General features: G+C 61.2%; 52 protein-coding genes and 2 pseudogenes (1 of these 54 running past the window's edge). 14 read left to right on the top strand and 40 right to left on the bottom strand.

What is annotated here, in order from left to right; genetic code table 11:
- Positions 1-467: 467 nt before the first annotated feature.
- From BFN10_RS21005 to BFN10_RS21130, 26 genes are all read right to left on the bottom strand, one after another.
- Positions 468-815, bottom strand: coding sequence for an Hpt domain-containing protein (locus tag BFN10_RS21005; protein WP_071491278.1), 348 nt, complete (start codon positions 813-815; stop codon positions 468-470).
- Between the two features lie 30 nt (positions 816-845).
- Positions 846-2,564 carry an ATP-binding SpoIIE family protein phosphatase gene (locus BFN10_RS21010; RefSeq protein WP_071491279.1) on the bottom strand — a complete coding sequence of 573 codons (1,719 nt, stop codon included), beginning with the start codon at positions 2,562-2,564 and terminating at the stop codon, positions 846-848.
- Complete coding sequence (locus tag BFN10_RS21015; protein WP_058424909.1) at positions 2,561-2,863, bottom strand: STAS domain-containing protein; 303 nt, start codon at positions 2,861-2,863, stop codon at positions 2,561-2,563. The genes BFN10_RS21010 and BFN10_RS21015 overlap by 4 nt, the downstream gene beginning before the upstream one ends.
- Before the next feature lie 65 nt (positions 2,864-2,928).
- A complete protein-coding gene (gene fliJ / locus BFN10_RS21020; protein ID WP_071491280.1) occupies positions 2,929-3,378 on the bottom strand; it encodes a flagellar export protein FliJ in 450 nt (149 codons plus the stop codon).
- Positions 3,379-3,381: 3 nt separating this feature from the next.
- Positions 3,382-4,740: a flagellar protein export ATPase FliI gene (gene fliI, locus BFN10_RS21025; protein WP_071491281.1), complete on the bottom strand. Its 1,359-nt coding sequence runs from the start codon at positions 4,738-4,740 to the stop codon at positions 3,382-3,384.
- Positions 4,730-5,494 carry a flagellar assembly protein FliH gene (gene fliH / locus BFN10_RS21030; protein WP_071491282.1) on the bottom strand — a complete coding sequence of 255 codons (765 nt, stop codon included), beginning with the start codon at positions 5,492-5,494 and terminating at the stop codon, positions 4,730-4,732. Before fliH ends, fliI begins: the two co-directional genes overlap by 11 nt.
- 10 nt (positions 5,495-5,504) lie before the next feature.
- Positions 5,505-6,524 carry a flagellar motor switch protein FliG gene (gene fliG / locus BFN10_RS21035; RefSeq protein WP_010208743.1) on the bottom strand — a complete coding sequence of 340 codons (1,020 nt, stop codon included), beginning with the start codon at positions 6,522-6,524 and terminating at the stop codon, positions 5,505-5,507.
- On the bottom strand, positions 6,517-8,298 hold the full coding sequence (gene fliF / locus BFN10_RS21040) for a flagellar basal-body MS-ring/collar protein FliF (protein ID WP_071491283.1): 1,782 nt from the start codon (positions 8,296-8,298) through the stop codon (positions 6,517-6,519). The genes fliG and fliF overlap by 8 nt, the downstream gene beginning before the upstream one ends.
- Positions 8,299-8,314: 16 nt before the next feature.
- Positions 8,315-8,644 carry a flagellar hook-basal body complex protein FliE gene (gene fliE / locus BFN10_RS21045; RefSeq protein ID WP_015885194.1) on the bottom strand — a complete coding sequence of 110 codons (330 nt, stop codon included), beginning with the start codon at positions 8,642-8,644 and terminating at the stop codon, positions 8,315-8,317.
- A 132-nt stretch (positions 8,645-8,776) separates the two neighbouring features.
- Positions 8,777-10,153: a sigma-54-dependent transcriptional regulator gene (locus BFN10_RS21050; protein WP_071491284.1), complete on the bottom strand. Its 1,377-nt coding sequence runs from the start codon at positions 10,151-10,153 to the stop codon at positions 8,777-8,779.
- Positions 10,154-10,159: 6 nt separating this feature from the next.
- Positions 10,160-11,371 carry a sensor histidine kinase gene (locus BFN10_RS21055; protein WP_071491538.1) on the bottom strand — a complete coding sequence of 404 codons (1,212 nt, stop codon included), beginning with the start codon at positions 11,369-11,371 and terminating at the stop codon, positions 10,160-10,162.
- 110 nt (positions 11,372-11,481) lie between these two features.
- A complete protein-coding gene (locus tag BFN10_RS21060) occupies positions 11,482-12,957 on the bottom strand; it encodes a sigma-54 dependent transcriptional regulator (protein WP_071491285.1) in 1,476 nt (491 codons plus the stop codon).
- A 170-nt stretch (positions 12,958-13,127) separates the two neighbouring features.
- On the bottom strand, positions 13,128-13,424 hold the full coding sequence (gene fliT / locus BFN10_RS21065) for a flagellar protein FliT (protein ID WP_071491286.1): 297 nt from the start codon (positions 13,422-13,424) through the stop codon (positions 13,128-13,130).
- A gap of 26 nt (positions 13,425-13,450) precedes the next feature.
- The gene (fliS, locus tag BFN10_RS21070; protein WP_058424915.1) at positions 13,451-13,855 is read right to left on the bottom strand and encodes a flagellar export chaperone FliS; all 405 of its coding nucleotides are present in this window, start codon (positions 13,853-13,855) and stop codon (positions 13,451-13,453) included.
- 141 nt (positions 13,856-13,996) lie between these two features.
- Complete coding sequence (gene fliD / locus BFN10_RS21075) at positions 13,997-15,400, bottom strand: flagellar filament capping protein FliD (RefSeq protein ID WP_071491287.1); 1,404 nt, start codon at positions 15,398-15,400, stop codon at positions 13,997-13,999.
- Between the two features lie 81 nt (positions 15,401-15,481).
- On the bottom strand, positions 15,482-15,832 hold the full coding sequence (locus tag BFN10_RS21080; RefSeq protein WP_071491288.1) for a flagellar protein FlaG: 351 nt from the start codon (positions 15,830-15,832) through the stop codon (positions 15,482-15,484).
- 74 nt (positions 15,833-15,906) lie between these two features.
- The gene (locus BFN10_RS21085) at positions 15,907-17,322 is read right to left on the bottom strand and encodes a flagellin N-terminal helical domain-containing protein (protein ID WP_071491539.1); all 1,416 of its coding nucleotides are present in this window, start codon (positions 17,320-17,322) and stop codon (positions 15,907-15,909) included.
- Between the two features lie 266 nt (positions 17,323-17,588).
- Positions 17,589-18,518: a ketoacyl-ACP synthase III gene (locus BFN10_RS21090; RefSeq protein WP_058424918.1), complete on the bottom strand. Its 930-nt coding sequence runs from the start codon at positions 18,516-18,518 to the stop codon at positions 17,589-17,591.
- 276 nt (positions 18,519-18,794) lie between these two features.
- Positions 18,795-20,396 carry a flagellar hook-associated protein 3 gene (locus BFN10_RS21095; protein WP_071491289.1) on the bottom strand — a complete coding sequence of 534 codons (1,602 nt, stop codon included), beginning with the start codon at positions 20,394-20,396 and terminating at the stop codon, positions 18,795-18,797.
- A gap of 14 nt (positions 20,397-20,410) precedes the next feature.
- On the bottom strand, positions 20,411-22,465 hold the full coding sequence (gene flgK / locus BFN10_RS21100) for a flagellar hook-associated protein FlgK (protein ID WP_071491290.1): 2,055 nt from the start codon (positions 22,463-22,465) through the stop codon (positions 20,411-20,413).
- Between the two features lie 10 nt (positions 22,466-22,475).
- Positions 22,476-23,747 carry a flagellar assembly peptidoglycan hydrolase FlgJ gene (gene flgJ, locus BFN10_RS21105; RefSeq protein ID WP_071491291.1) on the bottom strand — a complete coding sequence of 424 codons (1,272 nt, stop codon included), beginning with the start codon at positions 23,745-23,747 and terminating at the stop codon, positions 22,476-22,478.
- 4 nt (positions 23,748-23,751) lie between these two features.
- On the bottom strand, positions 23,752-24,840 hold the full coding sequence (locus BFN10_RS21110; RefSeq protein WP_033901075.1) for a flagellar basal body P-ring protein FlgI: 1,089 nt from the start codon (positions 24,838-24,840) through the stop codon (positions 23,752-23,754).
- Between the two features lie 27 nt (positions 24,841-24,867).
- Positions 24,868-25,563: a flagellar basal body L-ring protein FlgH gene (gene flgH / locus BFN10_RS21115; RefSeq protein ID WP_015885208.1), complete on the bottom strand. Its 696-nt coding sequence runs from the start codon at positions 25,561-25,563 to the stop codon at positions 24,868-24,870.
- 53 nt (positions 25,564-25,616) lie between these two features.
- A complete protein-coding gene (gene flgG, locus BFN10_RS21120) occupies positions 25,617-26,402 on the bottom strand; it encodes a flagellar basal-body rod protein FlgG (protein ID WP_025855853.1) in 786 nt (261 codons plus the stop codon).
- Positions 26,403-26,460: 58 nt separating this feature from the next.
- Positions 26,461-27,201, bottom strand: a complete 741-nt coding sequence (locus BFN10_RS21125) for a flagellar basal body rod protein FlgF (protein WP_071491292.1) — start codon at positions 27,199-27,201, stop codon at positions 26,461-26,463.
- Between the two features lie 247 nt (positions 27,202-27,448).
- A complete protein-coding gene (locus tag BFN10_RS21130; protein WP_071491293.1) occupies positions 27,449-29,011 on the bottom strand; it encodes a sigma-54-dependent transcriptional regulator in 1,563 nt (520 codons plus the stop codon).
- Positions 29,012-29,268: 257 nt separating this feature from the next.
- On the opposite strand from BFN10_RS21130, the gene phhA reads away from it, so the two are divergent.
- The 3 genes from phhA to BFN10_RS21145 all read left to right on the top strand — a co-directional run bounded on the left by phhA (position 29,269) and on the right by BFN10_RS21145 (position 31,707).
- The gene (gene phhA / locus BFN10_RS21135; protein ID WP_071491294.1) at positions 29,269-30,060 is read left to right on the top strand and encodes a phenylalanine 4-monooxygenase; all 792 of its coding nucleotides are present in this window, start codon (positions 29,269-29,271) and stop codon (positions 30,058-30,060) included.
- Positions 30,061-30,157: 97 nt separating this feature from the next.
- Positions 30,158-30,514 carry a 4a-hydroxytetrahydrobiopterin dehydratase gene (locus BFN10_RS21140; protein ID WP_010208721.1) on the top strand — a complete coding sequence of 119 codons (357 nt, stop codon included), beginning with the start codon at positions 30,158-30,160 and terminating at the stop codon, positions 30,512-30,514.
- Entirely contained in the window at positions 30,514-31,707 is a 1,194-nt protein-coding gene (locus BFN10_RS21145) for an amino acid aminotransferase (protein ID WP_071491295.1), read from the top strand. Before BFN10_RS21140 ends, BFN10_RS21145 begins: the two co-directional genes overlap by 1 nt.
- A 61-nt stretch (positions 31,708-31,768) precedes the next feature.
- On the opposite strand, the gene BFN10_RS21150 is transcribed toward BFN10_RS21145, so the two are convergent.
- Positions 31,769-32,578, bottom strand: a complete 810-nt coding sequence (locus BFN10_RS21150) for a UDP-2,3-diacylglucosamine diphosphatase (RefSeq protein ID WP_071491296.1) — start codon at positions 32,576-32,578, stop codon at positions 31,769-31,771.
- A 137-nt stretch (positions 32,579-32,715) separates the two neighbouring features.
- Between BFN10_RS21150 and BFN10_RS21155 the strand changes: the two genes are divergently transcribed.
- The 3 genes from BFN10_RS21155 to BFN10_RS21165 all read left to right on the top strand — a co-directional run bounded on the left by BFN10_RS21155 (position 32,716) and on the right by BFN10_RS21165 (position 34,863).
- The gene (locus BFN10_RS21155) at positions 32,716-33,465 is read left to right on the top strand and encodes a helix-turn-helix transcriptional regulator (protein WP_071491297.1); all 750 of its coding nucleotides are present in this window, start codon (positions 32,716-32,718) and stop codon (positions 33,463-33,465) included.
- Between the two features lie 99 nt (positions 33,466-33,564).
- Positions 33,565-34,449: a DMT family transporter gene (locus BFN10_RS21160; protein ID WP_071491298.1), complete on the top strand. Its 885-nt coding sequence runs from the start codon at positions 33,565-33,567 to the stop codon at positions 34,447-34,449.
- A 132-nt stretch (positions 34,450-34,581) separates the two neighbouring features.
- Complete coding sequence (locus BFN10_RS21165; protein ID WP_071491299.1) at positions 34,582-34,863, top strand: hypothetical protein; 282 nt, start codon at positions 34,582-34,584, stop codon at positions 34,861-34,863.
- 42 nt (positions 34,864-34,905) lie between these two features.
- Here BFN10_RS21165 and BFN10_RS21170 read toward each other — a convergent pair whose 3' ends face one another.
- Entirely contained in the window at positions 34,906-35,193 is a 288-nt protein-coding gene (locus BFN10_RS21170) for an Rdx family protein (RefSeq protein ID WP_058424930.1), read from the bottom strand.
- An 84-nt stretch (positions 35,194-35,277) separates the two neighbouring features.
- Between BFN10_RS21170 and BFN10_RS21175 the strand changes: the two genes are divergently transcribed.
- The gene (locus tag BFN10_RS21175; protein ID WP_071491300.1) at positions 35,278-37,467 is read left to right on the top strand and encodes a patatin-like phospholipase family protein; all 2,190 of its coding nucleotides are present in this window, start codon (positions 35,278-35,280) and stop codon (positions 37,465-37,467) included.
- 229 nt (positions 37,468-37,696) lie between these two features.
- Here the strand turns inward: BFN10_RS21175 and BFN10_RS21180 are convergent, their stop codons facing one another.
- Positions 37,697-38,131, bottom strand: coding sequence for a MarR family transcriptional regulator (locus tag BFN10_RS21180; protein WP_058424932.1), 435 nt, complete (start codon positions 38,129-38,131; stop codon positions 37,697-37,699).
- A 121-nt stretch (positions 38,132-38,252) separates the two neighbouring features.
- Positions 38,253-40,379 (bottom strand): DNA helicase RecQ, encoded by a 2,127-nt coding sequence (gene recQ / locus BFN10_RS21185; protein WP_071491301.1) that lies wholly within the window; start codon positions 40,377-40,379, stop codon positions 38,253-38,255.
- 265 nt (positions 40,380-40,644) lie between these two features.
- Here recQ and BFN10_RS21190 point away from each other — a divergent pair, with 265 nt between their 5' ends.
- From BFN10_RS21190 to BFN10_RS21200, 3 genes are all read left to right on the top strand, one after another.
- Positions 40,645-41,232, top strand: coding sequence for a UPF0149 family protein (locus tag BFN10_RS21190; RefSeq protein WP_058424934.1), 588 nt, complete (start codon positions 40,645-40,647; stop codon positions 41,230-41,232).
- Positions 41,233-41,252: 20 nt separating this feature from the next.
- Positions 41,253-41,636 carry a YbaN family protein gene (locus BFN10_RS21195; protein WP_071491302.1) on the top strand — a complete coding sequence of 128 codons (384 nt, stop codon included), beginning with the start codon at positions 41,253-41,255 and terminating at the stop codon, positions 41,634-41,636.
- Between the two features lie 117 nt (positions 41,637-41,753).
- Positions 41,754-45,224: a hybrid sensor histidine kinase/response regulator gene (locus tag BFN10_RS21200; RefSeq protein WP_071491303.1), complete on the top strand. Its 3,471-nt coding sequence runs from the start codon at positions 41,754-41,756 to the stop codon at positions 45,222-45,224.
- A 24-nt stretch (positions 45,225-45,248) separates the two neighbouring features.
- Here the strand turns inward: BFN10_RS21200 and BFN10_RS21205 are convergent, their stop codons facing one another.
- Entirely contained in the window at positions 45,249-46,613 is a 1,365-nt protein-coding gene (locus BFN10_RS21205) for a DNA recombination protein RmuC (RefSeq protein ID WP_173668611.1), read from the bottom strand.
- 175 nt (positions 46,614-46,788) lie between these two features.
- A complete protein-coding gene (locus BFN10_RS21210; protein WP_025855837.1) occupies positions 46,789-47,112 on the bottom strand; it encodes an SEL1-like repeat protein in 324 nt (107 codons plus the stop codon).
- 457 nt (positions 47,113-47,569) lie between these two features.
- Between BFN10_RS21210 and BFN10_RS21215 the strand changes: the two genes are divergently transcribed.
- The 4 genes and pseudogenes from BFN10_RS21215 (at position 47,570) to BFN10_RS21230 (ending at position 50,737) form a co-directional block, all read left to right on the top strand.
- On the top strand, positions 47,570-47,875 hold the full coding sequence (locus tag BFN10_RS21215; protein ID WP_058424938.1) for a hypothetical protein: 306 nt from the start codon (positions 47,570-47,572) through the stop codon (positions 47,873-47,875).
- A gap of 444 nt (positions 47,876-48,319) precedes the next feature.
- Entirely contained in the window at positions 48,320-48,544 is a 225-nt protein-coding gene (locus BFN10_RS21220; RefSeq protein WP_005790139.1) for a hypothetical protein, read from the top strand.
- Between the two features lie 280 nt (positions 48,545-48,824).
- Positions 48,825-49,307, top strand: coding sequence for a hypothetical protein (locus BFN10_RS21225; RefSeq protein WP_071491305.1), 483 nt, complete (start codon positions 48,825-48,827; stop codon positions 49,305-49,307).
- Positions 49,308-49,453: 146 nt separating this feature from the next.
- A pseudogene (locus BFN10_RS21230) lies at positions 49,454-50,737 on the top strand (OmpP1/FadL family transporter).
- Positions 50,738-50,802: 65 nt separating this feature from the next.
- On the opposite strand, the gene BFN10_RS21235 reads toward BFN10_RS21230, so the two are convergent.
- From BFN10_RS21235 to BFN10_RS21270, 8 genes and pseudogenes are all read right to left on the bottom strand, one after another.
- Positions 50,803-51,354 carry a glutathione peroxidase gene (locus tag BFN10_RS21235; RefSeq protein WP_071491306.1) on the bottom strand — a complete coding sequence of 184 codons (552 nt, stop codon included), beginning with the start codon at positions 51,352-51,354 and terminating at the stop codon, positions 50,803-50,805.
- 150 nt (positions 51,355-51,504) lie between these two features.
- On the bottom strand, positions 51,505-52,704 hold the full coding sequence (locus BFN10_RS21240) for an MFS transporter (RefSeq protein WP_162276405.1): 1,200 nt from the start codon (positions 52,702-52,704) through the stop codon (positions 51,505-51,507).
- Positions 52,705-52,767: 63 nt separating this feature from the next.
- On the bottom strand, positions 52,768-53,172 hold the full coding sequence (locus tag BFN10_RS21245) for a MarR family winged helix-turn-helix transcriptional regulator (RefSeq protein WP_071491308.1): 405 nt from the start codon (positions 53,170-53,172) through the stop codon (positions 52,768-52,770).
- Between the two features lie 42 nt (positions 53,173-53,214).
- A complete protein-coding gene (locus BFN10_RS21250) occupies positions 53,215-53,943 on the bottom strand; it encodes an adenosylcobinamide-GDP ribazoletransferase (RefSeq protein ID WP_071491309.1) in 729 nt (242 codons plus the stop codon).
- Between the two features lie 2 nt (positions 53,944-53,945).
- Positions 53,946-54,521 carry an alpha-ribazole phosphatase family protein gene (gene cobC, locus BFN10_RS21255; RefSeq protein ID WP_071491310.1) on the bottom strand — a complete coding sequence of 192 codons (576 nt, stop codon included), beginning with the start codon at positions 54,519-54,521 and terminating at the stop codon, positions 53,946-53,948.
- A complete protein-coding gene (gene cobT / locus BFN10_RS21260) occupies positions 54,518-55,573 on the bottom strand; it encodes a nicotinate-nucleotide--dimethylbenzimidazole phosphoribosyltransferase (protein ID WP_071491311.1) in 1,056 nt (351 codons plus the stop codon). The genes cobC and cobT overlap by 4 nt, the downstream gene beginning before the upstream one ends.
- Positions 55,570-56,091 carry a bifunctional adenosylcobinamide kinase/adenosylcobinamide-phosphate guanylyltransferase gene (gene cobU, locus BFN10_RS21265; RefSeq protein WP_071491312.1) on the bottom strand — a complete coding sequence of 174 codons (522 nt, stop codon included), beginning with the start codon at positions 56,089-56,091 and terminating at the stop codon, positions 55,570-55,572. The genes cobT and cobU overlap by 4 nt, the downstream gene beginning before the upstream one ends.
- Positions 56,087-57,305: pseudogene (locus BFN10_RS21270) on the bottom strand (cobyric acid synthase); its annotated part runs 240 nt beyond the window's last position; the annotation flags it as partial. The gene cobU and the pseudogene BFN10_RS21270, both read right to left, overlap by 5 nt.

A 57,305-nucleotide genomic window follows, 5' to 3' on the forward strand; every position in this document is an offset into this window, starting at 1 on the left:
ATTCCGGCCAGCGTGTTTGACGGGGCGCCTAAGATCAAAATCAAAAGCAAAGCGCGGCGGCCGAATAGCCGACCGAATCGTTGAAGCGTACGCGCTCCCCTGTAGGAGCAGGGCTTGCCCGCGAAGGTCGTTAACCATAACGCGGGAAGCCAGGATAAACGCGGCGCGCTCACTGGTTCTAGGGCTGCTTCGCAGCCCAACGCGGGGCAAGCCCGCTCGCCACAGTAAGTCGGTTACACAGAACAAAAAACGTATCTACGATGCGCAGCGAGTCGCTCTTGCTTTTGATCTTCGGCGCCCCGTCAAACACGCTGGCCGAACGCAGGCTTGAGGGAACACCGAGCCTAGGCGAGGTGCCGAGTGTTGGGGCGAAGGCCTTTTGGTTACTTTTGGGCCTTTCCAAAAGTGACCCGCCGTAAGGGCGGAACCCTAAGCCGCCGTTACATAAAAAACGGATATGTACTCAATCACATCTGAAACCGCTGCCGCTCCGACTCATACAACGGCTTCACCAACGCAAACTCCCGATCAATCTGATCCACCAACTCCCCCAGATCCCCAACCACAGGCCCAACGGACTCAACCTCCAACCGCTGACACAACTGCGCCAACCTCACCGCCCCAAGGTTCCCACTGCTGCCCTTGAAACTATGCGCAATCCGCCCCAACGCCTTCGCATCATCCCTGGCCTTGCGCAGCGCTTCGACGCGCTTCTGGGAATCATCAAGAAAGGTATCAAGCAACTTGGGATACTCGCCTTCCATGACTTCCTGCAAACCCGACAGCACCTCCGGGTCCAGATGTAGATCAACCACTTGCTCGCTCCTTGATCAAGAATCGGCGGATTATGCCAGAGCCTCCCAGGAAAACTCCACGCAGACACTGCGCCCGCCATCCGACCAGCGTACATCGCTGCTCAATTGGCGCACCAGGCTCAAGCCCCGGCCGGACAGACGGTCGATATCCAACGGCCGCGCCAGCACCTGTTCCACATCGAAACCGGGGCCGCTGTCCTCGACGCGCAGGGTCATCCTGCCACCCGCCTCCGTCGGTACCACCTGCACATGCACCCGTATATAGCCGCTGTTGAGTTGTGCCAGGCGGTCATTACGCAGACGGTAATACTCGGCAAACCCCTGGGCGTCACGCTTGAGCCGTGAATCCAGGCCCAGCACGCCATGCTCCAGCGCATTGGAATACAGCTCCGCCATCACGCTGTACAGCGCCCCGCTCTGCTCGCGCAGGCCGTGGATCTCCAGCAGCAGTTGCAGCAGGTACGGCAATGGGTTGTAACGCTTCAAGGTCTCTGCACGGAATTCGAAACTCACCGACCAATCCAGCGGACAAGACTGCCCACTGTCGGCATACAACGGTCCGCTCGCACGCAGTTGCTGGTCGACTTGCAGGGTGATCTCCACCATGCTCACGTCATCCCGCGCTTTGCCTCGGAAGGCCGCCAGCGCCTGTTCGATATCTTCAAACAGCCGATCAGGCTCGCGGTTGGCGGCGAACACCTGCTGCAAACGTTCAGCGCCAAACAGCTGCTCATTGGCGTCAGCGGTATCCAGCACGCCATCGGACAACAGGAACACCCGGTCACCCAGGGCCATGGGCCAGACCTCGGTGCGATCATCAAAGGCTTGCGCCGACAGCACACCCAACGGCAAATGCCGCGACTCCAGTGGCGTGCGTTTACCCGTGGCGATTTCATGCACATAGCCTTCGGGCATGCCGCCGTTCCACACCTCCACCACCCGCCGCTGCGTGCTCAGGCACAACAGGGTGGCGCAGCAGAACATGTCCACCGGCAGGATGCGCTTGAGCTTGGCGTTCATCTCCCGCAGGGTCTGTGCCAGGCCGTAGCCCTTGGCGGTCATGCCGTAGAACACTTCTGCCAGGGGCATGGCGCCCACCGCCGCCGGCAGGCCATGGCCGGTGAAGTCACCGAGCAGCACGTGCATGTCGCCGGACGGGGTGTAGGCAGCCAACAGCAAATCACCGTTGAACAACGCGTAGGGCGATTGCAGGTAGCGAATATTCGGCGCGGCGTTGATACAACCGGAATGGGCAACCTTGTCGAACACCGCCTTGGCCACCCGCTGCTCATGCAGGAGGTAATCATGGTGTTTGGCGATCAGGTCGCGTTGCTGCAAGACCGTGGCCTGCAACCGACGCAGGCGGTCCATGGCATTGATCTTCGCCGCGAGAATCAGCTGGTTGTAGGGCTTGGGCAGGAAGTCATCACCACCGGCATCCAGGCACTGGGCCAGCGCTTCGCTCTCGCGCAGGGAGGTGAGGAAAATCAGCGGCACCAGCTCTTCACCCGCCAATTGCTTGATCCGACGCGCCGCCTCAAAACCGTCCATCACCGGCATCAGCGCATCCATCAACACCAACTGCGGTCTCTCACGGGTAAACACCGCGACCGCTTCAGCACCGTTGGTGGCCGTGAGCACCTGGTGGCCCTGGCGTCGGATGATGGTCGACAGCAACAGCAGGTCGGCGGCGCTGTCTTCGGCGATCAGGATCGTCAGCGGCTCAAGGACCGGGGCCAGGACGCTCAACTGATGTCGAACAGTTTGTCGAAGTTGGAGATACCGAGGATCTTGCGCACATCCGAATTGCTGTTGATCACCCGGATATCGGCGTCATCGCCGGCATGATCGCGCAGCAGCAACAGCATGCCGAGGGCGGAGCTGTCGAGGTAGGTCGTCTCTTTCAAGTCCACGACGTAGGTAGTGGGCACCTTGTAGAAACGCTCGTAAGCGTCACGAAACGCTTGATGGCTGCCGAAATCAAACCGGCCCTTGACCGCGATCGTCAACTTATTCCCATCCAGGGATACTTCTGACTCGACTGACATGTGACTGCTTCCTTGTCATTGGCAATGACACAAGGTTTAGCAGGTGCAGGGGATGTGGGCAACCTTCAATAGACGTCTTTGCGCGGCAAGCGCTGGGACAGCTCATCGAGCAGCTTCTGCTCGCGCTTGTCTTCAAGCGCCCGCGCTTCGTCGATATAGCGCTGCACCAGCTTGCGCAGACCTTCGACCCGGGCAAACGCGGCCTGCCAGCTCTCACGCGCCTTGTCGAGGTTGTTCTGGTGCCACGCCAGGCTTTGGCGCTGCTGGCCGACGGCGGTTTCCAACTGGTTGAGAAAGCCCTGGTAACCCATCAGCCATTGGCCGGACACGCCCTTGCTGCCGCGCTCGATCCATTGCTGCTGGTACTCGCCGCGAAAACGCTCCAGGTCGCCCAGCTTGCTTTCCGCCAGGCGGACTTGCCCCTGGAAGTAACCCAGGCGCTGCACGGCGGTTTTCTCGGCCTTTTCGGCCATGTCCACCACCGGAGCCAGGCGCGCGGCGCGGCTGTTGGCCATGGCTTAGCCGCCCGGCGCCGGGGCGAAGATCGACTGCAGGTGCGCTTCGCTTTCGCCCATGCTGATCTTGTCGTTGAGGCCCTGGCGCAGGTACGTCACCAACTGCGGTTGCAGGGCGATGGCCAGGTCGGTGTCGCGATCACCGCCCGCCACGTAGGCACCGACGCTGATCAAGTCGCGGCTCTGCTGGTAGCGCGACCACAGCTGCTTGAACTGTTGCGCCCGGGCCATGTGTTCCGGCGTAACCACCGCTGGCATCACCCGGCTGATGGACGCTTCGATGTCGATGGCCGGGTAGTGCCCTTCTTCCGCCAGGCGCCGTGACAGCACAATGTGGCCGTCGAGCACGCCCCGCGCCGAGTCGGCAATCGGGTCCTGCTGGTCATCGCCTTCGGACAATACCGTGTAGAACGCGGTGATCGAGCCACCACCGGCCTCGGCGTTACCGGCGCGCTCCACCAGCTTGGGCAGTTTGGCGAACACCGACGGCGGGTAACCCTTGGTCGCCGGCGGTTCGCCGATGGCCAGGGCGATTTCCCGCTGGGCCTGGGCGAAACGCGTGAGCGAATCCATCAGCAACAGGACGTTCTTGCCCTTGTCGCGGAAATATTCGGCGATGCGCGTGCAGTACATGGCGGCGCGCAACCGCATCAGCGGCGCATCGTCGGCTGGGGAGGCAACCACCACCGAGCGCTTGAGACCTTCTTCGCCGAGACTGTGCTCGATGAATTCCTTCACCTCGCGGCCCCGTTCGCCGATCAGCCCGACCACGATGATGTCGGCCTCGGTAAAGCGCGTCATCATGCCCAGCAACACCGATTTACCCACGCCGGTACCGGCGAACAGGCCCAGACGCTGGCCACGACCGACCGTCAATAATCCGTTGATGCTGCGAATGCCAACGTCCAGCGGCACGCTGATGGGGTTGCGGTTGAGCGGGTTGATAGTGGGACCGTCCATCGGCACCCAGTCCTCGGCCTTCATGCCGCCCTTGCCGTCCAGCGCACGACCGGCGCCGTCGAGTACGCGACCGAGCATGCTCATGCCCATCGGCAGGCGGCCGGTGTCGGCCAACGGCACCACGCGGGCACCAGGGGCAATGCCCGCCAGGCTGCCCACGGGCATCAGGAAAATCTTGCTACCGGAAAAGCCCATCACTTCGGCTTCGACCTGCACCGGGTGGTAGCTGTCGTCGTTGATCACCATGCAGCGGCTGCCCATGGCGGCGCGCAGGCCTTCGGCCTCAAGGGTCAGGCCGACCATGCGCAGCAGGCGTCCTTCGAGGATCGGCTGGCCGGGCAACTCCGTGGCCTCGGCGTAACCGGCCAGGCGCTTGGCGAAGCTGGTGCGGTCAAGGCGCATCGACGGCGTCCAGGTCCACGCTCAGATCAGGCTCGGCCGGGTGCAGGGCCTGTTCGTGGAGCTGATCAAACAGCTTGGCCATGATCTGGCTGATGCGGGTCTCCACCGTGGCATCGATGCGACTGTGTTCGGTTTCGACGCGGCAACCACCGGGCTGCAACGATGCGTCTTCGACGATGCGCCAGGTTTCTTCATGACGCTCGCGCAGGGCCTTGACCTGTTCGAAATCCTGCGGGTTGATGTACAGCCGCACGTTGCCGACGCCCAGGGGCAGCAGCTTGAGGGCTTCGCGCATCACGCTTTCGATATGACTGGAATCCAGCGCCAATTCGCGCTGGATCACCTGGCGGGCGATGTGCTGTACCAGGTCGACCATGGCCTTTTCGATCTGCGAATCCTGCTCGGCGATGGGGTCGAACAGCGTGCCCATCAAGCGTTCCAGGCTGGCCAGCTTGACGCTCAGGGCCTCTTCGGCCTCCTGGCGCACCTTGAGGGTGGTGCTGCGAAAACCGTCTTTTTCACCCGCCGCGAAGCCTTCGTTGTAGGCCTCCTGGCGGATGGCTTCCAGTTCTTCCAGGGTCAGTGGCTGGACTTCATCCAGCGGCACTTCTTCCATTTCCACCGGAGGTTCTTCGACCGGTTCCGGCTCGGGTTCGGGCACATGCGGGTCGAAGCTGGGCAACGACCAGATGTCGAACCCACCGACGTCCCGTGCGCGAATCAGATCGCTGGGCGCCTCATCTTTGTTCGACATGGGAAGCGCCTTAGATCATTTCTTCGCCGCCCTTCCCGCCGAGAACGATTTCTCCGGCTTCGGCCATACGGCGGGCAATGGTGAGGATTTCTTTCTGCGCGGTTTCCACGTCGCTGACGCGTACCGGGCCCTTGGCTTCCAGGTCGTCGCGCAACAGTTCCGAGGCACGCTTGGACATGTTCTTGAAGATCTTCTCTTTGACGTTTTCGTCCGAACCCTTGAGGGCCAGCACCAGCACGTCCGAGGACACTTCGCGCAGCAACGCCTGGATGCCGCGGTCGTCGACATCGGAGAGGTTGTTGAACACGAACATGAGGTCTTCGATCTGGCCGGACAGGGTGTCGTCGATCTCGCGGATCGAGTCCATCAACTGGCCTTCGACCGAGCTGTCGAGGAAGTTCATGATGTCTGCCGCACGCTTGATACCACCCAGGGTGGTGCGCGAGGCGTTCGAGTTGCCGGAGAACTGCTTCTCCAGAATCGTGTTGAGTTCTTTCAGCGCCGCCGGCTGCACGGTGTTCAGCGACGACACGCGCAGGATGATGTCCAGGCGCACTTTATGGTCGAAGTGGCCGAGCACTTCACCGGCCTGGTCGGGGTCGAGATACGCCACCACGATCGCCTGGATCTGCGGGTGTTCGTAGCGGATCACGTCGGCGACGGCACGCGGCTCCATCCATTTCAGGCTGTCGAGGCCGCTGGTGTTACCACCGAGCAGGATGCGGTCGATCAGGCCGTTGGCCTTGTCTTCGCCCAGGGCCGAGGTGAGCATCTTGCGGATGTAGCTGTCGGAGCCGACGCCCAGGCTGGTCTGGTCGCCGACGATCTCGACGAACTCGCTCATCACCTGCTCGACCTGCTCGCGGTGCACATTGCGCATCTGCGCCATGGCCACGCCCACCCGTTGAACCTCTTTGGGCCCCATGTGGCGCAGCACTTGGGCGGCGTCGGTTTCACCCAGGGACAGCAGCAGGACTGCGGCTTTGTCGACCTTGGTGAGCTTGGCAACAGCGGCTCGATTATCACTCATCTGCGTTGATCCACTCTTTCACGACCTGGGCCACACGGCCCGGGTCTTCTGCCACCAGACTCTTGATTGCGTTCAGCTGAGCGTCGTAACCCTCGCTCGGGCTTGGCAACAGGATGCTTTGCGGGCCGCCGAGGCTGACGCGGTCGTTGGCCAGTTCGCCGTCCAGGCCGCCCATGCCACCCAACTCGACGTCGCTGCCACCATAGGCCGCCAGTTGTTTCTTGCCGTTGCCGGTGATGTTGTTGAGCACCGGGCGCAGCACGCCGAACACCAGCACCAGGATGAACAACACACCCAGCACCTGCTTGACGATGTCCCAGAACCACGGCTGCGAGTAGAACGCCGGCTCGGCGATCACTTCGCCACGCTCGGCAGAGAACGGCATGTTGATCACGCTGACGCTGTCACCCCGGCTGGCGTCAAAACCGACGGCGTCCTGCACCAGGCGCGTGAAGCGCGCCAATTCGTCGGCGCTCCATGGGGCACGGGTAACGGCGCCATCGGCGGCATTGACCTTGACCTGGTCATCCACTACCACCGATACCGACAGGCGATTGACGCGGCCTTGTTGCTGCTTGGTATGGCTGATGGAACGGTCGAGTTCGAAGTTCTTGGTCGACTGGTTACGCTTGTCCGCCGGGTACGGCGCGAGCATCGGCTGCCCAGTGGCCGGGTCCATGATCTGTTGGCCATTGGCGTCCAGCAGCGGCTGGCCTGGCTGGATGGCGCCAGCGCTGGCCGTAGCGCCACCGGTGGTTTGCGGAGCCGAGGCCGGGGCCGGCGGCTGGTTGCTCAGGGCGCCCGGTACGCCTTGTGGCGGGCCGTTGGCAGCGGTGCGTTGTTCGCTGGTGGACTGCTCGCTGCGCAACGCCGGCTGGTCCGGGTTGAACTGCTCGGAGGTCGATTCGACGGCGCTGAAGTCCACATCGGCGGACACTTCCGCCTTGTAGCGGTCGTTGCCCAGCACCGGCTGCAGGATGTTGTGCACACGCTGGGTCAGCATGCTTTCCACACGGCGGCTGTAGTCGAACTGCTTGCCGGCCTGGGTCAGCACGGAGTTTTCCGCCTGGTCGGACAGCAGGTTGCCCTTCTGGTCGACCACGGTGATTTGCGACTTGCTCAGCTCAGGCACGCTGGTGGCGACCAGGTTGACGATCGCGAGCACCTGGCCTGGCTCCAGGGAGCGGCCGGCGAACAGTTCCACCAATACCGAGGCACTGGGCTTGCGTTCATCGCGCACAAACACCGAGCTTTTCGGAATGGCCAGGTGCACGCGGGCACCCTTGACGTTGTTCAGGCTGGAGATGGTGCGCGCCAGTTCGCCTTCCAGACCGCGACGGTAGCGGGTGGCTTCCATGAACTGGCTGGTGCCCAGGCCCTGGTCCTTGTCGAGGATTTCGAAACCGATATTGGCGTCGGACGGGGTAACGCCGGCCGCCGCGAGTTTCATGCGTGCACGGGCCACATCGTCGGCCTTGACCAGCAGCGCCCCGGAGTTGGGCTCCACGGTGTAGGCGATGTCGGCGGCGGCCAGGGTTTCCATGATCTGCTTGGAATCCATGCCCGCAAGGCTGCCGTACAGCGGCCGGTAATCCGGTTGCTGCGACCACAGCACCACGGCAAAACCAATCGCCACGCTCGCTGCCAGGCCGACCATCAGGCCCACCTGACGCAACATGGTCATTTCGGAGAGGTTTTCCAGGAACGACAGGCCAAACAGCGGCGGCTTGCCGTCTGCCTTGGCGGGTGCGTTGTCCACGACTGCTTCTGCCATGACTTAAATCTCGTCCTTAAACCGGCATCTGCATGATGTCTTGGTAAGCCTGAACCAGCTTGTTACGCACCTGGGTCAACGCCTGGAACGACACACTGGCCTTTTGCGAGGCGACCATCACATCGGTGAGGTCCACGCCGCTTTTGCCGATCTCGAACGCGTTGGCCAATTGGCTGGAGGCTTGCTGGGTATCACTGACTTTGTTGATGGCCTGGCCGAGCATGTCGGCGAAGCTGCTTTGGCCCAATTCCGGCGCAGGCGCGACGGATTTCGGTTGAGCCATGGCATCCATTTGCATGGAGCGCATATCCAACATCAACCGATTGAACTCAATACCCTGGCTCATGAACTTCTCTCTCCGACAACCCGCATGTTTTTTGACGCTACGCCGCAATTACTAGGTGAAGTAGCAACAAGGGTGCCAGCTCTGGTTCAACTCGTAAGAAAAGGCGACAAACCTTGTCCGCCTTGTTACCGATTATGTGGCGAACAGATACGCCTCGACGTCCATGCCGGCGTCACGCATCTGCGCCAGCTTGTAGCGCAAGGTCCGCGGGCTGATCCCCAGGCGCTCGGCGGCCTCTTTGCGGCGGCCGCGCTCGGCGCGCAGGGTGTCGATGATCATCTGGAATTCGCGACGACGCAGGTCGTCGCCCAACGCACCGGCGGTTTCGGTTTCGACCATCACGGGCGCAGGCGCCAGGGTCGGCAGCGGCGCAACCCCGCTGCCCATGGCCAGGCAGAAATCCTGGGGCTGGATCAGGCCGCCCTGCTGCAGGATCAACGCACGCTGGATGGCGTTGTCCAGTTCCCGGACGTTTCCCGGCCACGGATAGGCGACCAGGCAAGCCTGGGCCTCGGCCGACAGGCGTGCCTGGGCATGCTTCATTTTTTTGACGTGGTTGCCCAGCAGGCGCTCGGCCAGTGGAATGATGTCCGCCGGGCGCTCGCGCAACGGGCGCCAGGCCAGGGGAAAGACCGAGAGACGGTAGAACAAGTCTTCACGGAAGCGCCCCGCCGCCACTTCGCCCGCCAGGTCACGGTTGGTGGTGGCGACCACGCGGATATCCAGCTGGATCGGCTTGCGTGCGCCGACGCGCTCTACTTCGCGCTCTTGCAGCACCCGCAGCAACTTGGCTTGCAGGCCCAGGGGCATCTCGGAAATTTCATCGAGCAAAATCGTGCCGCCATCCGCCTGCTCGAACTTGCCCGCCTGAGCCGCAATAGCGCCGGTGAACGAGCCTTTTTCGTGGCCGAACAGCGTGGCTTCGAGCATGTTGTCGGGGATCGCCGCGCAGTTGATTGCGATAAACGGCTGCTTGGCGCGGGTCGATTGCTGGTGGATGTAGCGGGCCAGCACCTCCTTGCCGGTGCCGGACTCGCCGGAAATCAGCACGGTGGAATCACTGCGCGCCACGCGGGCAGCCAGCTCCAGCAATTGTGCGCTGGCCGGTTCGAAGGCAATCGGACCTTCGCCGTCGGTGGCCGGGACCACGCCCAGGGCATGCCGTGCGACCAGTTCGATCAAGGCTTTGGGTTCGAACGGTTTGACCAGGTAATCCGCCGCACCCTGGCGCATCGCGTCGACTGCACGTTCCACAGCGCCGTGGGCGGTCATCAGCAACACCGGCAACTGTGGCTGACGCGCACGCAGCACACCGAGCAACTGGTGGCCGTCCATGCCCGGCATGTTCACGTCGCTCACCACCAGGCTGAAGGACTCTTGCTCCACCGCCTCCAAGGCGTCCTCGGCAGAACCGACCGCCCGGTAGTCATGGCCCGCCAACAGCAGCGTGTCAGCCAATGCTTCACGCAGCGCGCGATCGTCTTCCACCAACAGAACCTTGATAGCCATAACCTCTTACTCCGTGCTTGCCGCGCATGAAAACAGCGGCAAGGTCATCAATGCACAGGTGCCACGCCCGACACGGGAATGCAGCTGCAATTCTCCCTGATGGGCACGCGCCACTGCCTTGACCACGGTCAGGCCCAGCCCGGTACCGTTGGTCTTGGTGGTGAAAAAAGGTTCGCCCAGGCGCTGCAATACGGCAGGCTCGATACCGCTGCCGCTGTCGCTGATGCATAGGCGCAGGGTTTGCTCGCGGTTGTACAGGTGCACCTTGAGCCGCGCACCAGGGCCGCTGGCCTGGGTGGCGTTTTCGATCAGGTTGAGCAGCGAACCGACGAGGGTGTCGCGGTTGCACAGCAGCTCGCCGAGATGGCTGTCGCACTGCCAACGCACTTGTACGTCTTGAATGTGGGTGGCGGCCGCCGCTTGCAGCGCCTGCATCAACTCGGCAGGCGTGATGCGATCGGTCAGCGGCAATTCACCACGGGCAAACACCAGCATGTCGCGCACCTGGTGCTCCAACTCATGCAGGCGCTCCTTGAGGCGCCCGGCAAAACGCTGGTGAGTGGCCGCGGGCAATTGTTCGTCAGTCAAATGACTGGCGTAGATCAACGCCGCCGACAGTGGCGTGCGGATCTGATGCGCCAGGGAAGCGACCATGCGCCCCAGCGAGGACAAACGTTCGTGGCGCGCCAACTGGTCTTGCAGGTGACGGGTTTCAGTCAGGTCGTTGAGCAGCACCAACTGGCCCGGCTCCGCGTCCAGGGCGCGCGTGGCGATGGACAAGCGGCGACCGTCCTTGAGCGAAATTTCATGGCCATCGTCTTCACGCGGCGCAAAGCAGCGGGTGATTACGTGACGCCACAGCTCGCCTTCCAGAGGCAGGCCAAGCATGTCACAGGCCGCCGGGTTGGCTTCACGCACGCGACCTTCTTCGTCGATGACGATCACGCCACCGGGCAACAGCGACAGCAGGTTTTGCAGGCGGTTGGCCAGGCGCTCCTTCTCGGCCAACTCTTCCATGCGCTGGGCACTGACCACCGCCAACTCGCCCTTGAGCTCCGAAACACGGGCTTCGAGCAGGCTGTAGGAATCGGTCAATTGGCTGGACATCTGGTTGAACAGCGAAAACGCCTGCTCCAGGCCCTGGCGGCTTTGCTGTTCTACAGAGGGAACCAGGCCTGCAATGGCAGGACTGGAAGAATGTTGGGCGGCGTGGGGCATCATGCTCTCTCGCTTGGCTGACCGTCAGTTAAACGGAACGTTGCGAGGGCTGTAGCAATACCCGTGCCGAAAAAAAACCACTGAAGTTTCAGTGGTTTAAAAAACAGGCGTCAATCATCCGCCTGTTCGTCACCTTCTTTGCGGCTCATGCCGTACTTGCGCATCTTCTCCACCAGGGTAGTGCGACGGATGCGCAGGCGCTCGGCGGCACGGGCGACGATGCCGTTGGCGTCGTCCAGAGCCTGCTGGATCAGGCCTTGTTCCAGGTTGCCGAGGTAGTCCTTCAGGTCCAGGCCTTCGGGCGGCAGCATGGCGGTAGAGCCGAAGTCCGGGGTATGACCGTTGATGGCCACCCGTTCTTCCAGGTCGCTGCGCAGGCTATCGACCAGTTGCTCGTCTTCGTCGTCGACGTAGCGGAATTTCTTCGGCAGCTCGACCACGCCGATCACACCGTAGGGGTGCATGATCGCCATGCGCTCCACCAGGTTGGCCAGCTCGCGCACGTTGCCCGGCCAGCCGTGGCGGCACAGGGACATGATTGCGGCGGAATTGAAACGGATCGAACCGCGCTTTTCGTGCTCCATGCGCGAGATCAGTTCGTTCATCAGCAACGGGATGTCCTCCACGCGCTCGCGCAGCGGGGCCATCTCGATCGGGAATACGTTGAGGCGGTAGTACAGGTCTTCGCGGAAGCTGCCGACCTCGATCATGCTTTCGAGGTTCTTGTGGGTGGCCGCGATGATGCGCACGTCGACGCTCTGGGTCTTGTTGCTGCCCACGCGCTCGAAGGTACGCTCCTGCAACACGCGCAGCAGCTTGACCTGCATCGGCAGCGGCATGTCGCCGATCTCGTCGAGGAACAGGGTGCCGCCGTTGGCCAGCTCGAAACGCCCGGCACGGCTGGTGATCGCCCCGGTAAAGGCGCCCTTCTCGTGGCCGAACAATTCGCTTTCAAGCAGCTCTGCCGGAATCGCCCCGCAGTTGACCGGCACAAAGGGCCCGTCGCGGCGCTTGGAGTGATAGTGCAGGTTGCGCGCAACCACTTCCTTGCCGGTGCCCGACTCGCCGAGGATCAACACGCTGGCGTCGGTATCGGCCACTTGCTGCATCATCTGGCGCACGTGCTGGATGGCGCGGCTGGTGCCGACCAGGCTGCGGAACAGGTTGGGTTCGCGATGGCGACCGCGCTCGCGGGCCTGGTCGTACATCTCGCGATAGACCTGGGCACGGTGCAGGGAGTCGAGCAATTTGCTGTAGCTGGGCGGCATTTCAAGGGTGGAAAGCACCCGGCGGCGCTGGTCTTCTGGCAGTTCGACAGAAGAAATATCGCCCATCAGCAACACGGGAAGGAACTCATCCCAGGTTGACAGTGTCTTTAACAAGCCCAAAACAGCGCCAGGAGCGTTTACCGTCCCGATCAGCACACAAATGACTTCACGGCTCGATGACAATGAGCTGACCGCCTGCTGCCAGTCATGGCTGCCGCAGGGCAAATTTTCTTCGCCAAGAAAATTCAAAATCACCGCTAAATCGCGGCGGCGGACGCTATCGTCATCAATCAGCAGAATTTTGGTTTCACGCCACATGCAATAGCAACTTCCCTAGTAAAACTTCCTGCCCCGAAGTGAGGGCAATCGAGACGCCTGTACGACTTTGTACCTTACTAGACGTCTGAAATCTGAAAACAGCACTAGTTAAGTCAAAAATGCTGGCACAGTCAAATATATGACGCGCCCATCGGACCAACTGCGGCTCTTCAGCCGAACAGATGGTAAACCTTTGACGCATTTTTCGCTTGGTTGATCTGCGACATCTCCTCGAAAATCGCCTGCCGCTCGCCCGTCGTCACTTCGAGCAATTGCTGGTAAACCGCTAGCAGCCCCTCAAGCTTTTCGCGCAACGCATCCTCGTCTACCGGCGCTTCGCTGAGCACCTCGTCGATGACATGACGACAGCCCAGGTCCAGTTCGCCGATGGCGTCCCAGTTGCGGTCCGCCAGCGCGCCCATCAGCGCCTCACGGGTTTCATCAATGCGTTGCAATGCTTGGCTCATGACGTGTTCCTCAAGGCCGCTTGGCCTTATTGTGCAGCGCCTTGTGGCGCGCCGATGGCATCCCAGCCTTCTTTCACGGTAATCAGCAAACGGGCGACTTCGTCGATCATGTCGGCATCGTTGTGCAGATTGGCCTCCATCAAACGGTTGGTCATGTACACGTACAGACCTTCCAGTTGCTGAACGTATTCCTTGTTGTCGCTTTTTTCCGCGCTCAGGCCATCACGAAGCCCGATGAGGATGTCGGCGGCCTTGCCCAGCATCAGGCCCTTCGCGGCGATATCACCACGCGCCAACGCACCTTTGGCCTGCGCCATACGGTCGAGCCCACCCTCCATCAGCATTTGCACCAGGCGGTGCGGGCTGGCTTCGGAGATCTGGGCATGGGAATTGACCTTCTGGTATTGGCGAAGGGCTCTCATGGGATTCATTTTTCTACCTCGTGACAGGCAACAGCGAGATGGGTTGCAGTAACCATTATGTCGACTGGATCGCAAAAAACTTTAACCCGTCGACCTTATGAAGAACAAAGCCCAGGTCAATGGACCCGGGCTTTTTCAATCCGCATTCAATCAGCTATCACTGCTTTGTGATTTGCTGATGGCATTTAGCGTACCGAGGATACTGTTGCTCTGCTGGCGCAGTTGCGCCACCAGCGTATCCATGGCGGTGTACTTGCGGGTCAAGGCGTCTTGCATGGTGGTGAGGCGATCATCCAGGGCGACCTGCTGTTTGTTCAGGTCTTTGAGGCTGTCCGACAAGGATGCCGAACGCGTCGCCAGAATCCCCGTACTGGCCTTGGCATAACCATCGGTCGCCGCTGTCAGGCGCGCAAGCAAACCGTTCTTGCCACTGAAAATACTGTTGATGTCGGCGGCGTTGGTCAGTACGGCCTTGTCCCACTGCTTGGCATCGATGCTCAGCGCGCCGGTGTCCTGGTCGGTGGTAACACCGAACTGGGCCAGGGATTTCAAGGTGCCGTTGCCGGACAATGCGTTGAACTCGTTGCGGATCGCCGCCTGCAAGGTGCGCATGGTCGAGTCGCCGGTCAAGGTGGCGGCGACGGAGTTACCGGCGGCATCCTTGGTCACCTTGGTCTCGGCGTTCATCGCCTTGAGCAGGGCGTTGTAGGTGTCGACGAAGCCCTTGACCCCGGACTTGAGGGCGGTGGTGCTGGTGCTGACGGAAATGGTCAAAGCATTGCGAGCCGTAGACGCGGTATCCGAAGGCGTGGTCAAGGGCGACACAGAGAGCAACTTGATACTTACACCACTCACTGCATCCGTGATGCTGTTGGTCTTGGACTCTGCAGCAATACCGTCAATGGTGTACTTGGCGTTCTTCGGCTCGCTGACCACTGTGTAACCGGTATCAATCCCCGAGTTGCCCGACATCGTCAGATCGGAACCAACACCGGAGTTGGTGGAGGTCAGGATAAGACGCGAACCGTTGGAGTCGGTAAGGATGTTGGCACTCAGGCCTGCGGTGCCGAACTGCGAGTTGATCGAGTCACGCACCTGTTGCAGGGTCGCGCCGGCCGGCACCTTCAGGTCGAAGTTCTTGCCCGACTGGCTGATCGTCAGCGTCGTTGGGGTGGTGCCACTGTTCACGACCGTCGACTGGCCACCGGCGAAGCTCTTGGTCGACAGCTTCGACGGCGTCGCCAACTGGTTGACGACCAGCGAGAAGCTACCGCTCGCCGCACCCTGGTTGGCCGTCATGGTGGCGACCTTCTCGTCCGAAGACGTACCGGTCAAGCCACTGAAGCTGTTATCGGTGCCCATGTTGGCCAGCGCACCCCGGAAGGCATCCAGGGCTGCCTGGATCTTGCCGATCGACGACAGCTGGGTGGTTGCCTTTTGCGACTGGATGTTGATCTGAGCCTGCTTAGGCGCTCGCTCGGCATCCACCAGGGATTTCACAATCGCCTGAGTGTCGAAACCCGACCCCACGCCGGTAATCGTTGTACCCGCCATCATCTTTCTCCTGTTCCGGTGGCTGCCGTTATCTTGACGACTAGCGCTTCAAGGGGTGACAGCAACAAGTTTCATGCCAGTTCACGCCTTGTCGTCAAACAACACATGACTGGCGCTGGCCAGACTCTGTGCCAGTTTCAAGGCCGTTTCCGAAGGAATCTGTCGGATCACTTCACCGGTGTCGGTGGCAATGACCTTGACCACAACCCTATGGGTGGAATCGTCAATGGAAAAGTCCAGGTTGCGCTGGGCCGCTTGTACGAATTCTTTAATATCGGTGACCGCTTTTTCCAGGCTGTCCTTTTGGGACTTGCCTGCGGTTGGCGCGGCCGCTTCAACCTTAGTCTTGTCTTTATCCGCAACCACAGGTGCCGGCGAGCCTTGAGGGGCCAGCGGCGGATAAGACAAGTTCAGTTTTACACTCATGTCCATGCCCAATCTCCTCTGATTGGAAAAGACGAAAGGGCACGTAAACGCGCCCTTCCGTCATTCACCACGTGCCGCTATTACTGAAGCAGCTTCAGTACAGCGGATGGCAGTTGGTTAGCCTGCGACAGGATCGCAGTGGAAGCCGACTGCAGGGTTTGCTGCTTGGTCAGTTCAGCGGCTTCGGAAGCGAAGTCGACGTCCTGAACGGTGGAGCGGGCAGCGGTGCTGTTTTTCTGGATGTTGGACAGGTTGTCTACAGTGCTGGTCAGACGGTTCTGTACCGCACCCAGGCCCGAACGGGAGCTGGAGATGGTAGCGATAGCCTGGTCGATCACGGACACAGCGTTCTGGGCCTTGGTGGCGTCAGTCACGTCGGTTTGCGAAACGGCGGTCTTGGTCGAAGCAGCCGAAGTAGCGGCACCGAAGATACCGGTCACACCAGCGCCTTCCAGCGAGTAACCCTTGGCGGAGTCCATGTTCACAGCACCGGTAGCGATGATGCCGTCAGCCAGGGCAGTAGCAGTGCCGTAGGTGCCCGAACCGTCTTTGGTGGCAACAGTGATGGTGCCGGCAGCGGTCGAAGCGCTGAAGGCCAGGTTTTCACCGGTGTCGGATTTAACCGACAGAGTGCCTTTGGATTGGTCGTAGTTAACGCTGATGCCCAGTTTGGCGGAGTTGGACTTCAACTGATCAGCCAGGCTGGCAGTGTCGGTGACGCCGACGAAGGTGGTGGCTTGGCCGCCAACGGTCATGGTGAACGAAGCTGGAGCGGTAGCAGCACCGGCGCCAACTACAAACTGAGCTTCAGTGCTGGCGGTAGCGTTCAGGCCACCGATGGCGCCGTTCAGTTGTGCGGCGATGGTTTTAGCGGAAGCAGCAGCTGCTACAGTGACGTTGGCAGTCTGGCCGTTACCGGTTACTGCGATTGCGCCGCCAGCTACACCAGCACCTGGAGCGATACCGATGCTCTTGATTTGCTGCGAACCGATGTTGTTGGCAGCAACGTTGTCCAGGGACAGGTTGATGGTTTCGTTAGCGTTGGCGCCAACCTGGATCGACTTGGTACCGTACGAACCGTCCAGCAGCTTCTGGCCACCGAAAGTAGTGGTCTGGGCGATACGGGTCAGTTCCGAAGTCAGGGCCTGGTATTCGTCGTTGTTCGACTTACGGTCGTCGGTGCTCAGGGAGCCGGTCGCCGAGGACAGAGCCAGGGTACGCATTTTTTGCAGAATGTCGGTCGAAGCCTGCATTGCGCCTTCAGCGGTCTGCGCGATGGAGATACCATCGTTGGCGTTCTTTACAGCTTGACCCAGGCCGTTGATCTGGCTGGTCATACGGGTGGCGATACCCAGGCCGGCGGCGTCGTCTTTAGCGCTGTTGATACGCAGGCCGGAAGACAGGCGCTGCATGGAAGTGGCCAGGGCGCCGCCAGCTTTGTTCAGGTTGCCCTGAGTAGTGATCGAAGCAATGTTGGTGTTTACTGTTAAAGCCATGACGAAATCCTCGTTGGATGGATACTGCGGCTTCCGGCCCTGGCAACCGCCGGGTGTGGCCTGAGAACCTACGTAATAGTTATCGTCGTGGTAGCCGGTTGCTTGAGGATTTTTTTCGATTTTTTTGCTGGCGTCGTGCCACTCCTTGCAATTCAAGGGCTTACGCAGGCAAAAAAGCCCGATTTCATTGGGTTTTCTGGCGCCAAATAAAAAACGCCGATGCTCTTTCAAGCATCGGCGTTTTTTTGTGCTACCGGTTCAAGGTCTCACGGGCGATAGAGAATCGCCGAGCCCCACGACAGGCCCACACCAAAACCGCTGATGGCCACGCGTTTCCAGGTGGCGTCCATCACATGCTTTTCCAGCAGCAGCGGAATGCTCGACGACACCGTGTTGCCGGTCTCGACCATGTCCTTGATGAACTTGTCCACCGGCGCATCTTCAAAACGACGCGCTACGGCGTCGACAATCGCCGCACTGCCCTGGTGAATGCAGAAGGCATCGATGTCGTCGGCCTTTAGGTCCGACTCATCGAGCAGCTCATGCAAATGCGCCGGCACCTTGAGCAAGGCGAAGTTGAACACTTGGCGGCCGTTCATGAAGAACACACCGTCGCTGACCTTCAGGTGCGGGGCGCCGGAACCGTCGGTGCCGAACTTGGACTTGCCGAGCAACCACGGCGCATCTTCGCCCATCCAGGTGGCGGTGGCGGCATCGCCGAACAGCATGGTGGTGTTGCGGTCTTCCGGGTCGACGATCTTCGAATACGGGTCGGCAGTGACCAGCAGGCCATTCTTCAGGCCAGCGGCTTCCATGAAGCCCTTCATCGCGTAGATGCCGTAGACGTAGCCGGAACAGCCCAGGGAAATATCGAAGGCTGCAACGTGGGTCGGCAGGCCGAGCTTGTCCTGGACGATGGCAGCCGTGTGCGGCAGGCCCTCTTCATCGCCGTTCTGGGTGACGACGATCAGCGCGTCGATGGACTCGCGTTTCAGATCCGGGTTGTTGGCAAACAAAGCGTTGACCGCCTCGACACACAGATCGGAGGTTTCCTGCGCGGCTTCCTTGCGCGGCAGGAACGCCGACCCGATCTTGCCAATGATGAATTCTTCATCCTTGGCGAATTTGGCACCCTGGGCGTAGTTATCGATCCCGTCTGCCGGCACGTAACTGGCGATGCTTTTTATGCCAATCATTGTGGCTTCCCAATACTAAATAGCTGGAGAACACCCCAGGGACTACGCCCGGAGTGCTGACAATAAAGGGGATAACCCCATAAAAATCCCGCTGAAAGCCGCCACGCAAGGACCCTGTGACGACTTATCCTTTTCACACGATACAGTGAAGATGCGCTTTATGACTCACAGGTCACTCAATTTTGTGTGCTTTATGCAAAACCTTCAAACAATTAAGTCCCAAAAACGACAACGGCCCGCCCTGTTTCCAGGGCGGGCCGCTTGACGTGAAGCCACTTACATCTTGTTGAACAGGCTCAACTGCGAGATTTTCACGAACGCCAGCTGGGAGGCTTGCAGCATGGTCTGTTGCAGAGCCAGGTTGATGGCCGCTTCACCCATGTCGATGTTAGCCAGATCGCTCATCGTGCTGGTCGTAGCAATGCTGATGCTCGAATTCTCAGTGGCCTGGATCTCCAAGGCATTCTGCCGCGCCCCGACGGACCCCCGCACATTGACGATCTGGGACATCGAATTGGCCAGGTTGGCGATGCTCGAATCAATGGCATCCTTGAGCTTGACCGTCGCTGCCGGATTGCCGTCGGCCGGTGCCTCCAGCGCCTTGCGCAATTGGCCAAGCGTATCCAGCGCATTCTGGGTCTTCTGGGTGTTGGCACCCACCGAGAACTGATCGCCTGGCTGCGGCGGGCCGCTGCTCACGTCAAACGTCACGCCGGCCGCCGTCACCGTGGTACCGCCACCGGTATCGCCAGTGGCGATCGCCTTGCTGGCGCTCGAATAGGGTTGGGCATACACCTCATAGGCCGTTGCGCTGGTGAACTTGATGATCGCCCCGCTGTTGGACGGGAACGTGCTGGCATAGTCCGCCTGGTTGGTGACCTGCGCGCCGGTCAGCTGTGCGCTCGACGTATTGCTCGGCGTGCGCGACACGCTGAACGTGTCCGGCTTGGCCTCCAGGCTGAAGGTACGGTCCTTGACCAACGCATCGGAGTTGGCGCCCGGCGCCACGTCCCCGAGGTTCATGGTGATGTCGAATTTCACCCCCCGCAGTGCAACGCTGGTGCTGCCTTCCTTGGTGGCGTCGAACGTGCCATTGCCCGGTATCTCGGAAGTCACGTCATTGCCGTTCTTGTCAGACACCTTGTATTGCGTGCTGCTGGTAAACGTCAGCTTGTAAGGCTGGCCGTCGGCGAATTTGTTGGCGTAGTCGCCGCTCGATGTCACCAGCCCGGCCGAAAGCGCCACCTTGTGGTCATTGACCGTAGGCGGCACGGTCTGCGGGTTCGGCGCAACCCAGGGGGCCTGGGTGCGACCGGCGTTGGCCGCGCCTTCAAGGATGGTCTTGCCGGTATCACCCGCGCTGACATTCAGCGTATTGGAAATCTGCAGGCTCAGCGGGGTTTCATCCCCCTGGTAGCTGTAGGTGCCATCGTTGTTGCGCGCATACGGCGGCGTCTGGGTCTTGGAGCCGGAAAACAAGTAGTTGCCGGCCGAGTCCTTGCTGTTGAGCAGGCCCAGGACCTGATCTTCAATCGCACCGACCTCACTGGCAATCGAGCGACGATCAGCATCACTGCCGACACCACCGGCCTTGAGTGCCAGCTCCGTGGCACGCTGCATGGCTTCACTGATCGCACCTAAAACACTCTCTTCGTTAGTCAGCGAGTTTTTCAAGCTGGTGATGTTGCCAGTGGACTGGGCCACCATGTCTTTCTGCTGCTGCAGCATCAACAACCGCGCCGCCGCCACAGGATCATCCGCGGCGGTCTGTACGCGCACACCGGAACTGGCCTGGTCCTGGGCCTTCACCACACCCGAATAGTTATCCGAATACTTGGCGGAACTGGTCTCGAAATACTGCTGTGTAGAAATACGCATCGTCCCAGGCTCCCTTAAAGACTATTGATCAATGTGCTGAAGGTTTCTTGCGCAGCCTTGATGATCTGCGACGATGCCGTGTAGTACTGCTGGAACTTGATCATGTCGCCCGCCTCTTCGTCCAGGTTGACCTGGGACACCGAGTTGCGCGCATTCTTGTTGGCGGTCAGCAATGCGTTCGTCGCCGTGCTGTCCGTACCGGCAGCCGCCGCTTTCGCGCCGACGGTAGATACCAACTTGCTGTTGGCCCCTACGAGGCTGGTGCCGCCGGTGCCATCGGCGGCCGTGCCGATGGTCGCCTTGGTTTGCAGGCCGAGCAGCTCAAGGGCGTTGCGGTTATCGGACTTGCCGGAGGCATTGAACGAGAACGTCGTGCTGTCGCCGTTGGCCGGCGAACCGCCCACCGTGGTGTCGAAACTGAAGCTCTTGGCCGGCACCACCAGGGCACCGTTGGCATCGCGCATCGGCACGTTGATCGTGACCTTGTTGCCCTGCCCCGGAACAATGCTGCCGGTGCCGATCGGGTTGCCCTGGGCATCATTGAGTGTGTACGGCTGGGTGCCGTCGGCTGCCGGCTTGCCGAATACCATCTTCACCGGCATCGAATGCTCAATCCCCGTGCGCAACTGGGCAGTGGCGGCGCCGCCCTGGATATCCAAAGGCACCGTCAGGGTCGGCGGGGTAAACGTGCCGGTACCTTCGTTGGTCTTACTGGCCTGCCCGGATAGTGGCGCGGCAAAAGCGATCTTGTTCGGATCCGTCATCACGGTGCCAATGTCCTTGGCACCATTGGCGGTCGGGCTGACCTTGAAGCTGTCCCCGGTAGCCATCGGCCCCTTGCCGTCGAGCGCCAACGTGAAACCATCGATCACGGCCGGTGGCGTGGCCGTGACGTCAAAGGTCCCCATGGCCTTGCCATCGGAACGCACCACGGTGACGTTGTTCGGGTTGGCGCTGTCGTTGAAGGTGACCTTGTAATCGAAATTGGTCAGCTTGCTGCTGTCCTTGATCGACACGTTCAGGTTGCCGGAACCCGCGCTGTTGCCACCCGAAGCCTGGCTGCGCTGGGCAATGGCCGCGGCGCTGTTGATGTCCTTGAACAGCGAGCTGCCGAACTGGCCGTTGAGGTCCAGGCCCTGGCCCAACTGGTTGTTGATGGTATCTGCGGTGGCGATGGCGATGCGCCCCAAGTCATTGATGGCAGGCATCAGGACATCGCTGCGATAACGCAACAGACCGCCGATGCTACCGCCGCTGAGCACGTTGCCCAGATCGAGCGACTCACCGCCGCCCACGTTGAGCTGGATGGTGAACTGGCTGGTGTCGTTCTTGCTCGGTACGGCGGAGATGGTGTTGAACTGGTCACCCAATACCAGCGACTGGCCGGAACCGGTGCTGACGCTGAAGATGCCATTCTTCTCGGTGGCGGTCACGCCGACCAATTCGTTCAGCGAACGCACGGCTTCGGCACGCGCGTCCAGCAGGTTGGCCGGGGCCGTGTTCGACGAACCCTGCACCTGGGCGATCTGCTTGTTGAGCGAGGCAATGGACGAGGTCAGCTTGTTGACCTGGTCACTCATCGACGACAGCTGGCTGTTGATGGTTTCTTTCTGCTGGCCCAACTGTGTAGAGATCGAGTTGAAGCGATTGCTCAGCGTCTGCGCCTTGGTGATCAATACCTGGCGGGCCGAGACATCGCTCGGGTTGGCCGAGGCCGTCTGCACGGCCGAGAAGAACTCACTGAGCACAGCCGACATACCGGTTGTCTTGTCCGACAGGGTCTTGTCGACAGCGCTGACCTGGTCGAGGTAAGCCTTGGCATCGCTGTTGAGCGAGGTGCTGTTCTGGTACGCCGCGTCGAGAAACTCGTTATACACCCGGCGCACATCGGCCAGGGTGGTACCGCTGCCGATGTACACACCACCGTACTGGTTGGCCGCACTGGCGTTCTGGGTGGTCTGCTGACGCGAATAACCCGGAGTATTGGCGTTGGCAATGTTGTTACTCAAGACCGACAGCGATCCTTGAGAGGCATTGAGCCCTGACATCCCGATACTGAGCAAACTCATGGTTCAGACCTTATAAATGTGTGGTTGCGCCAGCGGCAGCGTAATTCTGGTAACTGTCCATCGTTTTGGCGATCTGCGAAATCTTGCTGGCATAGGCCGGGTCGGTGGCGTAACCGGCTTTTTGCAACTCGCGGACAAACTGTTCCGGGTTGTCGGCCGATTTGATGACTTCTTTATAGCGATCATTGCTTTGCAGCAAGGTCACCAGGTCATGGAAGCTGTCCTGGTAGGAGTTGTAGGAACGGAACTGCGCCGTTTCCTTGACCATCGCCCCATCGCGGAACTCGCTGGTGATCGCACGGGCCTGGCCGCCCTGCCAACTCTGGCCGGCCTTGATGCCGAACAGGTTGTGGCTGCTGCTGCCGTCTTCGGCGCGCATCACCGATTTACCCCAACCGGTTTCCAGCGCAGCCTGGGCCACCAGGTACTTCGGATCGACACCGATGCGCGCAGCGGCCGCCTTGGCCATCGGCAACATGGTGGCGACAAATTCATCCTGCGAACTGAAGGCTTTCTTCGCCGGTGCCAAGGGTGGCTGGGCCACGGCGCGACCGTAGACCTGCATGCGCCCGCTCGGCACGGCGAAGGTGCGCGCGCTGCTGTTGATCACGTTGTCGTCGGCCACGCTGTTACGCAGCGGCGCGCTTTTGGCATCGATAGCAACGGGCGCGTTGGGCACGATGCCGGCCAGCAGGCGATCGGTCAGCTTGCTCGGCAAGGCGATGCGACGCTGGTTCATCAGCTCCATGTCATTGCTGTGGGACGCCGCAGCGCCGACCTGCGGCTCAGCCACGCGGTACGCCCACAACGGACGCTGGCCATTGGAGCGGCCCAGCGGCCCTTCGGCCTGGGTGCCTGCCGCGATTTCCGTCGGCACGTCGACCTTCTTCGCAGGCTCGGCAGCCGCCGGACCTTGCAAGGTGGCGGCCTGGGCCTCCACCGGCTTGTTCTTCTGCATCTGGCGCATCAGCACGTCGGCCAGGCCGATACCACCGCCCTCGCGGGACATCGAGACGGCCAGCTGCTGGTCGTACATTTCCTGGTATTGCTTGGCGGCCGGCGTGTTCATCGGGTTGTCTTTACCCAGCGCCTCGGTAGCCGAACGCATGGACTTGAGCATCTCGCTCAAGAACAGCGATTCGAACTCCTGCGCGACCTTGCGCATGTTGCCTTCGCTGTTCTTGTCGGCACCGACCTTGAGCTGGTTAAGCCGGTTCAGGTCGGAGTAAGACCCCGAATCCGCCGTGCTGCTGATCCCGCTCTTGCGCATATCCATGACCATGGCCTCAGATCACGATCAGGTCGGCTTGCAAGGCGCCGGCCTGTTTCAATGCTTCGAGGATCGCCATCAAGTCGCCGGGCGCTGCGCCCACCTGGTTCACCGCGCGGACAATCTCGTCCAGGGTGGTGCCAGGGCCGAACTTGAACATCGGCTTGGCTTCTTGCTGGGCATTCACCCGCGAACGCGGCACCACCGCCGTCTGGCCGTTGGACAACGGGCCAGGCTGGCTGACGATCGGGTCTTCGGTGATGGTCACGGTCAGGCTGCCGTGGGTCACGGCCGCAGGCGAGACCTTGACGTTCTGGCCGATCACGATGGTGCCGGTGCGCGAGTTGATGATGACTTTGGCCACGGCCTGGCCGGGGTCGACTTCAAGGTTTTCCAGGATCGACAGGTAGTCGACGCGCTGGCTCGGGTCCAGCGGCGCCGTCACGCGGATCGAGCCGCCGTCGATGGCCTGGGCCACGCCTGGGCCGAGCATGTCGTTGATCTTGTCGACCACACGCTTGGCGGTGGTGAAGTCGGAACGGTTGAGGTTCAGGGTCAGGCTGTTGCCCTGGTTGAAACCACTTGGCACGGTACGTTCAACCGTGGCGCCGCCCGGGATACGCCCGGCCGACGGCACGTTGACGGTGATCTTCGAACCGTCGCGACCTTCGGCGTCAAACCCGCCTACCACCAGGTTGCCCTGGGCGATGGCGTAGACGTTGCCGTCGATACCCTTGAGCGGCGTCATCAGCAAGGTGCCGCCGCGCAGGCTTTTCGAGTTACCAATGGACGACACGGTGATGTCCACCACCTGGCCCGGTTTGGAGAACGCCGGCAGGTCGGCGCTAATCGACACTGCCGCGACGTTTTTCAGCTGCACGTTGCCCGACCCCGCCGGCACCTTGATGCCGAACTGCGAGAGCATGTTGTTGAAGGTCTGCAGGGTGAACGGGGTCTGGGTGGTCTGGTCACCCGTACCGTTGAGCCCCACCACCAGGCCGTAGCCGATCAACTGGTTGGAACGCACGCCGGAGATGCTGGCGATGTCCTTCAGGCGCTCGGCCTGGGCGACAGCGCTCAAGGAAAGCAGGAGTGCGGCCGCCATCAGCTGTTTGAAGTTCAAAGTGGCCACCTAGAAAGGGAACAGCGGGCTAAGGAAGAAACGGTCGAACCAGCCCGGCTGGCTTGCATCAGCAAACGAACCCGTACCCGAGTAGGTAATGCGTGCATCGGCAATCCGTGTGGACGGCACAGTGTTGTCGGTGGAGATGTCATCGGCACGGACCATACCGGCAATGCGCACCAGCTCGTCACCGGTGTTGAGGGTCATCCACTTTTCACCGCGCACGGCGATGATGCCGTTGGGCAGCACATCGGCCACGGTAACGGTGATCGAACCGGTCAGGCTGTTGCCCTGCCCCGCCGAACTCTTACCGTTGGTGGCGCGATCACCGCTGTAGCCGGCGCTCAGACTCAGGTCGCCATCGCCCAGCGGGTTGTTGGTGTTCGGCACGGCACCGAACAACGAGGTCAGGCCGATACCGGTCTTGCTGGTCTTGCCCACCTGGGAGTTGGCGTTCTTGCTGGCCTGGGTCTTCTCGTTCAGGGTGATGGTGATGATGTCACCGACCCGGAACGCCTTGCGGTCGCTGTACAGGTTCTGTTCGAAACCGGCCTGGTAGATCGAGCCATTGTTGGCGGCCGCCGGCAACGGCGTGCGTGGCAACACCGGCGCGTAGTACGGGTCATTGGGTTTTGGCGTCGGGGCGACACAGCCCGCGAGCACGGCAATCCCACTCAATGCCAGAACAGAAACATAGCGATTCATGACCCTTACCTCACGGTGTTGCAGGCGCCCTCAAGAGCGCCCCATAGACTTGATTACAGATTCTGCGTTACGAACGAAAGCATCTGGTCGGCGGTGGAGATCACCTTGGAGTTCATCTCGTAGGCGCGTTGGGTGGTGATCATGTTGACCATCTCCTCAACGGTGCTCACGTTGGAGGTTTCCAGGGTGCTTTGCAGCGTGGTGCCGAAGCCGTTCAAGCCAGGGGTGCCGATTTGCGGCGCGCCGCTGGAGGCGGTTTCCAGGAACAGGTTGTTACCCATGGCCTGCAGGCCGGCCGGGTTGATGAAGTCGGCGGTCTGCAGGTTGCCGATCACTTGCGACGCGGGGTTGCCGGCCACGGTGATCGACACGGTACCGTCGTTACCGACGGTGAAGGTCTTGGCGTCGGCTGGAACGATCACGGCCGGCTCCAGGGCGAAACCGTTGGCGGTCACGATCTGGCCGTTGGAATCCAGGTGGAAAGTACCGTCACGGGTGTAGGAAGTAGTGCCGTCCGGTTGCAGGATCTGGAAGAAACCACGGCCGTTGATGGCCATGTCCAGCGGCTGGCCGGTCTGCTGCAGGTTACCGGCGCTGAAGTTCTTCTGGGTGCCGACGATCTGCACACCGGTACCCAATTGCAGGCCGGACGGCAGTTCGCTGTCCTGGGTCGACTGGGCGCCTGGCTGCTTCTTGATCTGATAGAGCAAGTCCTGGAACTCGGCACGGTCACGTTTGAAACCCGTGGTCGACACGTTGGCCAGGTTGTTGGAAATGGTGGTCAGGTTGGTGTCCTGGGCGGACAGGCCTGTTTTGGCAACCCATAGAGCCGGAAGCATGCTGTTCTCCTTCGTGCGCCTGTTTGTTGGCGCTGCGCCGCAAAATTAGTGTGTTGGATCAGCTCATCTGCATGACGCGTGTCATGGCCTGATCGTCTTCTTTAGCGCTGTTCATCATCTTGATGTGCAGCTCGAACTGCTTGGAAAGCGCCAGCACCGCAGTCATCTCTTCCACGGCATTGACGTTGCTCGCCTGCAGGAAGCCCGAGGTCAGCTTGACGTTCGCGTCGGCCTGGGCCGGCTGGCCATCCTTGGTGTGGATGGTGCCGTCGAGGCCTTTATTCATGTTCTTCAGGTCCGGCTGGACCAGCTTGATGCGGTCCACTTCGGCCATCACCCGCGGGCCTTCGCCCATGGCGCGGATGCTGATGGTGCCGTCGGCACCCACTTCGATTTTCTGCTGGGGCGGCACGGCAATCGGGCCACCGTTGCCCATGATCGGCATGCCGTTGCCAGCGCGCAGCACGCCCAACGCATCGACGTTCATGCTGGCGCTGCGCACGTAGGCCTCGCTGCCGTCAGGGGTCTGCACGGCCAACCAACCGTCACCGTTGACGGCCACGTCCAGGTCACGGCCGGTCTCGATCATGGCGCCAGGGGTGAAGTCGGTGGCCGGACGCTCGGTCATGGCAAACGCCCGCGCCGGAAAGCTGTCACCGAACACCGGCATCGAACGCGCCTGCTCCAGGTCACGTTGGAAACCATTGGTGGAAATGTTCGCCAGGTTGTTGGCATGGGCCTTCTGCGCCAGAGCATTCTGGCTGGCGCCGGTCATTGCCACATAAAGGTACTTGTCCACGCTTCTTCCTCTTTCTGACGGACGCTTGCCGCCCACCGCTGTACTGATGAGGCTTAAGCAATTTGCGAACCAACTTTTGAAAATAGCGAGAAGTGCAGGCGGGGCGGGGCTTTGCCGTGAGGTGGGGTGAAGTCCGCATTGAGCGCGAGTCGAAAAAACGGCGGACTACTGCCGCCTGCGGCAAGCCCCGTCCTTGAAAACGACAAAGATCAAATGTGGGAGGGGGCTTGCCGCCTCCCACATTGGGTTATTTATCGGTCTTGAGGATTTCGTAGTCGCGCAGCTTATTGGCGATGGTGGTGTGCGACACCCCCAGGCGCTTGCCCATCTGCCGACTGCTGGGATGCTCGGCGTACAAGGCTTCCAGCACCGCCTTCTCGAACCGCCCGACAATTTCTTCCAGGCCACCCTCCAGCGAAAAATCGCCAAGCGGCTGACGCACGCCATAGTCCGGCAACCGGATGTGCTCGACCTTGACCGTCCCGCCGTCGCACAACGACACCGCCTGGAACAGCACGTTTTCCAACTGCCGCACATTGCCTGGCCAGTGGTAATGACTGAGGCGCTCCATTGCGGCGGGCGCCAACCTGGGCAGCGGGCAACCGATCTGTCGGCTGGCCTGGTCGAGAAAGTGCTCGACCAGCGGCGCCAGGCCGTCCAGGCATTCGCGCAACGGCGGGATATGCAAGGACAGCACATTGAGGCGGTGATAGAGGTCCTGGCGAAATTCGCCACGGGCGCACAGCTCGGACAAATCCACTTGGGTGGCGCAGATCACCCGCACATCGAGGTACACCTCTTCATCGCTGCCGACGCGACGGAAGCAACCGTCCTGCAAAAAGCGCAGCAGTTTCACCTGCAAGCGCGCGCTCATTTCCCCTACACCGTCGAGAAACAACGTACCGCCCGCCGTCAGCTCCAGCAGGCCGAGCTTGCCTTCGGCGCGCGCGCCCTCAAACGCGCCAGGGCCGTAGCCGAACAGCTCGGTTTCAGCCATCGACTCAGGCAGGCCGGCGCAGTTGAGCGCCATCAACGGCGATTGCCCACGCGGGCTGGCCAGGTGACAGGCCCGCGCCAGCAGTTCCTTGCCGGTGCCGGTTTCGCCTTCTATTAATAGCGGCGCGTCCAGCGGCGCCATGCGCCGGGCTTCGCGCACCACCGCGGCCATGACTTTGGAGCTCTGGAAGATGCTGTCGAAGCCACGCAGTTCCTGCTTGCGCACGTTGTAGATGCGCTCACCGACGCGATCGGCGCGGTGCAGGGTCAATACAGCACCGGCCATGGCCTCGCTGTCGTCATGCTCGGAGGATTGCAGCGGCGCGATGTCCGCCAGGAACACGTCGCCCTTGACCTTGACCCGCAGGCCGTTGATCCGCGACTTGCTCGCGCGCACCAGCTCCGGCAAGTCGAAGTCCTCGGCATAGCGCGACAACGGAATGCCCGGCACTTCATCCACCCGCACCCCGAGCAACTGCGCCGCCGCGCGGTTGGCGGCGACGATGGAGCCGCCCATGTCGATGGACAACACCGGAAACTCCAGGGCGCCCAGCAGTGCATTGAGTTCCATATGCCGGCGCTCGCTGGGCATCAGCCCGACTCTTTTGACGCCAAACACCCCGGCAATCGCCTCGAATTGCGGGCGCAGGGCCTGAAACTGCATGTTCACCAGGTTCGGGCAGTACAGGTAAATGGCGTTGCCATGCTCCCCACCGACCTCGCCCTTGGCGACGTTGACACCGTATTCCACCAGCAGGTTGAGGATGTCCCGCAGGATGCCGATACGGTTCTGGCAATGCACTTTGATACGCATGAGGAGGCCCGAAAAATGGGGAAGCGCCGCGTCTTTTTGTCGCTGGGCGCAGATAGTCGTCAAGATTATGTGACAGGCGGAGTGACTTTCCCAGCCCAATGCAACGGCCAGCCCCACAAGCGTAACGAATACTTTACGGAAAATGGTAAGTTTTCCTACGCCAAGGCGTTTTAAACAGATGGAATCCGGCCTCGCCCGGGTTATCAATAGGCTCATCGCAGGACATAACAAGAACGAATGCCTAGCAGGAGAGCCGTATGAAGCAGACGCAGTACGTGGCCCGCGAGCCCGACGCGCAAGGTTTTATCCATTACCCGCCGGAAGAACACGCGGTGTGGAACACCCTGATCACTCGCCAGTTGAAGGTGATCGAGGGTCGCGCCTGCCAGGAATACCTGGACGGCATTGACAAGCTCGGCCTGCCACACGATCGCATCCCGCAACTGGGTGAAATCAACAAGGTGCTGGCCGAGACTACCGGCTGGCAGGTCGCCCGTGTGCCGGCGCTGATTCCCTTCCAGACCTTCTTCGAATTGCTCGCCAGCAAGCAGTTTCCAGTGGCGACCTTTATTCGTACTCGCGAAGAACTGGACTACCTGCAAGAGCCGGATATTTTCCACGAGATTTTCGGCCACTGCCCGCTGCTGACCAACCCCTGGTTCGCCGAATTCACCCACACCTACGGCAAGCTGGGCCTGGCGGCTACCAAGGAGCAACGGGTGTATCTGGCGCGCCTGTACTGGATGACCATCGAATTCGGCCTGGTGGACACGCCCGCAGGCCGGCGCATCTACGGCGGCGGCATTCTGTCATCGCCCAAGGAGACCGTGTACAGCCTGTCGTCCGAGCCCGAACACCAGGTGTTCGACCCGCTGGAAGCCATGCGCACGCCTTACCGCATCGACATCCTGCAACCGTTGTATTTCGTGTTGCCCGATCTGAAGCGCCTGTTCGAAGTGGCGCAGGAAGACATCATGGGCATGGTCGAGCGCGGTATGCAGTTGGGTCTGCACGCGCCGAAGTTTCCACCGAAACCCAAAGCGGCTTGAACCTTACATCTTCAGGCCAGGTGAGTCTGTTCCCTGGCCGCGCGTTGCTTTAGGGTGACGCTACTGATCTTCAAACACTCGAATTCAGGACACCATCATGACCACCTTGAACCAAGCCCATTGCGAAGCCTGCCGCGCCGATGCCCCGCAAGTCAGCGATGAAGAACTGCCGGTACTGCTCAAGCAGATCCCTGACTGGAACATCGAAGTCCGCGACGGCGTGATGCAACTGGAAAAGGTTTTCCTGTTCAAGAACTTCAAATTTGCCCTGGCGTTCACCAACGCCATGGGTGAAATCTCCGAAGCCGAAGGCCATCACCCTGGCCTGCTCACCGAGTGGGGCAAAGTCACCGTGACCTGGTGGAGCCACTCCATCAAGGGCCTGCATCGCAACGACTTCATCATGGCCGCCCGCACCGACGAAGTGGCCAAGGACGCCGAGGGCCGCAAGTAATGCACTTCGATGCCATTGGCCGCGTACCCGGCGACCCGATCCTCGGGCTGATGGACCTGTACGCCCAGGACGCCAACCCGAACAAGTTCGACCTGGGCGTGGGCGTCTACAAGGACGACCAAGGCCTGACGCCGATTCCGCACTCGGTGAAACTGGCCGAGCAGCGCCTGGTTGACACGCAAACCACCAAGACCTACATCGGCGGCCACGGCAATGCCGCATTTGGCAAGCTGATCAGCGAACTGGTGCTCGGCGCCGACTCCCCGCTGCTGCGCGACCGTCGTGCCGGCGCCACCCAGACCCCAGGCGGCACCGGTGCCCTGCGTTTGAGCGCCGACTTTATTGCGCACAACCTACCGGGCCGTGGCGTGTGGCTGAGCAACCCGACCTGGCCGATCCACGAAACCATCTTCGCCAAGGCCGGCCTCCAGGTCAGTCATTACCCCTACGTGGGTGCCGACAATCGCCTGGACGTGGCGGCGATGCTCGCCACTTTGTCCCGCGTGCCCCAGGGCGATGTCGTGCTGCTGCACGCCTGCTGCCACAACCCGACCGGTTTTGACCTGTCCCAGGATGACTGGCGCCAGGTGCTGCAGATCGTGCGCGAGCGCCAACTGCTGCCGCTGATCGACTTCGCCTACCAGGGCTTTGGCGATGGCCTGGAGCAGGATGCCTGGGCGGTGCGACTGTTCGCGGCCGAGTTGCCGGAAGTGCTGGTCACCAGCTCCTGCTCGAAAAACTTCGGCTTGTACAGCGACCGTGTCGGCGCGCTGATCGTGTGCGCAGCGGATGCCGAGAAGCTGACGGATGTGCGCAGCCAACTGGCGAACACGGCGCGCAACCTGTGGTCGACGCCGCCAGACCATGGTGCGGCGGTGGTGGCGACGATCCTGGGTGATGCCGAGCTGAAAAAGCAGTGGAGCGACGAGGTCGAGGCCATGCGCTCGCGGATCGCACACCTGCGTTCCGGGCTGGTGGAGGCGTTGGCCCCCCATGGTCTGTCGGAGCGGTTTGCGCACATTGGCGCACAGCGTGGGATGTTTTCCTATACCGGCCTGAGTGCCGAGCAGGTTAAACAACTGCGGGAGAAACACAGCGTATATATGGTGAGTTCTGGCCGGGCGAATGTGGCAGGGATTGATGCCACGCGGTTGACGCTGCTGGCCGAAGCCATCGCCGACGTTTCCCGCTGACGAAACCCGGAATGAATATGGGAGAGGGCTTGCCCCTCCCACATCTGGCTTGTGTGCAACTTCAGCCCGCGACCATTTCGGCCTTGAGCTGCGCTTCCCTGGCCTGCGCATCCGCCAACCGATACAACTCGATACTCCCATCCCAGTGCTCGATCAATGCCGTGCACGACTCCACCCAATCCCCACAGTTGAGATAGTCCACCTCGCCCACCTTGCGGATCTCCGCATGATGAATATGCCCGCAGACCACCCCGTGCAGCTCGCGCTTGGTCACTTCGTGGGCGATGGCTTCTTCGAAATCGCTGATGAAATTCACCGCCGTCTTGACCTTGTGCTTGAGGTACGCCGACAGCGACCAGTAGCCATAGCCATAGCGCGCCCGCCAATGGTTCAGCCAGCGGTTGAGCGTGAGGGTGAATTCGTAGGCCGAATCGCCGAGGAATGCCAGCCAGCGGTGATAGCGGGTGATCACGTCGAACTGGTCGCCGTGGATCACCAACAGATGGCGGCCATCGGCAGTCACATGAATGGCTTCGTCTACCAGTTGGATATTGCCCAGGATCAGCTTGGAATAACGGCGCAGGAATTCGTCGTGGTTACCGGTGACGTAGATCACCTCGGTGCCGCGCTTGGCCATGGTCAGCAGGCGACGGATCACGTTGGTGTGAGCCTGGGGCCAATACATGCCGCCACGCAGTTTCCAACCGTCGATGATATCGCCCACCAGGTAGACCTTGTCGGCGTGATAGCCCTTGAGGAACTGCGACAGATGCTCAGCCTGGCAATCCCGCGTGCCCAGGTGCACATCGGAAATCCACAGGGTACGCACCCGTTGCTTGCGGCTGGGCTTGGTGAACTCGGCACTGGTCATGGGCATCCCTCGACGGTGTTTTCGCGAGCTTGCGCCCTGGCGATTAATAGCCCATGACAACTGTGCGTCAGTCTGATGACAGCGCCTGCCGGCCGCAAAGCGTTGTAGACTGCCGGCTTGCCAGCATGGAGACCACTATGGGACCCGCCCTCACCCTGCGCCATTACCTCGAAGCGCCCCTCGCCCACAGCCATGACCATGCGCAGTTGGTGTTCGGCCTGTCCGGGCACCTGGACCTGGAAGTCGATGGGCGTGGCAGCCAGGTCCGCGAAAGCAGCGTGATGGTGCTGCCCTTCTCCGCCCACCATGCGTGCGGCAGCCGTGATGGCAGCCGCTGCCTGGTGCTGGATGTGCCCACCGAGCATTGGTTGCTGCAATCGCTGGGCGAACATGCCGACGCCAGCCGCCGCTTGCTCGACCAACCGGCGCGGCTGGCCCTGGATACGCGGCAGAACCAGTTGGTGCAATGGCTGGCGCACAGCCCGGTGGATGACCCGCTGATCGTCCAGCAAGGCGCCGTGCTGTTATTGGCCAGTCTCAATCATCCCCAGGCCCAACCCCTTTCGGCACGGCGTCTGCCGTACGCGGCGTTCAATGCGCACATCGAGCGCCACCTTGCGCACCCGCTGCAGGTGGCGGACCTGGCGCGCATCGCTGACCTGTCGGTGGCACGCTTGCATGCCCGCTTCATCGCCGAATGCGGACAAACGCCTATGGACTACATCCGCAGTCGGCGCCTGCACATGGCATTGGACCTGCTGCGCCAAACGCCGTTGCCCATCGGCGACATCGCCGATCGCGTCGGCTACACCTCGCAAAGCGCCTTTGCTGCCGCGATGCTGCGTGAGTTTGGCGCGTCGCCGGGGGCTTTGCGACGCAACGCGTAGGAAGAGTCCTGCGATAAAAAACGCGAGCCGCACGACAGACATCCGCACCGGCGACCCACTAGACTGCGCACTTGCCACCCGCTTGTCTCAAGGATCGCAATGACTCCCCGCTCAGCCCTCGGCGCCCTGCATATCGGCGCATTGATGTTTGGCCTAACCGGCGTATTCGGCAAACTCGCGGCCGCTTCGCCAGCCATCATCGTGTTTGGTCGCGCGGCGTTTGCCGTGGTGGCCCTGGCGGTGTTTGCCCGGTTCGCCAGCAGCACGGCGTGGAAGATACTGGAGCTGCGCGACTGGCGCCGGCTGCTGGTGAGCGGTGTGTTGCTGGCGGCGCACTGGGTGACCTTCTTTATTGCCGTCAAGGTAGCCGGTGTGGCCGTCGCAACCTTGGGCTTCACCGCGTTCCCGGCGTTTACCGTAATCCTCGAAGGGCTGATTTTCCGCGAGCGGATCCGCACCAACGAAATTGTACTGGTGGCGCTGGTCAGCGTCGGGCTGGTGCTGGTCACCCCGGACTTCAACCTTGCCAGTGAAGCCACGGGCGGCTTGCTCTGGGGGATCGCCTCGGGGCTGTTGTTTTCACTGTTATCGCTGAACAACCGCGCCAGCTCCGGCCGCATCCCCGCAGTGCAGGCGGCCTTGTGCCAGAACGTGGTGGTCGCGGTTTGCCTGTTGCCGGTGGCGGCACCGGGGTTAACCGAGGTACGGGCAATCGACTGGCTATGGATCGGTTTGCTCGGCGTGTTCTGCACGGGCCTGGCCCACAGCCTGTTTGTCGCCAGCCTCGCGGTGATCAAGGCGCGCACGGCTTCGGTGGTATTTGCCATGGAGCCGGTCTATGGCATCACCGCTGCCTGGTTGCTGTTTGCCGAAACGCCGACGCTGCGCATGCTGCTGGGCGGCGCACTGATCATCGTCGCCATTGTGCTGTCGGGGTTGATGGGCAGCGCCAGCCAGGCCAAGCAGCCCACTGCAACGGCCTGATCTATACTTTAAACATCCGCAACAGTCAGCAGTCGTTCAACGGATATCCGACAGCTCGATGACAGCCTGGGTGTGTTCTGAAGTTGCTGCAAGCGAGTGGTCACAACCTCAACGCGATGCGGGAGCTTTACCATGGAAATGCTCATCAGCTTATTGGTACAGATCATCAGCGGGGCAGTCGGCGGCAACGTCGCCGGCATGACCAAACAGAGCCTCGGGACCGGGCTCAATACACTGATCGGGGGTGTCGGCGGACTGGTGTTGGGCCAGGTCTTCGCGGCATTCACGGGAACCTCGGGCGGTGAAGCGCTGGATGTGGCGGCAGTTGGCAGCAACATTGTGGGGGGTGGTATAGGCGGCCTCATACTGACGTGGCTGATTGGCTTCATCAAACAAAAGATGGCCGCCAAATAGGGCCGCACGAGAGGGTCACCGCCCTTGATAGGGCGGTGACGTTCACTGCGTACGGTCGTTGTGCCCCAGGTCACGCTGCGGGTCGATCCGGTCGCGTACGCGCTGCTTGAGCACCTTGGCTTCGGGAAAGCCCCCGTCCGCCTTGCGCTCCCAGATCTGTACGCCATCACAGGTGATGCGAAACGCGCCGCCGGTGGCCGGCTCCAGTGAGACCTTGCCCAGGTCATCGGCAAACGTACTCAACAGTTCCTGCGCCAGCCACGCGGCACGCAGCAGCCACTGGCACTGGGTGCAATAGGTGATCACGATCTCGGGTTTGCTTGTGGACATAATTTGAAAGGCTCCTGGCATGACGGGCTCGACGGATCGAATGGCTATAATACCGGCCTTTATCGCCCAGCCCCGAGATTCCTGATGCGCCGCCTGCTGTCCTGCCTGTTGCTGTGCCTGTTCCCTCTGCTTGCCGACGCCGTTGAACCGCCCCGTCCGAAAATCGGCCTGGTGCTGTCTGGCGGCGCCGCCCGAGGCCTGGCCCATATCGGCGTGCTCAAGGCGCTGGAAGAACAAGGCATCCAGATCGACGCGATTGCCGGCACCAGCATGGGCGCGGTGATCGGTGGGTTGTATGCCTCTGGCTACAAGATCGATGAACTGGAAAAGCTGGCGCTGAGTATCGACTGGCAACAGGCCCTGTCCGACGCACCGCCGCGGGAAGACGTGCCGTTCCGGCGCAAACAGGATGACCGGGACTTCCTGGTCAAGCAGAAACTCAGCTTTCGCGACGACGGCAGCCTGGGCCTGCCACTGGGTGTGATCCAGGGCCAGAACCTGGCGCTGCTGCTGGAAAGCATGTTCGCCCACACCAGCAACACGCGTAACTTCGACAAGTTGCCCATCCCCTTCCGGGCAGTGGCGACCGACATCACCACCGGCGAGAAGGTGGTGTTCCGCAAGGGCCACCTGCCCCAGGTGATCCGCGCCAGCATGTCGATCCCGGCGGTGTTCGCACCGGTGGAACTGGACGGTCGGCTGCTGGTGGACGGCGGCATGACCGACAATATCCCGCTGGATGTGGCGCGAGAGATGGGCGTAGACATCGCCATAGTCGTGGACATCGGCACCCCGCTGCGTTCGCGCAAGCAACTGGCCACGGTGGTGGATGTGCTCAACCAGTCCATCACCTTGATGACCCGGCGCAATTCCGAGGAACAACTCAAGGACCTGCACCCCAAGGACGTGCTGATCCAGCCGCCTCTCGCCGCCTATGGCGTGACCGACTTCGGCCGCGCCAAGGACATGATCGACGCCGGTTACCGCGCCACCCGTGCCCTTGACATGCGCCTGGCCCACCTGCGCCCCGCCGAGCCGGTCGACCCGCAATTGGTGGCCGCGCGCACGCCGGGCGAACGCACCCCGGTGATCACCGCGATCAGCGTGGAGAACGATTCGAAAGTCAGCGACGACGTGATCCGCTACTACATTCGCCAACCCCTGGGCGAGCCGCTCAACCTGGGACGCCTGCAAACGGACATGGGCACCCTGTACGGCCTGGATTATTTCGAGCAAGTGCAATACCGCGTGGTCAAGAAGGGCCAGGACAACACGCTGGTGATCAGCGCGCGGGGCAAGCGCAGCGGCACCGACTACCTGCGCCTGGGCCTGAACCTGTCGGATGACATGCGCGGCGACAGCGCCTTCAACCTCGGCGCCAGCTACCGCATGAATGGCATCAACCGGCTCGGTGCGGAATGGCTCACGCGGGTGCAGATCGGGGATCGCCAGGAGCTCTACAGCGAGTTCTACCAGCCGATGGACACCGGCTCGCGTTACTTTGTCGCACCGTACATCAGGGCCCAGGCGCAGAACGTCGAGCTGATCCTGGACAACGACCCCATCTCCGAATACCGCTTGGAACGCTACGGTTTTGGCTTGAACGTCGGCCGCCAGATCGGCAACAGCGGCGAGATCCGCTTCGGCGTCGGCGAAGCCTGGGGCAAGGCGGACGTGCGCATCGGCGACCGCGACCTGCCCAGCGTGAGTTTCAGCGAAGGCTTCTATGAACTGAAGTACTCCTTCGATTCCCTGGACAACGTGTACTTCCCCCACACCGGCGAAGACATCGGCCTGGCCTACCGCGAGTTCGAACCCGGCCTGGGCTCGGACCAGCGCTACCGCCAGTGGGAGTTCAAGCTCGACAAAGCCATGAGCCACGGCCCGGACACCCTGGTGCTGGGTGGACGCTACGGGCGCACCCTGGATGATTCGGATGTGGTGATTTCCAGCTTCCTGCTGGGCGGGGCGCGACAGCTATCGGGCTTTCGCCAGGATGCGATCTCGGGGCAGAACATCAGCCTGATGCGGGCGGTGTACTACCGCAGGCTTACGCCCCGTTCGTACCTGCCACTGGATTTCCCGTTGTACCTGGGCGCTTCACTCGAACGCGGCCGGGCGTGGAACAACGACAACGAATTCGACAGCGGCTATATCAACGCGGCGAGTATTTTCCTGGGGTTCGATACGCCGTTGGGGCCGCTGAATTTCAGCTATGGATTCAACGATGACAACCAGAAGGCGGTGTATCTGAACCTGGGGCAGACGTTTTAGCGTCTTGCACAGAACCCGTGTGGAGAGCGGCGCTATTGTGGCGAGCGGGCTTGTCCCGCGTTGGGCTGCGAAGCGGCCCCAAAAACAGACGACTGATTTCTAGCTGAAAAAACGCGGTGACTTTAGTGGGGCTGCTTCGCAGCCCAACGCGGGACAAGCCCGCTCGCCACAACAAATCTGCTCACCACCACAGCACCGCTGGCCACAGCAAGCCCGCCCGGTGGTTTCTTCAGGACTTTTCCAGATTCGCCAGGATGTGCCCATGCACGCGCATGCACACGCTCAGGTCGGCTTCGTCCACCCCCACAAACAGCTCGTGGCGCAGGGCGGTGGCAATGGTTTCGATTTGTTCGATCAGGGGGCGTGCGGTATCACACAGCACGATGCGCTTGGCACGACGGTCTTCCACCACCGCCTGGCGTTGCACCAGGCCTTGGCCTTCAAGGCTGTCCAGCAGGCGAGCCAGTGTAGGCCCTTCGACGCCGACGCTTTGCGCCAGCTCACGCTGGGTGGGTGCTTCTTCAAAACGAGCCAAGTGCAGCAGAACCAGCCAGCGCGCCTGGGATAAACCAAGCCCCGCCAGACGGCGGTCCAGCTCGGCGCGCCACCCACGGGACATTTGCGCCAGCTGCATGCCAAAACGATGTTGATCGGTTAAAGACATAAAAAACTCATTGTTTAGACTGAAAATAAAGTGTGGCTAATTATTAGTCAGCTAAGCATGAGCTTTGCCCATAGGCAAGAGTTGCTATGTACTGATTCGTTACATTGTCGTAATTGCCACACTAAATTTCGAACTCAGACTGCAAAGCCGCGCGCACGCAGTACAAAACCCCCTCTGGAACACGCCCGGTAAACAGCGGCGCAATCTCCGCAACAGGTGGTAATTCGCCCTCGCCGTCGAGGAACGCATCCTGGATCTCACCGAGCAGATCCTCTGGCAAATCAAGGGCCTGCTCCAACGACAACTGCTGCTTGCCGATGGATTCGGCAAGCAAGGTGTAGACGTTTTTTTCCGAACATTGCAACTGACCGGCGATCTGGATCGGGGTCATGCCGGCGCGTGCCAGGCTGATCAGTTCGTGGCGGATATCGGCGACCTCCTTTGGCGCTTCGGCCTGGCCGCCGAGCACTTCGAGGAACGCCTGGCCGTAACGCTCCAGCTTTCGCGCACCCACGCCGCTGACGCGCGCCATCTCGGCCATGGTGGTGGGCTGTTCGCGCAACATTTCCAACAACGTCGAGTCGGGGAAAATGACGTACGGCGGCACGCTGTGTTCCTGGGCCAGTTTGCGGCGCAGGGTGCGCAGGGCTTCCCACTGTTCGCGTTCCTCGCCACGCACCAGTTGGCTGGCCTGACTGGTGCTGGTCTTGGCGGTGGTCTGCGGCTTGAGGTCGCGGCGTAATTCCAGGCTGACCTCGCCTTTCAGCAAGGGCCGGCAACTGTCATTCAGACGCAAGCCGCCGAATCCTTCGATGTCGATGTCTACCAATCCACGCGCGACCATCTGCCGGAACAGAGAACGCCATTCGCCTTCGGCGCGGGCCTTGCCAACGCCAAAGACCGAGAGTTTCTCATGACCAAAGCTGCGCACTTTCTCGTTGTCCTTACCCAGCAAAACATCCACCAAGTGGCCCACGCCATAACGCTGGCCGGTGCGGTAGATAGCGGACAAGCCCTGACGCGCCGGCTCGGTGGCATCCCAGGTCTGCACGCCATCGACGCAGTTATCGCAATGACCACAGGGTTCAGGCATGTCTTCATCGAAATATGCCAGCAGGGTCTGGCGCCGGCAGCGGGTTTCCTCACACAGCGAGAGCATCGCGTCGAGCTTGTGCTGCTCCAGGCGCTTGTGTCGCTCGTCGCCTTCGGAGTTCTGCAACATCTGCTTGAGCATCACCACGTCTTGCAGGCCGTAGACCATCCACGCATCCGCCGGCAAACCGTCACGGCCGGCACGCCCGGTTTCCTGGTAGTACGCCTCGAGGGATTTGGGCAAATCCATGTGCGCCACGAAGCGCACGTTGGATTTGTCGATGCCCATGCCGAACGCGATGGTGGCCACCATGATCAGGCCTTCCTCGTTGAGAAAGCGCTTCTGGTGCGCCGAACGCGTTTCGTTGGGCAGGCCGGCGTGGTACGGCAGCGCCGGGTAGCCCTGCTCGCAGAGAAACGCAGCCACTTCATCGACCTTCTTGCGCGACAGGCAATAGACGATGCCCGCGTCGCTGCGCCGCTCGGAGAGGAACGCCAGCAACTGCTTGCGCGGCTGCTCCTTGGGCACGATGCGATAGAAAATATTCGGTCGGTCGAAGCTTGAGAGGAAGCGTTCGGCGTTCTGCAAATGCAGGCGCTCGACGATTTCTTCCCGGGTGCGCTTGTCGGCGGTCGCGGTCAGCGCAATGCGCGGCACATCGGGAAACAGCTCCGCCAATTGGCCGAGCTGCAAATACTCGCGGCGGAAGTCATGACCCCATTGCGATACGCAGTGGGCTTCATCGATGGCGAACAGGGCGATTTCCAGGCTCTGCAAAAACGCCAGCATGCGCGGCTGTACCAGGCGCTCGGGCGCCAGATAGAGCATCTTCACTTCACCGCGCTTGATGCGAGCGGCCAGGTCACGCTGCTGTTCGGCACTGAGGGTGGAATTCAACGATGCGGCGGCGACACCCAGCTCTTCCAGGGTTGCCACCTGGTCGTCCATCAATGCAATCAAAGGCGATACCACCACCGCCAAGCCATTGCGCAACAGCGCCGGCACCTGGAAGCACAATGACTTGCCGCCACCGGTAGGCATCAGGACCAGTGCATCACCGCCACTGGCCACGCGCTCAATGATCGCACCCTGGCGGCCACGAAAACTGTCGTAGCCGAAGATGTCCTTGAGGACGCGTTGAGCCTGCTCGAGCATGTAAAACTCCAAAATGGTGCCGAAATCCCTCTGTACAGGCTGGCCGAAAAAACACGCTTTCACGGGAAATAATCCGTAAGCGAAGTTTTCGCGGGCTGGCGCTTGGCCTGCAAGGGCATCACAAAACGCGGCAGTATACCCGAGCGATCTGCGGCAAAGGGCATCACTGACGAATAGCCGCCACGATCTAAAATGCCGTGCGGCTGGCCTGGGCGCTCAAGAAAGCCTAGAATTCAGCATCGTTTATTCCCAAGGTAACTCTTCAATGTCCTTCGCTGAGCAACTAACCCGCCTGCAAGCCTTCCTCGACGCCGATGAGCTGCATGACGAGGCGCTGGACTACGTGGCCGCCCACGGCTACCTGACCGCCTTGTCGATCTGCTCCGAGGTCGTGCCTGACCGTGAATGGATCGACGCGCTGTTCGCCGAAGAGCCGCACTACACCGACGCCGCCCAACGCGAAGAAATCGAAGCCACCCTGCTGGCCCTCAAGGCCCACATCGGTCGCCAACTGGCCTCCGACGAAGAGTTCGAGCTGCCGTGCGAACTGGACCTGGGCGAAGAGCCGGATGACTCCGACCTGCGCGGCTGGTGCATCGGCTTCATGGAAGGCGTGTTCCTGCGCGAAGCCGCCTGGTTCGAAACCGCCGAGGAAGAAGTCAGCGAAATGCTGCTGCCGATCATGGTCGGTTCGGGTCTGTTCGACGACCAGCCGGAGTTCTCCGACATCGCCGCCGACGCCAACCTGATGGACGACATGATCGTGCAGATCCCGGAAGCCCTCACCGCGCTGTACCTGCTGTGCAACGCCCCTGACGAAAAACCGGCGATCCTCAAGCCACGTCACCACTGAGTCGTTTGCCCGTGACACCCATGGGCAACCGTCCGCTGCTCCTGCGCTACCTGCTGCTGGCCATTGGTTGGCTGAGCGTAGCGCTGGGGGTCATCGGCATTTTCCTACCGGTATTGCCGACCACGCCCTTCCTGCTGCTCGCCGCCGCCTGCTTCGCCCGAAGCTCCCCGCGTTTCTACCACTGGCTGGTGCAACACCCGCGCCTTGGCCCGTGGATCCGTGATTACCTGGACGGCAACGGCATCCCGCTCAAGGGCAAGGTCTACGCCATCGGCTTGATGTGGCTGAGCATCGGCGTGTCCTGCTATTTAGTGCCCCTACCGTGGGCGCGCGGCTTCATGCTGACCAGCGCCGTGCTGGTGACAATCTACATCCTGCGCCAGAAAACCCTGCCACCGCGCTGAATGACCTGCGACATTCGATCCCACACGACCTTGGTCGACACTGACTAACCCCAGGCATCATGCGAGACTGTCCAACCGGGCCTGGAATGCCCGGGCGTTCCTATGCTCGGAGTTACCATGACGCTGTCCAGCGGGCTGATCGCCGCCGTTGCCCTGGCCTATATGGCCATTATGTTTGCCATCGCCTTCTACGGTGACCGTCGCCGTGCGCCACTGCCGCCGCGCATGCGTGCCTGGGTGTACAGCCTGTCGCTGGCAGTTTATTGCACCAGTTGGACCTTCTTCGGCGCCGTAGGCCAGGCCGCCGAACAGCTGTGGGCGTTTTTACCGATTTACCTGGGGCCGGTGCTGCTGCTGGTGCTGGCACCCTGGGTGCTGCAGAAGATGATTCTGATCAGCAAGCAGGAAAACATCACCTCCATTGCCGACTTTATTGCCGCACGCTACGGCAAATCCCAATCGCTGGCGGTGGTGGTCGCACTCATCTGCCTGGTCGGCGTATTGCCTTACATCGCCCTGCAACTCAAAGGCATCGTGCTGGGGGTGAACCTGTTGATCGGCGCGGGCGCGGACACCACCGGCACCCGCGCCCAGGACACCGCGTTGATTGTGTCGCTGGTGCTGGCGCTGTTCACCATCGTGTTTGGTACGCGCAACCTCGACGCGACGGAGCACCACCGGGGCATGGTGCTGGCGATCGCGTTTGAATCCCTGGTCAAGCTGTTCGCCTTTCTGGCGGTCGGCGCGTTTGTGACCTACGGCCTGTACGACGGTTTCGGCGACCTGTTCAGCCAGGCCATGTTGGCGCCACGGCTGGAGGAATACTGGAAAGAGACCGTCAACTGGCCGTCGATGGTGGTGCAGACCGGCGTGGCAATGATGGCGATCATCTGCCTGCCGCGGCAGTTTCATGTCACGGTGGTGGAAAATATCGACCCTCAGGACCTGCGTCTGGCCAAATGGGTGTTCCCCGCCTACCTGATCCTGGCCGCTCTGTTTGTAGTACCGATCGCCCTGGGCGGCAAGATGATGCTGCCGGGCTCGGTGCTGCCGGACTCCTACGTGATCAGCCTGCCCATGGCCGAAGCCCACCCGGCGCTGGCGGTGCTGGCCTTTATCGGCGGCGCCTCGGCGGCCACCGGCATGGTGATTGTGGCGAGCATCGCCCTGTCGACCATGGTCTCCAACGACATGCTACTGCCGTGGCTGCTGCGCCGCTCCAGTGCCGAGCGCCCGTTCGAAGTGTTCCGCCACTGGATGCTGTCGGTACGCCGAGTCAGCATCGTCATCATCCTGTTGCTGGCCTACGTCAGCTACCGCCTGCTGGGCTCCACCGCGAGCCTGGCGACCATCGGCCAGATCGCCTTTGCCGCCGTGACTCAACTGGCACCGGCGATGCTCGGTGCGCTGTATTGGAAACAGGCCAACCGACGCGGCGTGTTTGCCGGGCTGGCAGCGGGCACTTTCCTATGGTTCTACACCTTGGTCCTACCGGTTACGGCGAAAAGCCTGGGCTGGTCCCTCAGCCTTTTCCCAGGACTGACGTGGATGCATTCCCATCCACTGGGTCTGTCCGTCACGTCGTTGACCCTGGGCACCGTGTTCTCGCTGGCGGGCAACTTCACGCTGTTCGTGTGGGTGTCGATGCTGTCGCGCACACGGGTTTCCGAACACTGGCAAGCCGGGCGTTTTATTGGCCAGGAAATCAGCCAACGCGCCAGCGCCCGCTCGATGCTGTCGGTGCAGATCAGTGATTTGCTCAGCCTGGCCGCGCGCTTTGTGGGTGAAGAACGCGCCCAGCAGAGTTTTATCCGCTTCGCCTATCGCCAGGGCAAAGGCTTCAACCCCAACCAGAATGCCGACAACGACTGGATCGCGCACACAGAGCGGTTGCTGGCCGGTGTACTCGGTGCCTCCTCGACCCGCGCCGTGGTGAAAGCCGCCATTGAAGGGCGGGAAATGCAGTTGGAGGACGTAGTACGCATCGCCGACGAAGCCTCGGAAGTGCTGCAGTTCAACCGCGCCTTGCTGCAAGGCGCTATCGAGAACATCACCCAGGGTATCAGCGTGGTCGACCAGTCCCTCAAGCTGGTGGCCTGGAACCGGCGCTACCTGGAGCTGTTCAACTACCCGGATGGACTGATCAGCGTCGGTCGGCCGATTGCCGACATCATCCGCTACAACGCCGAACGTGGCTTGTGCGGGCCAGGTGAGGCCGAAGTGCATGTGGCGCGACGCCTGCACTGGATGCGCCAGGGCCGTGCGCACACGTCTGAACGCTTGTTTCCCAATGGTCGCGTGATCGAGCTGATCGGCAACCCGATGCCCGGCGGTGGCTTCGTGATGAGTTTCACCGACATCACTGCGTTCCGTGAAGCCGAGCAAGCTCTTACAGAGGCCAACGAAGGCCTGGAACAACGGGTCACCGAGCGCACCCACGAACTGTCGCAGTTGAACGTGGCGCTCACCGACGCCAAGGGCGTGGCCGAGTCCGCCAGCCAGTCGAAGACGCGTTTCCTGGCGGCGGTCAGCCATGACCTGATGCAACCCCTGAATGCCGCACGCCTGTTCTCCGCCGCCCTCTCCCACCAGCAGGACGGCCTCTCCAGCGAAGCCCGGCAATTGGTGCAGCATCTGGACAGCTCACTGCGTTCCGCCGAAGACCTGATCAGCGACCTGCTGGATATTTCGCGCCTGGAAAACGGCAAGATCAATCCGCAGCGCCAGCCTTTTGTGCTTAACGAACTGTTCGACACCTTGGGCGCCGAGTTCAAGGCGCTGGCCCAGGAGCAAGGTCTGCGCTTCCGCCTGCGCGGCAGTCGTTTGCGCGTGGACAGCGACATCAAGTTGCTCCGCCGGATTTTGCAGAACTTTCTTACCAACGCATTCCGTTATGCCGACGGCCCGGTGCTACTCGGCGTACGCCGACGTAAAGACGAGCTGTGCCTGGAAGTGTGGGACCGTGGCCCGGGAATCCCACCGGATAAACAAAAGGTGATCTTCGAGGAATTCAAGCGCCTGGACAGCCACCAGACCCGCGCCGAGAAAGGCCTGGGGTTGGGCCTGGCGATCGCCGACGGCCTGTGCCGCGTGCTGGGCCACCGCCTGAGTGTGCGTTCATGGCCCGGCAAAGGCAGCGTATTCAGCGTGCGCGTGCCGCTGGCCCGTAACCAGACCAGCGCGCAGGTCAGGACGCCGCAGGAAACCGGCCTGCCGCTGAGCGGTGCGCAGGTGCTGTGCGTGGATAACGAAGAGAGCATCCTGCTCGGCATGCGCAGCCTGCTGACGCGCTGGGGCTGCGAAGTCTGGACCGCCACCGACCAGGCGCAATGCGCGGCATTGCTGGCCGATGGCGTGCGTCCGCAACTGGCGCTGGTGGACTACCATCTGGACCATGGCGAAACCGGGACTGAACTGATGGGTTGGCTGCGCGCACAATTGGCGGAGCCGATTCCCGGCGTGGTGATCAGCGCCGACGGCCGTCCGGAGATGGTGGCCGAGGTGCATGCGGCGGGGTTGGATTACCTGGCCAAGCCGGTGAAACCGGCAGCGTTGCGAGCATTGTTGAGTCGGCATCTGCCTTTGTAGGAGACGGCAGGCCGACGCCTACCGTTACTCGGGCAGATGGGCCACGCCATCTGAGTCGGTCATCGCCCGTTCCAGCAAATCAGCAGGAAGACTCTTGCTGGCCCGCGCACCGAGCAACCTCAATTGCTCAGTCCGGCTGACCAGATTTCCGCGCCCATCTGTCAGCTTGTTACGTGCTGCGCTGTAAGCCTTATCCAACTGCTGCAAACGGTTACCCACTTCATCCAGGTCCTGGATAAACAACACGAACTTGTCGTACAGCCAACCGGCGCGCTCGGCGATCTCCCGGGCATTCTGGCTCTGGCGTTCCTGCTTCCACAGGCTGTCGATCACGCGCAGGGTGGCCAGCAACGTGGTCGGGCTGACGATCACGATATGGCGGTCGAAGGCTTCCTGGAACAGGCTCGGCTCGGCCTGCAACGCAGCGGAAAACGCTGCTTCAATAGGTACGAACAGCAACACGAAATCCAGGCTGTGCAGGCCCTCCAGGCGCTTGTAATCCTTGCTCGCCAGCCCCTTGACGTGATTACGCAGCGACAGTACGTGCTGTTTCAGGGCCGCCTGGCCGATGACCTCATCATCCGCCGCCACGTATTGTTGATACGCGGTGAGGCTGACCTTGGAATCCACCACCACCTGCTTGTCACCAGGCAACATGATCAGCACGTCCGGCTGGAAGCGCTCGCCATCCGGGCCCTTGAGGCTGACCTGGGTCTGGTACTCACGGCCTTTTTCCAGGCCCGCGTGCTCCAATACCCGTTCGAGGATCAGTTCACCCCAGTTGCCTTGGGTTTTCTGGCCCTTCAACGCACGGGTCAGGTTGGTGGCTTCATCCGACAGACGCAGGTTCAGTTGCTGTAGGCGCTCCAGCTCTTTAGCCAGGGAAAAACGCTCGCGCGCCTCGTTCTGATAGCTTTCTTCCACGCGCTTTTCGAAAGACTGAATGCGCTCCTTCAGCGGGTCGAGCAATTGGCCCAGGCGCTCCTGGCTGGTTTCGGCAAAGCGCTGTTCGCGCTCATCGAAGATCTTGCCGGCCAGCTCGGCAAACTGCGCGCGCAGCTCATCCCGCGAGCCTTGCAGGTCGGTCAGGCGTTGTTGATGGCTGTCCTGTTGTTCGCGCAATTCGGCGCGCAAGGCAGCTGAAAGAGCGTCGAGGCGGCGCAGCTCAGTCTCCTTGGCGCTGCGGTCGAGGTTCCAGGCGTGGGCGGCGTCGCGGGCATTGTCGCGGTCGATCTGCAGCAGCTCGACTTCGCGGCGTAAGGCAGCCAGGTCGGCCTGCTTGGCGGCGTTGGCCTGGCTCAGATCGCTGATCTCGTCGCGGCTGGCATCCAACTGCGCGGCGAGGCCCTCCTGGGCCAGTTGTGCGGTGGCCAGGCGCTCTTCGAGCAGTTCCCAGCCGGTCATGCGTGCGGTCAGACGCCGCTGAAGCTGCCAGCACACCGCCAATAAAGGCACGGCAGCGCCTGCGAGGCCCAGGGCGATACTGGTCCAGTCAAAAACCATAGACATGTCTGCCATCACCGAAAAAAAGCAAGGTTAGCGGAGCCCAGGGCCTGAGGACAGCTCAGTCTTCGACCTGGCCCAGTTCACGCTGGGCGCGACGGTCGCCGGCACGGGCCGCCAGGCGCAACAGGTCGTGGCCGATGCGGCGGTCGCGGGCATTCCCACATTCACGGCACATCAGTTGGCCCAGGCGACTTTGGGCAGCGACCACGCCTTCACGGGCGGGCTGCTTGAGCAAGCGCCCGGCGAAGTGTTTGACGTTGGTGTTATGACCCAGGCGCGGACTGTCGAGCAGCCACAAGGCAACTTTCAAGGAGAAGCGCTTGGGGGCGGTAACAGTTTGAGGGGTATCGGTAACAGAAGGTGATACTGAGCGAAACTTCATAAAGCACTGTGGGACAGATCGGAAGGCGCGCCACTCTACTCTTTTTTTCGTACAGGTAAAGCTGAAAAAACTCTGCACGCCCGTTCTAGAGCAAGCGCTTGGGACAATCCACAGAAGCTGTGGATAACTCAGTGGACAACCCCCCTTTAACTCGCGCAAAGCCCCATGGAATGGGGGTCGCAGTCAAACTGACGATTTTTTCACCAATAAAAAAAAGCCAGATTTTTCATTGACTTAAATTTCCATTGCAGGCAAATGGCAGCCCCTCAGAGCAGTTGACAACGCAGTTACACACCCCGCAACTAATGTGCACAAGTACCCATCCGACGGTTATATCACCGGCGTTTTTTGAAGCAACTTGCTGCAAAGATGTTACCGCCAAGGCCAACCAGGGACTTTTCAAATCTTGCCGGGCTCGCCACACTCCCCGACCTACAGCGCATGGGTGGAGGGGTCGATGAAGGGAATTCTGTTGTTCGCGGTGCTGCTCCTGGCCATCTGTGCCATTTCCTTGGGAATCAATGCGGCGCTGCCCTCTCCGGACGGGGCACTGTTCGCCATCGCCATTTTGCTGTCGGCGGCGTTCACGGCCGTGAGCTTGTGCATTGAGCTCGGCGAAGGCCGGATCAACGATATGGGTGACGTGATGAAAGTGGTCGAGACCGGCCAATCCCTGCGCTTGACCCTTGCCGCCTACGGCCTGGGTTGCTCGCTGGCAGCGGCAGCCACGGTACTGGTTTATCGGGGCCTGCTGGGCGGCTGATTGAAGTTTTTTCGCTAACACACTTCCCTTACCCGTTTCAATCCGTTACTATCCGCGGCGTTAGTACCAAGCTGAAAGTCAATTCTGGTCGAACAACTCCCTTGTATAACACGGGATCGACCACCTCGATGGTTTCCAGGTATTACTTGCGACGACACTGCCTTTGAACAAGCAAAGGGTGCCGCGAAGTTTCCATACTCTGACCGAACCAACCTGCAAATTGATCAGGATCTTCACCCTGGGCCCAGAACCTTTGCCCCTGTTGTGTCGCCTGCCCTCCTAAGTACCTACCTGCCAGCCCAAGCGCGCCTAACTTAATAGCGCTTCAAACTGGCTGCTTTGTTCCAGTCGGGTTCTTCGTTCGATCAATGGTGATCAACGTCACTGGAACGTTTTAATACGGCACAGTTCTTATCTGTGTCATTTGTAGGAACACCAATAATTATGAACGCTCAAATCCATACTCAGGATGCCATTCGCACCCTCACCAACGCTTTTGCTCCAATGAACTGCCTGATCATGGCCGCTCGCAAAGGCTGCTTCAGCTTCACCCTGGTCAACGAACACGGCATCGCTCGTCACAGCGAACGCCTGTACCCCGATCAATACTCCAGCGCAGAACCGCTGCAGGCCGTGATCGAGCGTACCCGTCAGGCACTGACTGCCTGATCGACCTGAGTCGCTGAAACACAAAAACCCTGTTTAAAAAGCAGGGTTTTTTATTGCCCGGAATTTGCCCACCGAGCTTTTGCACTAAGTTCAAATAGATATAAACGTTATAACTAAATGAATAAGATGTTTTAAAAACAGTCCTTTACATCGCAAATATGACACTACACTTCAACTCAAGCGGCATGATCCGCTTCCGGCGAGCCTGAGATCCGATCCACTGCTGCCAAGCCCCCACCTTCTCAGGCCTCGTCGTCCACTTTCACGGATTGAGGCTTGTATGGGTATCGCTGCCAGCGAATTATGTCGTTATGTGATCAGGCCGACGTTGATGTACCTCGGCCGACATAACCCGACGGCCGAGTCACTGCTGCTGGGCATTGCCGCCAGCCAGTCGGAACTCGGTTCCGCCTTGCACGACCGGCGTGGACACGGCCTGTACAGCATCACCGAACCGCGCCACCGCGCGTTGTGGGACGACTACCTGGCGCTGGACCCCGAGCGCGCCAGCCTGGTACGCGGCCTTGCCAGCCAGCACGCGTTCCTCAGCGCACCGCAACTTGAGCTGACGGTCAACCTGCGTTATGCCACGGCCATCGCCTGGCTTTTGGTGGAACAACACACCCCTGCACTGCCCCCGCCCGGTGATGTGCTGGCCATGGCACGTATCTGGAAAGAAATTTTTCATCCACAAGGAAGGCTGCGTGATTTCACTCAAGCGTGGCAAACCTGTGTTTCACCCATGAATCAGGTGGTTTGCTGACCGGGCAATTTGCAAGATTCGCCAAAAAACCTGAAATTTGGTCGGATTGTCCTACAAAACCGCTCTATCTCCTGCATTACAGCCTATAGCGCGATGTTAAATTTATTGTTACTTTCCGCAGCGGTGATCACCACGGAGTTCTAATAATGAAAAAAGTAATGCTCAAGACCACACTTAGCCTCGCCGTTGCCATGGCATCCTCCCATCTGTTCGCAAGCGGTTTCGCACTGAACGAACAGAGCGTCAGCGGGATGGGTACGGGTTTCGCAGGTCGCTCTTCTTCTGCCGATGATGCAAGCACGGTTTACGGTAACCCTGCCGGTATGTCCCGCTTGAATGGCCAGCAAATCACGGGCGGTGTTGCTGCCATTGATGCGTCGACCGATATCAGCAACACAGGTGGTAATTCTCGCGGCTCCAACAAAGGTGACATGGTTCCGTTCACCGCAGTGCCATTTGGTTTCTATACCAACAAACTCAATGATCAGTGGGCCGTTGGCTTCGGTGTATACGCACCGTTCGGCCTGGTGACTGACTACGAAAGCGGCTTTCAGGGCCGTGGTTTCGGCAGCAAGAGCGAAGTGAAGGTCATCACCTTCCAGCCAACTGTCAGCTATGCATTCAACGACCGCGTATCGGTCGGCTTTGGCCCGACCATCAACCGGATCTCCGGTGTGCTGGAATCGGACAAGACCCTTAACCCTGCCGTCAGCGATACCAACGTCAAAATCAAGGGCGATGATACGGCACTGGGCTTCAATGTCGGTGTATTGGTCCAAGCGACTGATACCACACGTGTTGGCCTGACCTACCACTCCAAGGTCAAGTACAAGCTGGACGGCCACACCACCGTGAGTGGTCCCGCCGCCACTCAACCGTTCCTGCGTAACAACCGTTATGACGCGTCGCTGAAAATCGATACCCCAGAGTCCTACGACCTGTCGGTTACACAAGACCTGACTGACGCCTGGAAACTGTATGGCGGTGCTACCTGGACGCGCTGGAGTCGCCTGAAAGAGATCACCGTCAACAACAAAGGTGTAACGGGGGCAGGTGGTTTATTGGCACCGAGCCAACTTAGCGCGATCACCGAAGAACAGAACTGGCACGATACCTGAGCCTACGCAGTGGGTACTTCTTACCAGTTGACCAACCAAGTGGTGTTGCGCACCGGTTTGACCTTCGACCAGTCACCCACCAACAACACCAATCGTTCTCCGCGGATTCCTACAGGCGACCGCACGATCTTCAGTGTGGGCCTTGGTTACAAAGTCATGGATAACATGACGATCGACCTGGCTTACTCGTACCTGAAGGAAGAGGACGTCAAGGTCAACCAGACCGCTGCCGCTCCTTCAACCGCCAGCTACCGCGCCAAGTATGAAAACAGCGCCAACGGTTTCGGCCTGGGCATGACCTACACCTTCTGATCCAGACGGGTGTAAAAAAGCCCCGCTCTCCTGCAAAGGAAGCGGGGCTTTTTAATGGCTGACGATCAAGGCTTGGACGCTATCGCCTCCTCCACTGCCTTGATCATGTCCGGACTATCCGGCTTGGTGAGGCTGGAAAAGTTGGCAATCACCTTGCCCTGCCGATCCACCACGTACTTGTAGAAATTCCACTTCGGCGGCGTGTCGGTCTGCTGCGCCAGCACCTTGAACAGGTGCACCGCATCCGGTCCCTTGACCTTCTGTGGCTCGGTCATGGTGAAGGTCACGCCGTAATTCACGTAGCAGACCTTGGCAGTCTCTTCGCCAGTCTTGGCTTCCTGCTTGAAGTCATCGGACGGCACGCCGATCACTTCCAGCCCTTGGCCCTTGTAGCGTTGGTACAACGCCTCAAGGCCTTTGAACTGCGGGGCGAACCCGCAGAAGCTGGCAGTGTTGACGATAACCAGCGGCTTGCCAGCAAAACGCTGGCACAGGTCGATGGATTCCTTGGCGCGCAGCTTGGGCAACTGGCCCTCCAGCAGCGGCGTGCAACTGGCGGCCAGGGCGGCACTGCCAATGGCCATCAGGACGGGTACAGCGAGCCAACGCATCTGCATGTCGTGTGTCCTTAAAAGTATTCAGACCACGAACTTAACAGATCGCCATACCCAGTTGCATCAACGCCAGCCCGCCATGCTGCCAGCCCCACCAGGCCAGCAGCACCAGGATCAGTCCCGCGACGAGGATCAGACCGCGTAACGCTACACTCATGCCGCCTCCATCTGCGCCTGCAAGCGCGCCACCGGCCGCTCACGCACCGGCCAGTTCAGGGCGGCGGCGAGCAGGCTCAACAGAATCGCCACCTGCCAGATCAAATCGTAGTTGCCGGTTCGATCATAGACCACCCCGCCCAACCAGCCACCCAGGAACGAACCCAACTGGTGGAACAGGAATACGATCCCACCCAGCATGGAAAGGTTTCGCACACCAAACAGCGTTGCCACGGTGCCGTTGGTCAACGGTACCGTGGATAGCCACAGGAAGCCCATCGCCATGCCAAACAGGTAGGCCGTGATCTCGGTGACCGGCGCCCACAGAAACAGCACGATCACCACCGCACGCAGCAGGTACAAGCCCGTCAGCAAGCGCGGTTTGGACATGCGCCCGCCGAGCCAGCCGGCGGTGTAGGTCCCGAAGATATTGAACAGGCCAATCAGGGCCAGCACCGTGGTGCCAACCGTGGCCGGCAAGTGCTGGTCTACGAGGTAAGCCGGCAGGTGCACGCCGATAAACACTACTTGAAAACCGCAGACAAAAAAGCCGAACGCCAGCAGCCAGAAGCCGGAATGGGAGCAGGCTTCCTTCAAGGCTTCACGCAGGGTCTGCTGGCCGGCCAGCGCTGGTAGAGGCCGGTCCTTGAGCATGGCGACCAGCGGCAGGATCAGCGCCACCATCAAGCCCAGTGCGAGCAATGCCGTCGACCAGCCCAGCCAACTGATCAAACCCAGCGTGCCCGGTACCATCGCAAACTGGCCGAACGAACCGGCCGCACTGGCGATCCCCATCGCCATGCTGCGTTTTTCCGGCGCCACCGCGCGGCCGACCACACCCAGAATCACTGAGAACGAGGTGCCGGACAGGCCGATACCAATCAACAAGCCCGCACTGAGGGACAACGACCACGCCGAATCGGACATGCCCATCAACACCAGGCCAACGGCGTACAGAACACCGCCGACAAATACCGCTTTGGTGGCACCAAAACGGTCGGCCAGGGCGCCGGTGAACGGCTGCGCCAGACCCCAGATCAGGTTCTGCAGGGCGATGGCGAAGGCGAAGGTCTCGCGGCCCCAGCCAAACTCGCTGCTCATCGGCGCCAGGAACAGGCCGAAACCGTGGCGCACGCCCAACGACAACGCCAGGATCAGCGCACTCCCCACAAGAATCCAGCCACTGGTGCGCCACATCGAGGTCATTTCTTATTCTCCGCTCGCGGGTATATACCCGCTTGTATTCGAACAAACTCCCATTCAGGCGAGTTCGTCCAGCAAGGCCAACAAGGTTTCGCGTTTTTCCGCGCCGAGTTGATCGATCAATTTCTGCTGCGCCGCTTCCCAGGCGGGTAATGCGGCGGCGAGTCGCGCCTCACCCTCCCGGGTCAAGATCACCAGGCGATTGCGCAGGTCGTCGCCTTCCACCAGTTGCACCAGGCCCTCGCCTTCCAGCACCCGCAGGTTGCGGCCCAAGGTGCTGCGATCCAGGCCCATGGCGTCCGCCAGGCTGGAAATGCTCGGCTGGTCGAGTCGTTGCAGGTTGCACAGCAAAGAATACTGGGCGACGTTGATCCCGAAGCCGTCGAGAGCGCCGTCGTAATGCCTGCTGACGCCACGGGCGGCACGTCGCAGGTTGGTACATAAACATTGGGAGGCAAGCATGGAACGTGTATATACCCGCGATTAAGGAAATGCAAGAAAGTGTTACAGCGCCAGGCCGACCAACACCACGACTTCCAGCAGCTCCAGCAAGGCCCCTGCGGTGTCACCGGTGGTGCCGCCCAGGCGATTGACCATCAGTTGGCGCAGCCCCAGAAAGCAGATCGCCGCGAGCAATACCGCAACCCCGCCGCTGAAGCCGCCAATCAGGATGCAGGCAAGACCACTGAGGATCAGTACCTGTTGACCGACAATCCTCGGTAAATGATCCGACAGAGCCTGGCCCAGTCCCCCTGCACGCACATAGCGCGTGGTGAGAAACAGCGCCAGCATCGATGCGCGGCCGATCAGCGGCGCCAGGATCAGCGCGGCGCCATTGTGTTGCTCGATCAAAGCCACCAGCGCAGTGAACTTGAGCAACAGCACCAACCCCAGCGTCACCACGGCAATCGGCCCGCTGCGCGGGTCCTTCATGATCGTGAGCGTGCGCTCGCGGTCACCGAAGCCGCCCAGCCAGGCATCGGCGCTGTCCGCCAGGCCATCCAGGTGCAAGCCGCCGCTGAGCAATACCCAGGCAGTCAGTAACAGTGCGGCATGCAGCAGCAATGGCGCGCCCATCAATACGCTGTTCAGCGCCCACAACAGCACGCCGAACAACAGGCCTACCACCGGATAAAACAGCAGCGAACGCCCCAGTTCCTGAGGCTGCGGCATGCCCGGCAGGCGAATCGGCAGGCTGCTGAGAAATTGCAGGGCGATCCAGAATGGCAGCACGTCTACTCCCCTTCCTTCAGAGTTCCGTCAGCCGCAACCTGCAGGCTGAACAGCCCACCATGACCGACCTCGACGTTCAACAACTGCTCCCGGGGCAAGCCACGCGCCTGCGCCAGTAACAGGCGCATCACGCCGCCGTGACTGATCAACAACACTCGTTCACCGGCATATGCCTGATGCAAACGTGAGACAGCCCCCAGAACCCGTTCGGAAAAGGCGCTGACCGGCTCCCCGTCCGGCGGTGTAAAGCTATAAGGATCGGCCCAGAACAGCCCCAGCCCTTCGGCGTCGGTCTCCATCAAGGTCGCCGCACTCTGCCCTTCCCACGCACCGAAGTGCAGCTCTTGCAGGTCCTTCTCCAGCGTCACCGGCAGCTTGAGCCGGGCGCCCAATTCTTCGGCAAATCGCGCACAGCGTTGCAGCGGCGAACTGATCAGGCGGTCCCACGGCCCCCGCGCCACCACAGCCTCGCGCATCTGCACCCAGCCATTGGCGGTGAGTGCATCGTCCAGGCTGCCGCGCAGGCCGCCACCCAGCTCGGTTTCGCCGTGGCGCAGCAGGTCGAGGTGCAAGATCATGCCGGGCGGTCCGCCACGGCGGCTTCGGCGAAGGTCGCCATTTGCCCGTGCAATGCACAGGCAAGGCGCAACAACGGCACTGCCAGCGCCGCACCACTGCCTTCGCCCAGGCGCAGGCCCAGTTCCAGCAACGGCTGCGCGTCGAGGTGTTGCAGCACATGACGATGGCCAGGCTCGGCGCCACGATGGCCGAACACCAGCCACTCGCGGCATGCCGGGTTCAGGCGCGTGGCGACCAGTGCCGCGACGGTGCAGATGAACCCATCCACCAACACCACGATGCCTTCCTGGGCACACGCCAGGTATGCACCGACCAGCGCGGCGATCTCGAAGCCGCCGAGATTGAACAGGGTCTGCAAGACATCGCCGCGTTGGGCGGCATGCACCGCCAGTGCGCGCTCGATCACGGCCACCTTGTGGCTCACGCCCTGGGCATTCAAGCCGGTGCCCGGCCCCGTCAGGTCACTGACCTGGCAGTCGAGCAAGGCACACGCCAGGGCACTGGCGGCGGTGGTGTTGCCAATGCCCATCTCGCCGCCGATAAACAGCTGTGCACCGCTAGCCAGCGCACGCCGCGCACTGTCGCGACCGGCTTGCAGGGCACGTTGCCCCTGGGCCTCGGTCATGGCCGGGCCGTTGACAAAATTGGCGGTGCCCGCGCCGATGTTCAGGTGACGCACACCGGGCAGGTCCAGGGACGGGGTCACCGTGCCCAGGTCGACCACTTCCAACTGTGCTTCCAGCTGCCGCGCCAAGACGCTGATAGCCGCCCCCCCGCTGACGAAGTTGTGCAGCATCTGCCCGGTGACCTCCTGGGGAAACGCCGACACACCTTCCGCGACCACGCCATGGTCACCGGCGAAGATGGCGATCCACAGCGCGTCCACCGACGGTTTGACCTGGCCCTGCAAGCCGGCCAATTGCACCGCCAGCGCTTCCAACTGGCCGAGGGAGCCGGCCGGTTTGGTCAGTTGCTGTTGGCGTGCCAGAGCGTGTTCGTAGGCTTGAGTGTCAATCGCCTTACACGGGTTGAGCCACCAGGTGTCAGTCATAACGCAGTACCTTTCAAAGTCAGGGGCAGGCCGGCGACGGTCAGGACAACACGCTGACATCGCTCGGCCAAGGCTTGATGCAGCCAACCGGCTTCATCCACATAGCGGCGAGTCAATTCGCCCAGCGGCACGACACCCAGACCGGTCTCGTTGCTGACAAAAATGATTTCACCCGGCAGCGCGGCCAGGGTTTCCAGCAGTTGATCGCGCTCGGCGGCCAGACGATGCGAATCCTCAAGCATCAGCAGATTGGTGAGCCACAGGGTCAGGCAATCCACCAGCAGGCAGCGCTCGGTTGCCGCGTTGTCGCGCAGTACCCGCGCCAGTTCAACGGGTTCTTCGATCAGCCCCCAATGGTCGGGGCGACGCTGGCGATGCAGGGCGACACGCGCGCTCATCTCGCCATCCAGCGGTTGGCTGGTGGCGATGTACGTGACGGGCAAGCCACTGTCGCTGGCAAGCTTTTCGGCGAGGCGGCTTTTGCCGGACCGGGCACCACCGAGGATCAGCTGGAGCATGGGGTGACTCCACACAAACTGCGCAACAAATCGGTATCCAGGTGGTTCTCTACCAAGTCTGCCAGGCGCTCGATATCGCGCTCGCGCAGGGCGTGGTAATCCACTTCCTGCACGTCCTGCAAACCGGCCCAGCGCAACAAGGCGCTGCACGCGGCCGGGCTTTCGAACAAGCCATGCAAGTAGGTGCCAAGGATCTGCCCATCGGCACTTTGTGCGCCATCGCTGCGGCCATCCTCCAGCAACACGGCGGCATTCGACAAAGCATCACCGCAGGTCACGCCCGCATGGATCTCATAACCGCTGACCTCGGCATTCTCCAACAACAAACGCCCACGCACGTTGCGCAACTGCTTCTCTTCTTCCAGCGTGGTACTGAACGCCAGCAGCCCCAGGCCATCGCTGGAACCGGCAGGCCCTTCCAGGCCCAACGGGTCGTGCACTTGCTCGCCGAGCATCTGCAAGCCGCCGCAAATGCCGAGCACCTTGCCGCCATAACGCAAGTGACGCGCCACGGCGGCGTCCCAACCGTTGGCACGCAGATAGGCCAGGTCGCTGCGCACACTTTTCGAGCCGGGCAGGATGATCAGGTCGGCGGCCGGGATCGGCTGGCCTGGCCCGATGAATTGCAAATCCACCTGGGGGTGCAGGCGCAGCGGGTCGAAATCCGTATGGTTGCTGATGCGCGGCAACACCGGGACCACCACCTTGAGCACCTGGGCCGCCTTGTCGATCTGGCGTTTGTCGATGCCGTCCTCGGCTTCCAGGTGCAGGTCCATCACGTAAGGCAGAACGCCCACCACCGGTTTGCCGGTGCGTGCTTCCAGCCAGTCCAGGCCGGGTTGCAACAGCGCGATGTCACCGCGAAAACGGTTGATGATGAAGCCTTTGACCCGCGCCTGTTCCGTGGGTGACAGCAGCTCCAGGGTGCCGACCAGGTGGGCGAATACCCCGCCGCGATTGATATCGGCAATCAGCAACACCGGGCAATCCACCGCCTCGGCGAAGCCCATGTTGGCGATGTCGTTGGCGCGCAGGTTGATTTCCGCCGGGGAGCCAGCGCCTTCCACCATGACCACGGGATAGGCCTGGTTCAACCGGGCGTGGGAGGCCAGCACCGCCTGCATCGCAATGGCTTTGTAGTCGTGATAGGCCACGGCGTTCATGGTGGTCACGGCACGGCCGTGGATGATCACTTGGGAGCCGGTGTCGCTGTT

Source organism: Pseudomonas extremorientalis, from assembly GCF_001870465.1.
In the GTDB taxonomy this organism is placed as follows: Bacteria; Pseudomonadota; Gammaproteobacteria; order Pseudomonadales; family Pseudomonadaceae; genus Aquipseudomonas; species Aquipseudomonas extremorientalis.

Coding starts and splice junctions, on each gene's coding strand:
- BFN10_RS21015 (WP_058424909.1), bottom strand. CDS start 2,863: ATGTCAGTCGAGTCAGAAGTATCCCTGGATGGGAATAAGTTGACGATC.
- fliJ (WP_071491280.1), bottom strand. CDS start 3,378: ATGGCCAACAGCCGCGCCGCGCGCCTGGCTCCGGTGGTGGACATGGCC.
- fliI (WP_071491281.1), bottom strand. CDS start 4,740: ATGCGCCTTGACCGCACCAGCTTCGCCAAGCGCCTGGCCGGTTACGCC.
- fliH (WP_071491282.1), bottom strand. CDS start 5,494: ATGTCGAACAAAGATGAGGCGCCCAGCGATCTGATTCGCGCACGGGAC.
- fliG (WP_010208743.1), bottom strand. CDS start 6,524: ATGAGTGATAATCGAGCCGCTGTTGCCAAGCTCACCAAGGTCGACAAA.
- fliF (WP_071491283.1), bottom strand. CDS start 8,298: ATGGCAGAAGCAGTCGTGGACAACGCACCCGCCAAGGCAGACGGCAAG.
- fliE (WP_015885194.1), bottom strand. CDS start 8,644: ATGAGCCAGGGTATTGAGTTCAATCGGTTGATGTTGGATATGCGCTCC.
- BFN10_RS21050 (WP_071491284.1), bottom strand. CDS start 10,153: ATGGCTATCAAGGTTCTGTTGGTGGAAGACGATCGCGCGCTGCGTGAA.
- BFN10_RS21055 (WP_071491538.1), bottom strand. CDS start 11,371: ATGCCCCACGCCGCCCAACATTCTTCCAGTCCTGCCATTGCAGGCCTG.
- BFN10_RS21060 (WP_071491285.1), bottom strand. CDS start 12,957: ATGTGGCGTGAAACCAAAATTCTGCTGATTGATGACGATAGCGTCCGC.
- fliT (WP_071491286.1), bottom strand. CDS start 13,424: ATGAGCCAAGCATTGCAACGCATTGATGAAACCCGTGAGGCGCTGATG.
- fliS (WP_058424915.1), bottom strand. CDS start 13,855: ATGAATCCCATGAGAGCCCTTCGCCAATACCAGAAGGTCAATTCCCAT.
- fliD (WP_071491287.1), bottom strand. CDS start 15,400: ATGGCGGGTACAACGATTACCGGCGTGGGGTCGGGTTTCGACACTCAG.
- BFN10_RS21080 (WP_071491288.1), bottom strand. CDS start 15,832: ATGGACATGAGTGTAAAACTGAACTTGTCTTATCCGCCGCTGGCCCCT.
- BFN10_RS21085 (WP_071491539.1), bottom strand. CDS start 17,322: ATGGCTTTAACAGTAAACACCAACATTGCTTCGATCACTACTCAGGGC.
- BFN10_RS21090 (WP_058424918.1), bottom strand. CDS start 18,518: ATGATTGGCATAAAAAGCATCGCCAGTTACGTGCCGGCAGACGGGATC.
- BFN10_RS21095 (WP_071491289.1), bottom strand. CDS start 20,396: ATGCGTATTTCTACACAGCAGTATTTCGAGACCAGTTCCGCCAAGTAT.
- flgK (WP_071491290.1), bottom strand. CDS start 22,465: ATGAGTTTGCTCAGTATCGGGATGTCAGGGCTCAATGCCTCTCAAGGA.
- flgJ (WP_071491291.1), bottom strand. CDS start 23,747: ATGGTCATGGATATGCGCAAGAGCGGGATCAGCAGCACGGCGGATTCG.
- BFN10_RS21110 (WP_033901075.1), bottom strand. CDS start 24,840: ATGGCGGCCGCACTCCTGCTTTCCTTGAGCGCTGTCGCCCAGGCCGAG.
- flgH (WP_015885208.1), bottom strand. CDS start 25,563: ATGAATCGCTATGTTTCTGTTCTGGCATTGAGTGGGATTGCCGTGCTC.
- flgG (WP_025855853.1), bottom strand. CDS start 26,402: ATGCTTCCGGCTCTATGGGTTGCCAAAACAGGCCTGTCCGCCCAGGAC.
- BFN10_RS21130 (WP_071491293.1), bottom strand. CDS start 29,011: ATGCGTATCAAAGTGCATTGCCAGAACCGTATCGGCATCCTGCGGGAC.
- phhA (WP_071491294.1), top strand. CDS start 29,269: ATGAAGCAGACGCAGTACGTGGCCCGCGAGCCCGACGCGCAAGGTTTT.
- BFN10_RS21140 (WP_010208721.1), top strand. CDS start 30,158: ATGACCACCTTGAACCAAGCCCATTGCGAAGCCTGCCGCGCCGATGCC.
- BFN10_RS21145 (WP_071491295.1), top strand. CDS start 30,514: ATGCACTTCGATGCCATTGGCCGCGTACCCGGCGACCCGATCCTCGGG.
- BFN10_RS21150 (WP_071491296.1), bottom strand. CDS start 32,578: ATGACCAGTGCCGAGTTCACCAAGCCCAGCCGCAAGCAACGGGTGCGT.
- BFN10_RS21155 (WP_071491297.1), top strand. CDS start 32,716: ATGGGACCCGCCCTCACCCTGCGCCATTACCTCGAAGCGCCCCTCGCC.
- BFN10_RS21160 (WP_071491298.1), top strand. CDS start 33,565: ATGACTCCCCGCTCAGCCCTCGGCGCCCTGCATATCGGCGCATTGATG.
- BFN10_RS21165 (WP_071491299.1), top strand. CDS start 34,582: ATGGAAATGCTCATCAGCTTATTGGTACAGATCATCAGCGGGGCAGTC.
- BFN10_RS21170 (WP_058424930.1), bottom strand. CDS start 35,193: ATGTCCACAAGCAAACCCGAGATCGTGATCACCTATTGCACCCAGTGC.
- BFN10_RS21175 (WP_071491300.1), top strand. CDS start 35,278: ATGCGCCGCCTGCTGTCCTGCCTGTTGCTGTGCCTGTTCCCTCTGCTT.
- BFN10_RS21180 (WP_058424932.1), bottom strand. CDS start 38,131: ATGTCTTTAACCGATCAACATCGTTTTGGCATGCAGCTGGCGCAAATG.
- recQ (WP_071491301.1), bottom strand. CDS start 40,379: ATGCTCGAGCAGGCTCAACGCGTCCTCAAGGACATCTTCGGCTACGAC.
- BFN10_RS21190 (WP_058424934.1), top strand. CDS start 40,645: ATGTCCTTCGCTGAGCAACTAACCCGCCTGCAAGCCTTCCTCGACGCC.
- BFN10_RS21195 (WP_071491302.1), top strand. CDS start 41,253: ATGGGCAACCGTCCGCTGCTCCTGCGCTACCTGCTGCTGGCCATTGGT.
- BFN10_RS21200 (WP_071491303.1), top strand. CDS start 41,754: ATGACGCTGTCCAGCGGGCTGATCGCCGCCGTTGCCCTGGCCTATATG.
- BFN10_RS21210 (WP_025855837.1), bottom strand. CDS start 47,112: ATGAAGTTTCGCTCAGTATCACCTTCTGTTACCGATACCCCTCAAACT.
- BFN10_RS21215 (WP_058424938.1), top strand. CDS start 47,570: ATGAAGGGAATTCTGTTGTTCGCGGTGCTGCTCCTGGCCATCTGTGCC.
- BFN10_RS21220 (WP_005790139.1), top strand. CDS start 48,320: ATGAACGCTCAAATCCATACTCAGGATGCCATTCGCACCCTCACCAAC.
- BFN10_RS21225 (WP_071491305.1), top strand. CDS start 48,825: ATGGGTATCGCTGCCAGCGAATTATGTCGTTATGTGATCAGGCCGACG.
- BFN10_RS21235 (WP_071491306.1), bottom strand. CDS start 51,354: ATGCAGATGCGTTGGCTCGCTGTACCCGTCCTGATGGCCATTGGCAGT.
- BFN10_RS21240 (WP_162276405.1), bottom strand. CDS start 52,704: ATGTGGCGCACCAGTGGCTGGATTCTTGTGGGGAGTGCGCTGATCCTG.
- BFN10_RS21245 (WP_071491308.1), bottom strand. CDS start 53,172: ATGCTTGCCTCCCAATGTTTATGTACCAACCTGCGACGTGCCGCCCGT.
- cobC (WP_071491310.1), bottom strand. CDS start 54,521: ATGATCTTGCACCTCGACCTGCTGCGCCACGGCGAAACCGAGCTGGGT.
- cobT (WP_071491311.1), bottom strand. CDS start 55,573: ATGACTGACACCTGGTGGCTCAACCCGTGTAAGGCGATTGACACTCAA.
- cobU (WP_071491312.1), bottom strand. CDS start 56,091: ATGCTCCAGCTGATCCTCGGTGGTGCCCGGTCCGGCAAAAGCCGCCTC.